General features: G+C 54.3%; 54 protein-coding genes (2 of these 54 cut by a window edge). 18 read left to right on the plus strand and 36 right to left on the minus strand.

Annotated elements, in window-relative coordinates:
- From ROA7450_RS13395 to glyA, 7 genes are all read right to left on the minus strand, one after another.
- A protein-coding gene (locus ROA7450_RS13395) for a TIGR02186 family protein (RefSeq protein ID WP_085806359.1) crosses the window boundary here: on the minus strand, positions 1-427 show its 5' portion. The gene continues 347 nt to the left of window position 1, outside the view; the window shows 427 of its 774 coding nt (coding positions 1-427); its start codon is at positions 425-427; its stop codon lies off the left edge, out of view.
- A 3-nt stretch (positions 428-430) separates the two neighbouring features.
- A complete protein-coding gene (locus ROA7450_RS13400) occupies positions 431-1,345 on the minus strand; it encodes a sulfite exporter TauE/SafE family protein (RefSeq protein ID WP_085806435.1) in 915 nt (304 codons plus the stop codon).
- Positions 1,346-1,468: 123 nt separating this feature from the next.
- Positions 1,469-2,104, minus strand: a complete 636-nt coding sequence (locus tag ROA7450_RS13405; RefSeq protein WP_085806360.1) for a LysE family translocator — start codon at positions 2,102-2,104, stop codon at positions 1,469-1,471.
- An 85-nt stretch (positions 2,105-2,189) separates the two neighbouring features.
- The gene (locus ROA7450_RS13410; protein WP_085806361.1) at positions 2,190-2,615 is read right to left on the minus strand and encodes a GNAT family N-acetyltransferase; all 426 of its coding nucleotides are present in this window, start codon (positions 2,613-2,615) and stop codon (positions 2,190-2,192) included.
- Complete coding sequence (gene tsaB, locus ROA7450_RS13415) at positions 2,605-3,255, minus strand: tRNA (adenosine(37)-N6)-threonylcarbamoyltransferase complex dimerization subunit type 1 TsaB (RefSeq protein ID WP_306372433.1); 651 nt, start codon at positions 3,253-3,255, stop codon at positions 2,605-2,607. Before tsaB ends, ROA7450_RS13410 begins: the two co-directional genes overlap by 11 nt.
- Positions 3,248-3,811 (minus strand): NifU family protein, encoded by a 564-nt coding sequence (locus tag ROA7450_RS13420; RefSeq protein WP_085806363.1) that lies wholly within the window; start codon positions 3,809-3,811, stop codon positions 3,248-3,250. The genes tsaB and ROA7450_RS13420 overlap by 8 nt, the downstream gene beginning before the upstream one ends.
- Before the next feature lie 155 nt (positions 3,812-3,966).
- Complete coding sequence (gene glyA / locus ROA7450_RS13425; protein ID WP_085806364.1) at positions 3,967-5,250, minus strand: serine hydroxymethyltransferase; 1,284 nt, start codon at positions 5,248-5,250, stop codon at positions 3,967-3,969.
- Between the two features lie 124 nt (positions 5,251-5,374).
- Here glyA and ROA7450_RS13430 point away from each other — a divergent pair, with 124 nt between their 5' ends.
- The gene (locus ROA7450_RS13430; RefSeq protein ID WP_370738212.1) at positions 5,375-6,187 is read left to right on the plus strand and encodes an NAD kinase; all 813 of its coding nucleotides are present in this window, start codon (positions 5,375-5,377) and stop codon (positions 6,185-6,187) included.
- An 8-nt stretch (positions 6,188-6,195) separates the two neighbouring features.
- Here the strand turns inward: ROA7450_RS13430 and prpE are convergent, their stop codons facing one another.
- From prpE to ROA7450_RS13445, 3 genes are all read right to left on the minus strand, one after another.
- Complete coding sequence (gene prpE, locus ROA7450_RS13435; RefSeq protein ID WP_085806366.1) at positions 6,196-8,082, minus strand: propionate-CoA ligase PrpE; 1,887 nt, start codon at positions 8,080-8,082, stop codon at positions 6,196-6,198.
- Between the two features lie 228 nt (positions 8,083-8,310).
- Positions 8,311-9,057: a hypothetical protein gene (locus ROA7450_RS13440; RefSeq protein ID WP_085806367.1), complete on the minus strand. Its 747-nt coding sequence runs from the start codon at positions 9,055-9,057 to the stop codon at positions 8,311-8,313.
- Positions 9,050-11,329, minus strand: coding sequence for an NADP-dependent malic enzyme (locus ROA7450_RS13445; RefSeq protein ID WP_085806368.1), 2,280 nt, complete (start codon positions 11,327-11,329; stop codon positions 9,050-9,052). The genes ROA7450_RS13440 and ROA7450_RS13445 overlap by 8 nt, the downstream gene beginning before the upstream one ends.
- A gap of 208 nt (positions 11,330-11,537) precedes the next feature.
- On the opposite strand from ROA7450_RS13445, the gene upp reads away from it, so the two are divergent.
- Together upp and ROA7450_RS13455 are read left to right on the plus strand one after the other, a co-directional pair.
- Entirely contained in the window at positions 11,538-12,170 is a 633-nt protein-coding gene (gene upp, locus ROA7450_RS13450) for a uracil phosphoribosyltransferase (protein WP_085806436.1), read from the plus strand.
- A 21-nt stretch (positions 12,171-12,191) separates the two neighbouring features.
- Positions 12,192-12,584 carry a hypothetical protein gene (locus tag ROA7450_RS13455; RefSeq protein ID WP_085806369.1) on the plus strand — a complete coding sequence of 131 codons (393 nt, stop codon included), beginning with the start codon at positions 12,192-12,194 and terminating at the stop codon, positions 12,582-12,584.
- Positions 12,585-12,586: 2 nt separating this feature from the next.
- Here ROA7450_RS13455 and ROA7450_RS13460 read toward each other — a convergent pair whose 3' ends face one another.
- From ROA7450_RS13460 to ROA7450_RS13510, 11 genes are all read right to left on the minus strand, one after another.
- Positions 12,587-13,612 (minus strand): hypothetical protein, encoded by a 1,026-nt coding sequence (locus ROA7450_RS13460; protein ID WP_085806370.1) that lies wholly within the window; start codon positions 13,610-13,612, stop codon positions 12,587-12,589.
- 131 nt (positions 13,613-13,743) lie between these two features.
- The gene (locus ROA7450_RS13465; protein ID WP_085806371.1) at positions 13,744-15,375 is read right to left on the minus strand and encodes a long-chain-fatty-acid--CoA ligase; all 1,632 of its coding nucleotides are present in this window, start codon (positions 15,373-15,375) and stop codon (positions 13,744-13,746) included.
- Positions 15,376-15,484: 109 nt separating this feature from the next.
- Positions 15,485-16,363, minus strand: a complete 879-nt coding sequence (locus ROA7450_RS13470) for a hypothetical protein (protein WP_143534452.1) — start codon at positions 16,361-16,363, stop codon at positions 15,485-15,487.
- A 39-nt stretch (positions 16,364-16,402) separates the two neighbouring features.
- Positions 16,403-18,604 carry a 3-hydroxyacyl-CoA dehydrogenase NAD-binding domain-containing protein gene (locus ROA7450_RS13475; protein ID WP_085806373.1) on the minus strand — a complete coding sequence of 734 codons (2,202 nt, stop codon included), beginning with the start codon at positions 18,602-18,604 and terminating at the stop codon, positions 16,403-16,405.
- Positions 18,605-18,624: 20 nt separating this feature from the next.
- Positions 18,625-19,836: an acetyl-CoA C-acetyltransferase gene (locus ROA7450_RS13480; RefSeq protein ID WP_085806374.1), complete on the minus strand. Its 1,212-nt coding sequence runs from the start codon at positions 19,834-19,836 to the stop codon at positions 18,625-18,627.
- A 16-nt stretch (positions 19,837-19,852) separates the two neighbouring features.
- On the minus strand, positions 19,853-20,488 hold the full coding sequence (locus ROA7450_RS13485) for a glutathione S-transferase family protein (RefSeq protein ID WP_085806375.1): 636 nt from the start codon (positions 20,486-20,488) through the stop codon (positions 19,853-19,855).
- Between the two features lie 28 nt (positions 20,489-20,516).
- Entirely contained in the window at positions 20,517-20,729 is a 213-nt protein-coding gene (locus ROA7450_RS13490) for a hypothetical protein (RefSeq protein ID WP_085806376.1), read from the minus strand.
- A 40-nt stretch (positions 20,730-20,769) separates the two neighbouring features.
- Positions 20,770-22,548: an acyl-CoA dehydrogenase C-terminal domain-containing protein gene (locus ROA7450_RS13495; RefSeq protein WP_085806377.1), complete on the minus strand. Its 1,779-nt coding sequence runs from the start codon at positions 22,546-22,548 to the stop codon at positions 20,770-20,772.
- Between the two features lie 36 nt (positions 22,549-22,584).
- On the minus strand, positions 22,585-22,980 hold the full coding sequence (locus ROA7450_RS13500) for a MerR family transcriptional regulator (RefSeq protein ID WP_085806437.1): 396 nt from the start codon (positions 22,978-22,980) through the stop codon (positions 22,585-22,587).
- A 314-nt stretch (positions 22,981-23,294) separates the two neighbouring features.
- On the minus strand, positions 23,295-25,481 hold the full coding sequence (locus ROA7450_RS13505) for a xanthine dehydrogenase family protein molybdopterin-binding subunit (RefSeq protein ID WP_085806378.1): 2,187 nt from the start codon (positions 25,479-25,481) through the stop codon (positions 23,295-23,297).
- A 1-nt stretch (position 25,482) separates the two neighbouring features.
- Positions 25,483-25,947, minus strand: coding sequence for a (2Fe-2S)-binding protein (locus ROA7450_RS13510; protein ID WP_085806379.1), 465 nt, complete (start codon positions 25,945-25,947; stop codon positions 25,483-25,485).
- 141 nt (positions 25,948-26,088) lie between these two features.
- On the opposite strand from ROA7450_RS13510, the gene ROA7450_RS13515 reads away from it, so the two are divergent.
- Complete coding sequence (locus ROA7450_RS13515; protein WP_085806380.1) at positions 26,089-26,694, plus strand: TetR/AcrR family transcriptional regulator; 606 nt, start codon at positions 26,089-26,091, stop codon at positions 26,692-26,694.
- 130 nt (positions 26,695-26,824) lie between these two features.
- Positions 26,825-28,750, plus strand: coding sequence for a multiheme c-type cytochrome (locus tag ROA7450_RS13520; protein ID WP_085806381.1), 1,926 nt, complete (start codon positions 26,825-26,827; stop codon positions 28,748-28,750).
- A 53-nt stretch (positions 28,751-28,803) separates the two neighbouring features.
- Here the strand turns inward: ROA7450_RS13520 and gyrB are convergent, their stop codons facing one another.
- Together gyrB and ROA7450_RS13530 are read right to left on the minus strand one after the other, a co-directional pair.
- Positions 28,804-31,221: a DNA topoisomerase (ATP-hydrolyzing) subunit B gene (gyrB, locus tag ROA7450_RS13525; protein WP_085806382.1), complete on the minus strand. Its 2,418-nt coding sequence runs from the start codon at positions 31,219-31,221 to the stop codon at positions 28,804-28,806.
- Positions 31,222-31,371: 150 nt separating this feature from the next.
- Complete coding sequence (locus ROA7450_RS13530) at positions 31,372-33,177, minus strand: hypothetical protein (protein WP_085806383.1); 1,806 nt, start codon at positions 33,175-33,177, stop codon at positions 31,372-31,374.
- A gap of 214 nt (positions 33,178-33,391) precedes the next feature.
- On the opposite strand from ROA7450_RS13530, the gene ROA7450_RS13535 reads away from it, so the two are divergent.
- Positions 33,392-34,414: a glycosyltransferase family 2 protein gene (locus ROA7450_RS13535; protein ID WP_234999521.1), complete on the plus strand. Its 1,023-nt coding sequence runs from the start codon at positions 33,392-33,394 to the stop codon at positions 34,412-34,414.
- The gene (locus ROA7450_RS13540) at positions 34,407-34,829 is read left to right on the plus strand and encodes a GtrA family protein (protein WP_085806385.1); all 423 of its coding nucleotides are present in this window, start codon (positions 34,407-34,409) and stop codon (positions 34,827-34,829) included. The genes ROA7450_RS13535 and ROA7450_RS13540 overlap by 8 nt, the downstream gene beginning before the upstream one ends.
- Here ROA7450_RS13540 and recF read toward each other — a convergent pair.
- The 4 genes from recF to rpsT all read right to left on the minus strand — a co-directional run bounded on the left by recF (position 34,821) and on the right by rpsT (position 39,344).
- Positions 34,821-35,906 carry a DNA replication/repair protein RecF gene (recF, locus tag ROA7450_RS13545; RefSeq protein ID WP_085806386.1) on the minus strand — a complete coding sequence of 362 codons (1,086 nt, stop codon included), beginning with the start codon at positions 35,904-35,906 and terminating at the stop codon, positions 34,821-34,823. The genes ROA7450_RS13540 and recF overlap by 9 nt on opposite strands.
- Positions 35,907-35,958: 52 nt before the next feature.
- Positions 35,959-37,077: a DNA polymerase III subunit beta gene (gene dnaN, locus ROA7450_RS13550; RefSeq protein WP_085806387.1), complete on the minus strand. Its 1,119-nt coding sequence runs from the start codon at positions 37,075-37,077 to the stop codon at positions 35,959-35,961.
- A gap of 130 nt (positions 37,078-37,207) precedes the next feature.
- Positions 37,208-38,566, minus strand: coding sequence for a chromosomal replication initiator protein DnaA (gene dnaA, locus ROA7450_RS13555; RefSeq protein WP_085806388.1), 1,359 nt, complete (start codon positions 38,564-38,566; stop codon positions 37,208-37,210).
- A 514-nt stretch (positions 38,567-39,080) separates the two neighbouring features.
- Positions 39,081-39,344 (minus strand): 30S ribosomal protein S20, encoded by a 264-nt coding sequence (gene rpsT, locus ROA7450_RS13560; protein WP_085806389.1) that lies wholly within the window; start codon positions 39,342-39,344, stop codon positions 39,081-39,083.
- 314 nt (positions 39,345-39,658) lie between these two features.
- On the opposite strand from rpsT, the gene ROA7450_RS13565 reads away from it, so the two are divergent.
- Complete coding sequence (locus tag ROA7450_RS13565; protein WP_085806390.1) at positions 39,659-40,027, plus strand: SPW repeat domain-containing protein; 369 nt, start codon at positions 39,659-39,661, stop codon at positions 40,025-40,027.
- Between the two features lie 185 nt (positions 40,028-40,212).
- Here the strand turns inward: ROA7450_RS13565 and ROA7450_RS13570 are convergent, their stop codons facing one another.
- The 3 genes from ROA7450_RS13570 to mutM all read right to left on the minus strand — a co-directional run bounded on the left by ROA7450_RS13570 (position 40,213) and on the right by mutM (position 42,639).
- Positions 40,213-40,707, minus strand: a complete 495-nt coding sequence (locus ROA7450_RS13570) for a GNAT family N-acetyltransferase (protein ID WP_159454048.1) — start codon at positions 40,705-40,707, stop codon at positions 40,213-40,215.
- 239 nt (positions 40,708-40,946) lie between these two features.
- Positions 40,947-41,723, minus strand: coding sequence for an enoyl-CoA hydratase (locus ROA7450_RS13575; RefSeq protein ID WP_085806392.1), 777 nt, complete (start codon positions 41,721-41,723; stop codon positions 40,947-40,949).
- Between the two features lie 64 nt (positions 41,724-41,787).
- Complete coding sequence (mutM, locus tag ROA7450_RS13580; protein WP_085806393.1) at positions 41,788-42,639, minus strand: bifunctional DNA-formamidopyrimidine glycosylase/DNA-(apurinic or apyrimidinic site) lyase; 852 nt, start codon at positions 42,637-42,639, stop codon at positions 41,788-41,790.
- A gap of 87 nt (positions 42,640-42,726) precedes the next feature.
- On the opposite strand from mutM, the gene ubiE reads away from it, so the two are divergent.
- The 6 genes from ubiE to ROA7450_RS13610 all read left to right on the plus strand — a co-directional run bounded on the left by ubiE (position 42,727) and on the right by ROA7450_RS13610 (position 46,986).
- Positions 42,727-43,470, plus strand: coding sequence for a bifunctional demethylmenaquinone methyltransferase/2-methoxy-6-polyprenyl-1,4-benzoquinol methylase UbiE (gene ubiE, locus ROA7450_RS13585; RefSeq protein WP_085806394.1), 744 nt, complete (start codon positions 42,727-42,729; stop codon positions 43,468-43,470).
- Between the two features lie 3 nt (positions 43,471-43,473).
- Complete coding sequence (gene ubiB / locus ROA7450_RS13590) at positions 43,474-45,006, plus strand: 2-polyprenylphenol 6-hydroxylase (protein WP_085806395.1); 1,533 nt, start codon at positions 43,474-43,476, stop codon at positions 45,004-45,006.
- A gap of 71 nt (positions 45,007-45,077) precedes the next feature.
- The gene (locus ROA7450_RS13595) at positions 45,078-45,557 is read left to right on the plus strand and encodes a UPF0262 family protein (protein WP_085806396.1); all 480 of its coding nucleotides are present in this window, start codon (positions 45,078-45,080) and stop codon (positions 45,555-45,557) included.
- A 9-nt stretch (positions 45,558-45,566) separates the two neighbouring features.
- A complete protein-coding gene (locus ROA7450_RS13600) occupies positions 45,567-46,016 on the plus strand; it encodes an arsenate-mycothiol transferase ArsC (RefSeq protein WP_085806438.1) in 450 nt (149 codons plus the stop codon).
- Complete coding sequence (locus ROA7450_RS13605; RefSeq protein WP_085806397.1) at positions 46,013-46,405, plus strand: ketosteroid isomerase-related protein; 393 nt, start codon at positions 46,013-46,015, stop codon at positions 46,403-46,405. The genes ROA7450_RS13600 and ROA7450_RS13605 overlap by 4 nt, the downstream gene beginning before the upstream one ends.
- On the plus strand, positions 46,402-46,986 hold the full coding sequence (locus tag ROA7450_RS13610; protein WP_085806398.1) for a GNAT family N-acetyltransferase: 585 nt from the start codon (positions 46,402-46,404) through the stop codon (positions 46,984-46,986). Before ROA7450_RS13605 ends, ROA7450_RS13610 begins: the two co-directional genes overlap by 4 nt.
- Here ROA7450_RS13610 and ROA7450_RS13615 read toward each other — a convergent pair.
- Positions 46,983-47,987 (minus strand): DUF2125 domain-containing protein, encoded by a 1,005-nt coding sequence (locus ROA7450_RS13615; protein WP_085806399.1) that lies wholly within the window; start codon positions 47,985-47,987, stop codon positions 46,983-46,985. The two genes, ROA7450_RS13610 and ROA7450_RS13615, sit on opposite strands and share 4 nt — an antisense overlap.
- Before the next feature lie 67 nt (positions 47,988-48,054).
- Between ROA7450_RS13615 and ROA7450_RS13620 the strand changes: the two genes are divergently transcribed.
- The 3 genes from ROA7450_RS13620 (at position 48,055) to ROA7450_RS13630 (ending at position 51,412) form a co-directional block, all read left to right on the plus strand.
- On the plus strand, positions 48,055-48,582 hold the full coding sequence (locus tag ROA7450_RS13620) for a gamma-glutamylcyclotransferase (protein WP_085806400.1): 528 nt from the start codon (positions 48,055-48,057) through the stop codon (positions 48,580-48,582).
- 67 nt (positions 48,583-48,649) lie between these two features.
- Entirely contained in the window at positions 48,650-49,837 is a 1,188-nt protein-coding gene (locus ROA7450_RS13625) for a biopolymer transporter ExbB (RefSeq protein WP_085806439.1), read from the plus strand.
- Between the two features lie 3 nt (positions 49,838-49,840).
- Complete coding sequence (locus ROA7450_RS13630) at positions 49,841-51,412, plus strand: peptidoglycan -binding protein (RefSeq protein WP_085806401.1); 1,572 nt, start codon at positions 49,841-49,843, stop codon at positions 51,410-51,412.
- 48 nt (positions 51,413-51,460) lie between these two features.
- Here ROA7450_RS13630 and clpA read toward each other — a convergent pair whose 3' ends face one another.
- A complete protein-coding gene (clpA, locus tag ROA7450_RS13635) occupies positions 51,461-53,791 on the minus strand; it encodes an ATP-dependent Clp protease ATP-binding subunit ClpA (protein WP_085806402.1) in 2,331 nt (776 codons plus the stop codon).
- Positions 53,792-53,958: 167 nt separating this feature from the next.
- Positions 53,959-54,726: a hydroxyacylglutathione hydrolase gene (gloB, locus tag ROA7450_RS13640; protein ID WP_085806403.1), complete on the minus strand. Its 768-nt coding sequence runs from the start codon at positions 54,724-54,726 to the stop codon at positions 53,959-53,961.
- Between the two features lie 63 nt (positions 54,727-54,789).
- Here gloB and ROA7450_RS13645 point away from each other — a divergent pair, with 63 nt between their 5' ends.
- Positions 54,790-55,536 (plus strand): methyltransferase domain-containing protein, encoded by a 747-nt coding sequence (locus ROA7450_RS13645; RefSeq protein WP_085806404.1) that lies wholly within the window; start codon positions 54,790-54,792, stop codon positions 55,534-55,536.
- 4 nt (positions 55,537-55,540) lie between these two features.
- Here ROA7450_RS13645 and ROA7450_RS13650 read toward each other — a convergent pair whose 3' ends face one another.
- The 3 genes in view from ROA7450_RS13650 to ROA7450_RS13660 are tightly spaced (at most 28 nt apart) and all read right to left on the minus strand, a layout consistent with a single transcriptional unit that may run on beyond the window.
- Complete coding sequence (locus tag ROA7450_RS13650) at positions 55,541-55,837, minus strand: 4a-hydroxytetrahydrobiopterin dehydratase (protein ID WP_085806405.1); 297 nt, start codon at positions 55,835-55,837, stop codon at positions 55,541-55,543.
- A complete protein-coding gene (locus ROA7450_RS13655; RefSeq protein WP_085806406.1) occupies positions 55,834-57,021 on the minus strand; it encodes a GNAT family N-acetyltransferase in 1,188 nt (395 codons plus the stop codon). Before ROA7450_RS13655 ends, ROA7450_RS13650 begins: the two co-directional genes overlap by 4 nt.
- Positions 57,022-57,049: 28 nt before the next feature.
- Positions 57,050-57,671 carry the 3' portion of a glycerophosphodiester phosphodiesterase family protein gene (locus ROA7450_RS13660; RefSeq protein ID WP_085806407.1) on the minus strand. It continues 146 nt past the right edge of the window, so the window shows 622 of its 768 coding nt (coding positions 147-768); its start codon lies off the right edge, out of view; it ends in the stop codon at positions 57,050-57,052.

Consider the following 57,671-nt stretch of genomic DNA (forward strand, 5'->3'; position numbering starts at 1 on the left):
TACCACTGTTTAGGATGGATGCTCCAATCGAGCGGATCGCGCGTTCAATCGACACGCGATGCTCCAGATCGGCAGAATCATTCATCACTTCGTTGAATGGACCACTCGTGCCAACGGCATAGAAGCTTGGCGCAGAGTCCACCGTGACGCTCGCTGTGTTCACCCAAATACCCAATTTGCGAGATTTTCGACGCACAACTACCGGTTCTGACGGGCCGGAAACGGCAACAACCACTTCCAATGGTGGGCCTTCTGGAATCGGCGTTTCGCGTTTGACAGCACCAAAAACCAGAATACTTGAGCCATCGAAAGTGGCGGTAATGGCAATCTCGTCTTTGCTGAGACCAAGCACTACCTCTTCCGAAGCGGCGGCAATTTGCGTAAAGGCAAGCAACGATGCCGCGATGAATGAGAGCATACGGATCATAGATTAATGCCCTCCACTTTCGCCAAGTGAATAAAGCTCGGACGGCATTATCAGCAGATCCAATCCCAGCTTTACGCAAACTGCAATAACCATCATTGCCAGCAAAATACGCAATTGCTCGGCTTTCATTTTGGTGCCGATCCGCGTGCCGATCTGCGCGCCGATCACGCCACCGACCAACAGTAGAACCGCCAGCGCCACATCAACCGTGTAGTTGGTCGTGGCATGCAGCATGGTGGTGAACCCTGTAACAAAGATGATCTGGAACAGCGAAGTGCCAACAACAACCTTGGTCGGCATACCCAGCAAATAGATCATCGCCGGAACCATGATAAAACCGCCACCAACACCCATGATCGCGGCCAGAATACCTACGCAAACACCAACAATCACAGGTGGGATAACGCTAATATAAAGTCCTGAGGTTCTGAACCTCATTTTGAACGGCAAGCCATGGATCCAGTTGTGCTTTTTACGCTTCGGCGCGATACCTGAACGCGTATTGCGGATTGCACGCAAGCTTTCAATGAACATCATGCTCCCGATGATGCCCAGAAAGACCACGTAGCACAGTTTGACCAAAAGATCGACCTGACCCAACGATTTGAGATAGTTGAAGACCACAACACCCAAGGCCGCACCAATCAGACCGCCGATCAACAGCACCGTCCCCATGCGCAGATCAACCGTTTTGCGCCGCAGGTGGGCCAATACGCCTGAGAACGACGAGGCAACAATCTGGTTCGCTTCAGTTGCCACGGCCACCGCAGGTGGAATGCCAATGAAAAACAAAAGCGGGGTCATCAAGAAGCCGCCGCCAACCCCGAACATACCCGACAAAACGCCAACAGCCCCCCCCAATCCCAGAAGGAGAAAGGCGTTCACAGAAACTTCGGCTATGGGTAGGTATATAAGCATGAAATCCCTTACCCGCATGTCTAGCCCCTTGGCAAGCATGCTTATGGCCAGACGGCTCTCAGGCACGATCAAAATTTGTGAACTGGCCTTATGTTTCGTGATCGATGTTGCAAAATCGAGAAGTCAAAGTTCGGTTGTGGCCAGTTTATACGCCGCAAAGCCGAAAAACGCACCAAGACCGGCCTCGATCCAACGTCGTGCGGATTGGTACGCAGTCCGGATAGGTCGGGAAGACAACAACAATGCCCATGCACCATGACAGGCAAAGGAAATCAGGAAAGCCCCGGTCACAAACAGTGCAACAATCACGCTACCGCCGCCCTCAGTCGCACCAATTGAAGCGATGGCCAACCAAAACACAATGGCCTTGGGGTTACTGACCTGCAGCATAAAACCCGCCATGAAGATTCGCGGCAAGCGCTTCACTTGTACATCAGATGCTTTGATGACCGGAGGTTGCGCCGCCTTCTTGAAGGCGTTGTAGGCCAACCACATCAGGTAGGCCGCGCCGACCAAGCGCATCACCCCCATGAACCACGCCATCTGCGAGACAATTAAACCAATGCCCAAAAGTGTGGCGACATTGATCACGATACTACCGCAGGCAATGCCCGCAGCACCCACCAATGCGGGACCTCTTCCTTGCGATGTTGCAATACCAAGCAACATGGCCACCGCAGGCCCCGGTGAAGACGCTCCCACAAGTAGAATCGCATAAGCGGCGATGAAGCCGGGTAGAAAGAGTGCAAAATCGGCCATGGAACACAAACCTTTATAAGTCGGAAAGCCGACATGTTCCCTTATTGTTCTCATACAATCTTCTGCAAATCAATTCTATTGAAGGTTACTTCCCAGAATCTAAGGGCTTTTGAAGAATGAGCGCATCAACTCGGTTACCCGAGGGCTTTTCATAGTAGGCGTTACGGCGTGCAATCTCTTGAAATCCGCCACTATAATAGAGCGCTAAAGCAGCAAAATTATCTGCGGCGACTTCTAGAAAGCAACTTTCAGCACCGCGCAAACGCGCCTCAGCTTCGAACAATTGCAAAGCCTTGCGCCCCAAACCCTGACGCAGTTGCAAAGGATCGGTAGCCAACGTCAGCAATTCCGCCTCGCCCGCAATCGCCCGCCCCAAGGCAAAGGCAAATGTGTCACCAACGCAAAACACGTACGGACTATCGAGCAGTGAGGCAAATTCCTGTGCACTCCATGGCCTTCCCTGCTCCTTAAAGGCGCGGGTATGCACGGCGGCCATCTGTTCAGGCGTCATCCAGCATCACCGGAGGGGCATCACGTGAAGGGGCCGCGTCTGCCGCTTTGATATAGAGCGGTGCGGGAGGTTCGATTTGATTGAAACGGCGAGCAAGAGCTTTGCGCGCGATGGCCTCGGCCAGTGGATAGCACGGTTGAATTTCGTTCAACTCCGCCTTCAAAGACAATGCATCTGCTGACGGATAGGCCAGCAATACTGGCTCTGCTTTCGACGGATAGTCAGGCATTTCTTCTGGCCCACAGAGCACAGGAGCAGCCTCGCCCACTTGCACATAGGTCTTGTCAGCCGGGCCTTTAACCGCAGTGATCATGGTTCCATCTTGCCCAAAGCGGAGCGCTTCGAAAGTGGAAACGCCGATAGCAGGAATATCCAGAGCCAAGGCCAAGCCCCGGGCGGCAGATACCGAAATGCGGATGCCTGTGAAATTTCCAGGGCCTACACCGACACCGATGGCCGTCAAGTCGCGCCACCCAATTCCTTGACCGGCCAGTATCTCTTCGAGCAATGGCATCAACCGTTCGGCCTGTCCGCGCGACATCTCTTCATAACGTTCCGCAACAAGCTCTTCACCACGCAGCAAAGCGGCCGCGCAATGCGCGGCCGATGTGTCAAATCCCAAGATCAGTGGCTCAGACACCAACGGGTCGTACCTCGGTCACTTCAGGGATGTAATGGCGCAGCAGGTTTTCAATGCCCATCTTCAGCGTGATGGTCGATGACGGGCATCCCGCACAAGCACCCTGCATATGCAAGTAAACAACGCCGCGGTCAAAACCGTGGAAGGTGATGTCTCCACCATCTTGCGCCACAGCGGGACGCACGCGCGTATCCAGCAGTTCTTTTATCTGATTAACCACTTCGCCATCCTCGCCATCATGTGAGGCATGACCCGAATTTTGCGCGCCATCACCCAAAATAACCGGCTGGCCAGATTGAAAGTGTTCCATGATCGCACCAAGGATCGCGGGCTTGATGTGATCCCATTCAACATCATCCGCCTTGGTTACGGTGACAAAATCATTGCCCAGAAACACGCCGGTGACGCCTTGCGCCTTGAAAATCCGCTCTGCCAGTGGGGATTTTTCAGAGCCTTCGGACGACGGAAAATCAGCGGTGCCCATTTCCAGCACCATTTGACCGGGCAGGAATTTCAATGTGGCCGGGTTCGGGGTTGATTCTGTCTGAATAAACATGTGCGCGCCTTTCGTCAGTGCTATGGATATGCGCCTCAGGGCAGGGTCTGTCAAGGTTTGGAATGATTCTAAACTATGTCAGTTCGATATTTCGACACCCCAAAAGAAAACCGCGCGGAATAACCGCGCGGTTAAGCCTCAAACCTGATTAAGGATCAGAGGTTTGGATACAGTGGGAAGCGAGTGCACAGCTCAGCAACTTTGGCGCGAACGTTGGCTTCGACTTCTGCGTTTCCATCTGGACCGTTGGCCGCCAGACCATCAACAACCTCAACGATCATATCAGCGATTTGGCGGAACTCTGCCTCACCAAAACCACGGGTTGTGCCCGCAGGTGTGCCGAGACGGATACCGGAGGTGACAGTTGGTTTCTCAGGGTCAAATGGAATGCCGTTTTTGTTGGTTGTGATGTGCGCACGACCCAAAGCGGCATCAGTGATGTTACCGGTGACTTTCTTCGGGCGCAGGTCAACCAGCATCACGTGCGTGTCGGTGCCACCGGTGACGATGTCCAGACCACCTTTGATCAGTTGATCAGCCAGTGCATCTGCGTTCGCACGAACTTGCTTCATGTACTCTTTGAACTCAGGGCGAAGGGCTTCACCGAAAGCAACCGCTTTACCCGCGATTACATGCATCAGCGGACCACCTTGGATACCAGGGAAGATCGCGCTGTTGACTTTTTTGGCGATGGCTTCGTCATTGGTGACGATCATGCCACCGCGTGGGCCACGCAGGGTTTTGTGTGTTGTGGTTGTTGCAACATGCGCATGCGGGAATGGGCTTGGGTGCTCACCCGCCGCAACCAGACCAGCAAAGTGCGCCATGTCGACATGCAGGTATGCGCCTACGCTGTCAGCGATTTCGCGCATTTTGGCAAAATCGATGACACGTGGGATGGCCGAACCACCAGCGATGATCATCTTTGGTTGGTGCTCGGTCGCCAGCGCTTGGATCTCATCATAGTCGATCAGGTTGTCTTCTTTGCGCACGCCGTACTGAACCGCGTTGAACCACTTACCAGACTGGTTAGGGGCCGCACCGTGTGTCAGGTGACCACCAGACGCGAGGTTCATACCCAGAATGGTGTCGCCGGGTTGCAGCAGGGCTTGGAACACACCTTGGTTGGCTTGTGAGCCAGAGTTTGGCTGAACATTGGCGAATTCACAGCCGAACAGTTGCTTCGCGCGGTCAATTGCCAAGTTTTCAGCAACGTCCGCAAACTGGCAACCACCATAGTAACGGCGCCCGGGATAGCCTTCGGCGTATTTGTTGGTCAGCACGCTGCCTTGCGCTTCCATCACGGCCGCAGACACGATGTTTTCCGAGGCGATCAGCTCGATCTCGTCACGTTGACGGCCCAGCTCGTTGGTGATGGCACCAAACAGCTCTGGATCGCGTGACGACAGGGATTCGGTGAAGAAACCGGAATCAGACATGGGGGGACACTCCGTCAGGGTTTAAAATTGCTAGATTTCCTATAGGAAACTTACCTAAGGAAAAACCCCATAAAACGACAAATATATTTGCAGGACCGTCACCACTGGTCTCTGGGCACAAGATATGCTTCGATTGGAACCGAATATAGTCCTTAGGAAACGGGTCAGAACCAAAATGCCGCGTAAGATTGCCTTTGTCGCCAGTGATGCGCCCGTTGCCCAGACCGCCCGTGCGGCGTTGATTTCGCGATTCGGAAATGTCGATGAAGAAGACTCTGACGTCATCGTCGCCTTGGGGGGTGACGGCTTCATGCTGGAAACACTACACGGCACACAAAAGCTGGACATCCCAGTCTACGGCATGAACCGGGGCACTGTCGGTTTCTTGATGAACGAATACAGCGAATCTGACCTGCTTGATCGGCTCGACGAGGCCGAAGAAGAGATCATAAATCCGTTATCTATGCGCGCAGAGTGTTCCGACGGTTCCTTTCATGAAGCGCTATTGATCAACGAGGTTTCGCTGCTACGTGCCGGACCTCAGGCCGCCAAATTGAAGATCACCATTGATGGGCGTTTACGACTCGAGGAACTGGTTTGCGATGGGGCGTTGGTGGCGACACCCGCCGGATCCACGGCCTATAACTATAGCGCGCATGGACCAATCCTGCCAATTGGATCTGATGTGCTCGCGCTCACGGCGGTTGCCCCGTTTCGTCCACGCCGCTGGCGCGGTGCCTTGCTTCCCAATTCGGCAACTGTCCGATTTGACGTGATTAACCCAAAAAAACGACCAGTCAGTGCGGATGCACCAACCGGTTGGATTGAAAACATCCTTTGGGCTGAGGTGTCATCCCGCCCAGACATCTGCCACCGCATCCTTTTTGATCCCGGACACGGCCTCGAAGAGCGCCTAATCCGAGAACAGTTTGAATAGTGCTTTGATCAGGCCGCGTAGCCGATGGTTTTCAAAGCATCGCGGATTTCATCCAGAATGGCCGGATCATCAATGGTTGCGGGCATTTTGAACTCTTCACTATCGGCAATCTTGACCATCGTCCCGCGCAAAATTTTGCCCGAACGGGTTTTGGGCAACCGTTCCACTACCACAGCCAGCTTGAATGCCGCCACCGGACCGATCCTTTCACGCACCAATTTCACACATTCCGCCGTAATATCCCCATGCGGACGGTTAACGCCTTTAGTTAGGCAGACGAATCCGACCGGCAATTGCCCTTTGAGCTGATCCGTCACACCGATCACCGCGCATTCGGCCACGTCAGGATGCCCGGCCAGAACTTCCTCCATTCCGCCCGTAGACAGACGGTGCCCGGCCACGTTGATCACGTCGTCCGTCCGGGCCATGATGTAGAGATATCCATCCTCATCAATCATGCCTGCATCACCCGTTTCATAATATCCGGGAAAGGTGTTGAGATAGCTTTTCCGGAACCGGTCTTCTGCATTCCAAAGCGTCGGCAATGTCCCAGGCGGCAAAGGAAGTTTCACTGCGATTGCACCCAACTCGTTGGGCGCCATCTGGTTGCCTTCGTCATCCAGAATCTGCACATCAAACCCGGGCATCGCCACAGTGGGCGAGCCGATTTTGACGGGTAGCGCCTCAATTCCCGCAGGATTACCCACCATGGTGTAACCTGTTTCGGTTTGCCACCAGTGATCGTAAACCGGCACGCCCATGATGTCCTGCGCCCATTCTATCGTATCGGGATCCGCACGTTCCCCGGCCAGAAACAGCGCACGCAGGCCTGAGATGTCATATTTCTTAATGAACTCGCCTTTCGGGTCCTCGCGTTTGATCGCACGGAACGCGGTAGGAGCAGTAAAGAAGCTGCGCACATTATGCTCAGCAATCACCCGCCAGAAGGTGCCTGCATCCGGGGTGCCCACCGGCTTGCCTTCGAACACGATGGTCGTGTTGCCATGGATCAAAGGTGCATAGCAAATATAGCTGTGCCCCACGACCCAGCCTACATCAGAAGCCGCCCAGAACACATCACCGGGATCAACGTTATAGATGTTCTTCATGGTCCAGTTCAGCGCCACCAAATGACCGCCGGTCGGACGCACAACGCCCTTTGGGGCCCCTGTGGTGCCTGAGGTATAAAGGATATAGGCCGGGTGGTTGCCCTCAACGGGCACACAATTTGCCGGCGCGACACCCTCTTGAAAAGCATGCCAGTCGACATCGCGCTCGGTCATTTCGGCAGCACATTGTTCGCGCTGAAGAACCACACAAACCTCTGGCTTATGCGTGGCCAAATCGATCGCGCCATCCAAGAGGGGTTTATATTCCACGACACGTCCTGGCTCCAACCCGCAAGAGGCGGCGATGATGGCCTTGGGCTGCGCGTCATCGATCCGTACGGCCAACTCATTCGCCGCAAATCCTCCAAACACAACAGAGTGAATTGCCCCGATCCGGGCACAGGCGAGCATTGCTTCAAGCGCCTCGGGGACCATTGGCATATAGATAATGACGCGGTCGCCCTTGGAGACCCCCTTTGCCGCCAATGCACCTGCAAGCGATGCTACGCGGGTTTGCAGCTCGGCATATGTGATCTTGCTGATGCTACCCGTGATGGGGCTGTCGTGGATGATTGCCACCTGATCACCACGGCCATTTTCAACATGGCGATCCACCGCGTTATAACATCCATTGACCTTACCGTCGCAGAACCATTCGTACAAAGGCGCGTTATCGTCGAACAAAGCCTTGCTGGGTTTTTGATCCCAATCAATTGCTTCGGCTGCCTCCATCCAGAAGGCTTCGGGATCACTTTGCCAACGTTCGTAAACTTCTTTGTATACCATGGTATTCCTCCCCGCTGTTGGTCAAAGTGTTACGGCACGTCTGCCCCATCCGACAAGAGTCTTGCACAAAAACGCGGCGGATTACCGCACAAATTTGCAGAATTGCGTACAAGAGTGTTGCAAATTTTTGCAAACCTCTCAGATCACGAGCACTTAACAAACCTCGTCATGCTCTGTTGCAAAGTTGCGAACTTAACTACGTAAATTGCTTGAAGTGATTCTGTCATTCTATAGCTGAACATGGATATGATCGTCGTGCCGTGCCGCGCGACATCCCTGAAACCGGATCTTATCATGGGAAACGCCAGCTCGTTCACTGAGATACGGCTCAACCAGTATTTTTCCTGTTCGCACATCCTCAGCAAGGTACCTCAACGCCACCGACAAGCGCTGATACTCAACCTCATAGGCTGGCCAGCGCGCATTTAGTACAGGAAAATCCCAACGCAGATCGCTCCAGCGAACAGGGCATTCTGTTGGACCCTTGGCATAGCCCCAGTATCCAATCAGACTACGGTTCACCCCGGGCAGGTACTCCCCATTTTCATCTGCCCAATAGAATGCGAAATCCAACTTTTCTCCGTCATCGTGACTGAGGTGAGGAAGCAAAGGAAAGCCGGTCACAAACGGGAAGCCACCATCCAGGGTCTGAGTGATCGTCCCTGGAAACTTCTGCTCCATATGGTCAGACAGATCAGTGGCCAAGTCATACATTTCCGGTGTGACGTAATGCCGATTGAGCGCACAGTAGAGATATGACTGGCTTTGCAACGCGCCATCAGCACTGCAAGGAAGTGGCACACGCCCAAAGACAGGCACGATGAAACCAACTGCAATCGTTAGAACCACATAGATCGGCAGGAACCACAAAAAAGGGCGGCGAAACCAAAGCCCAACGAGCCAAGCAATTCCACCGATCTGCGTTACAACCGTCAGCAGCACGACAATAAGGCCGTGCCAAATCACCTTAGCCATATTGCTGAACCGGTGTCCCCGCGATGGCCGCCATATTGAGCAAACCACGTGCGGTAACCCCCGGGGTCACGATATGCGCGCGGTTGCCCATACCCATGAGAATTGGGCCGACCTCCAAGCCGCCGGCCTTCATCTTGAGGATATTGCGCACTCCTGACGCCGCATCCGCATTGGAAAAGATCAGCACATTTGCCCCGCCTTCCATTCGGTTGTTTGGCAGAAGTCGCGAACGGAGTTCTGCATCAAGTGCAGCATCAACGTTCATCTCACCCTCGTAACAAAAATCGCGCGGCTCGCTGTCCAAGATCTCAATCGCACCCCGCAGGCGTTTACCTGAATCGCTCCCCTGATTGCCAAACTGCGATTGCGAGCAAAAGGCGATCTTGGGCTCAACCCCAAACCTGCGCACGTGGCGTGCCGCGCCCATCGCGGTTTCCGCCAATTGCTCGGGTGTTGGGAAAACACGCACATGCGTATCGGCGATAAAAAGCGGACCATCTTCCAAAATCATCAACGAGAGTGCACCTTGGGGGTGGTGATCCGCATCACCCAAGACCTGCTGTACGTAGTTCATATGCCAGCGGAACTCGCCAAACGTGCCGCAAATCAGGCTGTCGGCCTCGCCACGGTGCACCATCACTGCGCCAATCGCCGTGGTATTAGTCCGCATGATTGCCTTGGCCAGATCCGGCGTCACGCCTTTACGTTGCATGATCTGGTGATAACTGCCCCAGTAGTCACGATAGCGTGGATCATTCTCGGGGTTTACCAAGCTGAAATCCTTCTCAGGCCGGATATCCAAGCCCAGCCGTTCACAGCGGAGGTTGATCACATCAGGACGGCCGATCAGGATCGGCTGTTCCGTGGTTTCTTCCAATATCGCTTGTGCCGCACGCAGCACACGCTCATCTTCTCCTTCGGCAAAGACGATTCTACGCGAGGCCTGCTCAGCTGCCTCAAACACAGGCCGCATCAACAGGGCTGATTTATAAACGCTGGCATCGAGGTGATCTTTGTAAGCCTGCAGATCCTCAATTGGAGCTTTCGATACGCCTGTCTCCATTGCCGCGCGTGCCACTGCGGTGGACACAATCCCGGACAGGCGTGGATCAAACGGCTTTGGAATCAGATAATCTGGCCCAAAGGTCAGCTGCTCGCCCTTATACGCAGCAGCCGCCTCGGCACTGGTAGTGGTGCGTGCCAATTCTGCAATGCCCTCAACACATGCCACCTGCATTGCATCGTTAATTTCGGTCGCACCCACATCCAGCGCACCGCGAAAAATGAACGGGAAACACAGGACGTTGTTGACCTGATTAGAGAAATCACTGCGCCCCGTTGCAATGATGGCATCTGGCGCAGCTTCACGTGCCAACTCCGGCATGATCTCGGGCGTTGGATTTGCCAAGGCAAATATGATGGGTTGATCGGTCATTTGCTTGACATGTTCGGGTTTCAGCACCCGCGGCCCTGACAAGCCAAGGAACATATCTGCGCCTTCGACAACATCATCCAACGTGCGCTTTTCTGTCTTTTGGGCAAACGCCGCCTTATGCGGGTTCATGTCTTCAGTTCGGCCTTCGTAAACCAAGCCGTGAATGTCGCAGAGCCAAACGTTTTCGCGTTTCACACCGAGCTTCAACAACAGATTCAAGCACGCTATGCCCGCCGCACCGCCTCCGGTAGAGACAATCTTGATGTCTTCGAATTTCTTACCCGCAACATGCAGTGCATTGGTTGCCGCAGCCCCTACAACAATCGCGGTCCCGTGCTGATCATCGTGGAATACAGGGATATTCATCCGCTCGCGGCAAATCTTTTCGACAACAAAGCAGTCCGGTGCCTTGATGTCTTCGAGGTTGATCGCCCCAAATGTCGGACCCAAAGCGCAAACGATATCAGCCAGTTTCTCGGGGTCAGATTCATCCACTTCGATATCAAAACAATCGATGTTGGCGAACTTTTTGAATAGAACTGCCTTGCCTTCCATCACCGGTTTGGACGCCAAAGCACCGATATTACCCAATCCCAATACAGCAGTTCCGTTTGAGACCACCGCCACCAGATTACCGCGCGATGTGTATCTATTCGCCGCGGACGGATCTGCCTTTATCTCCAGACAAGCCTCCGCCACGCCCGGAGAATAGGCACGCGCCAAGTCACGACCATTCGCAAGCGGCTTGGTCGCACGGACCTCTAGCTTACCAGGCTGCGGAAATTCATGATATTTCAACGCTGCCTGACGCAGGTTTTCCCGTGTGTTGTCGCTCACTTTACTCTCCCATGCAGATTAGTTTAACGCTAAACTACTTTCTAAAAAGCGCAAGCGCCACCAAGTACTTTCTATACTGTGCAAGGCCTCGGCGTACAAAGCAATGTGAAAGATAAGGACTTTCAAAACAAGCCAATCAATGCGCGTTGCCTTAGGGCGAGCATTCATGGAATATACCACCCAGCTGCGGCAATCAGGAACCAACGATATGAAAGACCATCTGACCATCGTGAAACACCCGATGATTCAACACAAGCTTACCTTGATGCGCGAGAAGACAACCTCCACCGCTGTTTTTGGTCAGCTGCTGCGTGAAATCAGCCAACTGCTAACCTATGAGGCGACACGCGACCTCCCCCTGACGACTCGCTCTATTGAGACGCCTCTCCTACAAATGGATGCGCCATGCCTTGCGGGACGCAAACTTGCGCTGGTCTCGATCCTGCGCGCCGGAAACGGTATGCTTGAAGGCATGCGTGATATCATCCCCTCTGCCCGCGTGGGCTTTGTTGGGCTATATCGCGATGAGGAAACGCTAATGCCCGTGCAATACTATCAAAAGCTTCCTGACCATCTTGAGGACCGATGCGTCATTGCCGTAGATCCGATGCTGGCGACCGGAAACTCTTCCGCTGCCGCGATTGATCTTATCAAAAAAGCTGGCGCCAAAGACATTCGCTTCCTTTGCCTGCTGGCCGCGCCTGAAGGGGTTGAAACTATGAAAAAGGCGCATCCAGATGTGCCCATTATCACCGCCTCTTTGGATGACCGGTTAAACGATGTCGGTTACATCTTGCCCGGCCTTGGGGACGCCGGTGACCGCATGTTTGGAACTAAATAGCACCAACGGAATAGGTAACCCATGTCCTTAATTCGTACATTTGCAGTGGCACTCTTGGCCCTCGGCTCTGCGACGTCGCTTGCACAAGCACAGTCTGCGGACCCAGCAGAACTGCGCCTTCTTTCTGATAAATCCGGCATCACAGCCAAGCAAATTGCCGGCCCCAAAACGGTTGTGACCTCCCAAACCCGGGTCGTACCTAAACATGTCTATGCCAGCCAACAGAGCGCCGCTGAAATCACTTCCGTGCCAAGAGGGTACAAACGGGTGTGGGATGCTGACCGATTTAATCCAAAGCGTGCACATCAGACCTTGGCAGGCATGGAGCAATCAGACCGGATCTTGAGCCGTACGGTGCCACGAGGAAATCCCAACGATTACAAGCCCGACCCAACAGCGCGGCGAGATAGATAACATTATCCTCCACAAAGCCCTTGCAACCGTAGCCAATCTGCATCGCTTAGAATCGGAAGGGGCTGTGCGCCGATCAGAGGATCGGCTTCAATCAAACCCAAAGTGCTCTCACCAGAGACGTCGAGCGCATAGGCATAAGGGCTCGACGCAATACCGCGATCCTCGAATGCCGCCAACAAGGATTGCTCTTCGATCTGAGCAGGCGGTTCGGTTAGCAAATCCTCTGCATAAGCCTGCAAAACATCTTCACTAACGTTTCCAGTAGTGAGCAACCGTATGTTTTCAACGACGCCAGAATGCCTCAGCAGTACCTCCAATGGATCCTCTTGCCCAACTCGGGCTTGTTCGGTGATCAGGTACCCAGCAACGACGCTGGGTTCTTCGAAGTCTTCCAAGAGATTGCGGCCGACCAAAATGGTATTGCCCGGTAGACTTGCCGTGTCCCGCACACCATCGCGCATCACCAATAGATTGGGGGGTAGACTGCCATCCGGCGTAACGCGTTGCGCCAGTTGCTCAAGCGCCGAGATCCGACCAGAATTACAGGGCGCTCCAGAAACGGTTTGAATGCGTTCGAGTAGTGCCGAGCCAATCTCGGCACGGTTCACCTCGGGCAACACTGCAACGGCGTGCCGACGCAAAGCCCCCGGCAACCAGAAAACCGATGCCAGGACGACAGACAAAATCACCAGCAGAAAGACTACCAATCGCAACCGCCCCGGATGTGGTCGTTTTCGCTCAATAGCGGATCGAATCTGTTCAATTTTTTCGATGACGTGGTGTTCGCTCTCGGCCAGTTCCAACGTCTCTCCCGGATCGCCATCCGGATGGTAGACCGCAGGCAACTCCCCGGGGTTTGCTCGGCACACGGCGGGTAAAGACCAATGCGCCAGAGGGCGTTCGCGTAGGTCGGTAATCACCAGAGTGGCATCACCAATAGATGCAATCGCATCGGTGCGTTGCACATCTGGTGATGGACGCCAAAGGCCTGCGGCCTCTATCCGATCATACTCTTCAAGTGCGGTCATATCCTGTTGGCCTGCTCTGCCATTTTCGACAAGCCTAACACGGCGCAAGCGCAACCGGAACCCAGATCATGGCGCATGCGCCTGACTGGGCAGTTGCGCCTTGTCACGCACATCATCGCACCTCACTGGGCTTATTCGATAATCTTGAAGCCCTTGCGCAACTCAAACTTCTGGATCTTACCTGTCGACGTCTTGGGAAGCTCCTGCACCACAACCTTTTTCGGCGTTTTGAAACCCGCCAGATGCTCGCGCGTGAAGGCAATGATATCTGCCTCACTCGGGTTGGCTCCCTCTTTCAGCTCAACAAAGGCACAGGGCACTTCGCCCCATTTTTCATGTGGCATTGCGACAACCGCACAAAGCAGGACGTCAGGGTGTTTCATCAACACGCCTTCGATCTCGATTGAGCTAATGTTTTCTCCGCCAGAAATAATGATATCCTTCGCCCGGTCTGCAATCTTCAGGTATCCATCAGGATGCTGCAAGGCGATATCCCCGGAATGAAAATAGCCGCCTTCAAAGGCCTCTGCCGTGGCATCTGGGTTTTTCAGATACCCCTTCATCACACAGTTCCCGCGGATCATGATCTCACCCTGAGTGGTGCTATCCATCGGAATCTGCGTCATGTTATCCGCATCCATCGACGTGATGTCATCCATCATCGGCATCAGAACCCCAGTGCGCGCCTTGATCGCGTACCGCTCCTCCTCGGGCTCAGCATCCCAATGGTCATGCCACAAGCACTCGGTCACGTGCCCATAGGTCTCGGTCAGACCATAAACCTGTGTGACGTGGAAACCCATCGGCTCAATGGCGCGCAGGGTAGCCGCTGGCGGCGGGGCACCTGCAGTGAACACCTGAACGACATGGTCGAACTCACGACGCTCTTCTTCCTTGGCATTGACAATGGCGTTCAACACAATCGGAGCGGCGCCAAAGTGTGATACACCTTCGTCCGCGATCGCATCGTAAATGTTCTTGGCCGTGATATCCCGGCAACAAATTGCCGTGCCGCCGACCATCGGCAGGGTCCACACATGGTTCCAGTTGTTGCAGTGGAACAAGGGCACGATAGTCAGGTACCGGGTGCCGCGCGGCATCGGCCATGAAATCGCTGTACCCATGGTCATCAGATAGGCGCCCCGGTGATGATACACCACGCCCTTGGGCCGCCCTGTGGTGCCGGATGTGTAGTTCAGTGCAAGGCTTTCCCATTCGTCCTGCGGCATGATCCACTCGAACGCAGGATCAGCGGCAGCCAGCATATCTTCATACTCGGTATGCGCGCCACTTGGCGTGTGCCCGGCTTGTGTATCAGCAACTTCGATGATCGTAGGCTTTGCACCTTCCATCAATTGGAATGCTTCCTCGACCACGGGCAAGAGCTGCGTATCGACCAGCAACGCCTTGGCCTCGCCATGATCAAAGATGTAGGCGATGGTATTTGCCTCTAGCCGGGTGTTGATAGTATTCAGAACAGCACCGCACGCAGGCACCCCGAAGTGTGCTTCGGCATGGGCTGGCACGTTGGGAAGCAGAGTCGCCACGACATCCCCCGGGGCAACACCCAGTGCCGCCAAGCCCGATGCCAGACGCGTGCAGCGCTCATAATATTGCGCATAGGTGGTGCGAAAACCCTTATAGACGACAGCGTCCGTATCGGGAAAAACCTGCGCCGCGCGCCGCAAATGCGACAAAGGCGTCAAGGGCACAAAATTCGCAGCCGTTTTATCCAGCCCGGTCTCATCTCTCATCCAGCCCATCGGATCCTCCCTGATTCCTGTGTGGTGAAGTTTGACAGACAATATTGAGTTTCTTTTCGCAATCAAACTTTAAATGTCAGACAATTGAATTTTCTGCTTTCAATCAATCTCATTCTCGTTTCACAAGAAGCATACGCAGGAACTCACTTAAACATAGAACCAAAAATGCGACAATCAGGACGGCCTCAATCCGAAATCCCGCAGCTTCCGGTGTGGGGGCCCCAAGCAACAAAATGCCGACACAAAAAAACATCGCGGGAAGAGGCGAAACCAAGGTCACATACCGCAGACCAAGAAACGCCGCGGCAAAAGCAATGGCCAGACGGACATAAGCACCCGGCATGACGTAGATCTCCAACAACATCGCAATGCCTGCTCCGGCGATGGCACCTTGGGCAAACTTCCACGTTCTAATGTGCAACTGTTGGGTCGGAGCCAACGCCCGGAACAGAAACATCAGAATGATCCAATAAGCGAATGGTTGTTCAGAGTGCTCCACAATTGCAACGGACACCAGTAATCCCAACGCCAGAAGCAAAGCAAGCCCGATACTTTCCCGAAGACCGATGGCAGGCGCGGCGGCCTTAGCATCGAATTTGAGCCACTTCACAATACCCAAACTCCAACACACGCCAGCAGCAAACACGACAAGAGCAGTTTGAATATCAGTCCCCAAGTTTTGACCGTGCACGAGCATCACAGCTGCAATCAAGGATAGGCTGAAACTGCGCCCGCCAAAACGGCAGGCTTCAAATCCTGCAATGACCGTCAATGCCAAAGCCGCAATTCGCGGATCGATACCTATCAGAGAGCCAAACATAGGCACTGGCGCAAGTGCCGCGGCCAACATCGCCCGACGGATTGACCCCATAATCGCCCCGGCGGCCCCCATTAGCAGCGCAGCCGTGATTGTGGCGATGTATGCGGGCGCCATAAAAAACGCCACCAGCAAAACCGGTGGCATTAGTCCAAGCATCAACCGCAGCACCAAACTCCATGGAAGGGGCTGCGGCGAGATTGCCATTATTCAGGCGGCTCTTTCAGCCGGGGCTGCGAACCGCTTGTAAAAGCTTTGGTTCTTGTCGCCCATATCGCGCAACAACGCAGGCGTCGCAAAGCGTAGGCCAAAGGTCTCGGCCAGTTGATCACAGCGTTCTGCCGCATAAGGCGTGCCGATAATATCAAGCCATGAGAATGGGCCGCCAGACCAAGGCGCAAAGCCCCATGCCAAAATGGCGCCAACGTCACCCTCACGAATGTCTTCCAAAACGCCCTCTTCCAGTGCACGGACAGCTTCCAGAACCTGCGCGAACATCAAGCGGTGCTGCACGGTGATGAGGTCGGGTTGCTCATTTGCTTGCGGATACTGCTCGGCAAGACCCTCCCAGTATCCTTGGCGTTTGCCCTTTTCATCATAATCAAAGAAGCCCGCGTTGGATTTGCGACCCAGGCGGCCCTGCTCTTCCATCCAGAAGATCACTTCATCAACGGCACCATCTTGATAGTCTTCGCCCATCGCCGCGCGGGTCGCACGGGCGATTTTGGCGCCCAGATCAATCGAGGTTTCGTCGACCAGTTGCAGCGGCCCGACTGGAAAACCTAACTGACGCGCGGCATTGTCGATCAGCGCAGGCGCCACGCCTTCCGCGACCATGCGGATACCTTCGTTGATGTAGGGGATGATGCAACGATTGCAGTAGAAGAACCGCGCGTCATTCACCACGATCGGAGTCTTACGGATTTGGCGGACGTAATCCAGTGCCTTAGCCACCGCACGCGGGCCAGTTTCCTTGCCCTTGATAATCTCAACCAGCATCATTTTCTCAACAGGCGAGAAGAAGTGAATGCCAATGAACTGATTTTGCTTGTCGCTGGCCTTGGCCAGCTCTGTGATCGGCAGGGTCGAGGTATTGGTGGCGAATATGCAATCGTCACCGACATGCTCCAGCACCTTTTTGGTGACTTTGGCCTTTACACCCGGATCTTCGAACACCGCTTCGATGATTAGGTCACAGCCAGCCAACGCGGCATAGTCGGTAGTGGCAGTAATCTGACCCAGCGTGGCCTCCTTCTTGGCTTCGGTGGCTTTACCGCGCTTGATGCCCTTGTCCATATAGTCAGCAGTGTAGGATTTCCCCTTGTCGGCCGCTTCCTGTTTTTGGTCAATCAGGACAACTTCCATTCCGGCCATTGCTGACACCAGCGTGATACCCGCACCCATCATGCCCGCGCCTAGAACGCCAACTTTCTTGACGCGTTCATCGGCTACATCGGGGCGGTTAGCCCCTTTCTCGAGTGCTTCCTTATTGATGAAAAGCGAACGGATCATCGCGCTTGAACTTGGGTTCATCAAAACATTGGTGAACCAGCGGGCTTCGATCTTGATCGCGGTATCAAACGGTACAAGCGCGCCTTCGTAAGCCGCTGACAACAGTGCCTTGGCCGCAGGAAATGCGCCTTGCGTTTTGCCGTTCACCATCGCGGAGGCACCAACATAGGTCATGAAACCTGCAGGATGATAGGGTGCGCCGCCGGGCATTTTATAGCCCTTCTCATCCCAAGGCTTCACGAACTTGGGCTCGGACAGGATCCATTCCTTGGCTTTGGCGATCAGTTCTTCAGGCGCCACAACCTCATCAACAACGCCTGCCATTTTGGCTTTTTTCGGGTCGTTCAACTTACCTTCCAGCAACAAAGGTGAGGCGGCCATAGCACCCATCTTGCGCACAAGACGGGTGGTGCCGCCCATGCCCGGAAAGATACCGACCATAATCTCAGGCAGGCCAATTTTGGCCTTTGGGTTATCTGCGGCAAAAATACGGTGGCACGACAGCGGAATTTCCAGACCAATGCCCAGCGCAGTCCCGGGAAGTGCCGCCGCAATCGGTTTGCCACCCTTGTTGGTTTTGGGGTCCATGCCCGCGCGCTCGATCTTGCGCAAAATACCGTGCATTTGCATCAGCCCATCGAACAGGCCCTGCGCCGGTTCATCGCCCGCCATTTCTTTCATTCTAGCGATGATGTTCAGATCCATGCCGCCGGCGAATGTACCCTCTTTACCAGAGGTGATGATTATGCCTTTGACCGCATCATCGGCCAGCGCCTCATCAACCAGCTTTTCCAGATCGAAAAAGCCCTGTTCATTCATCACGTTCATGGACTTGCCAACGGTGTCCCAGGTGATGATTGCAACGCCATCGGCGTCTGTCTTCATGGTGAAATCAGTCATCTTATTTCTCCTCTCACCCGTTACACACGTTCAATGATGGTAGCCGCACCCATGCCGGATGCGATGCACAGCGTCGCCAGACCAACCTCTTTGTCGGTCCGCTCCAGCTCGTCCAGCAAGGTGCCGATGATGATCGCACCGGTTGCGCCCAAAGGGTGACCCATGGCGATAGAGCCGCCGTTGACGTTGACCAGTTCCGGATCAACATCGAAGGCCTGTTGGAAGCGCAGCACGACCGAGGCGAAAGCCTCGTTCACCTCGAACAGATCAATGTCCGAGATGTTCATACCGCTGTCGGCCAAAATCTTTTGCGTTGCTGGCACCGGGCCAGTCAGCATGATAGTAGGATCAGTACCGATTTTGCAGGTCTGGCGAATGCGTGCGCGCGGTTTGAGCCCGTACTTCTTACCAAACTCAGCATTGCCGATAAGGACCCCAGCGGAACCATCCACGATGCCCGAGCTGTTGCCGGCGTGGTGAATATGGTTGATCTTTTCCAAATGCGGGTACTTGAGTTTGGCCACGGCATCAAAGCCGGGCATGACCTCACCCATCTGCTGGAAGCTGGCGTTCAATGCACCCAGCGCCTGCATGTCGGTGCCGGGACGCATATATTCATCGTGGTCCAGAATGGTCAAACCGTTTTGATCTTTGACGGTGATGACAGATTTTTCAAAACGATTGTCTTTCCAAGCCGCTGCGGCGCGGTTTTGGCTTTCAACAGCCAATGCATCAGCCTGATCGCGGGTGAACCCGTACTCCGTTGCGATGATGTCAGCACTGATGCCCTGCGGGACAAAATACGTGTCCATCGCAATACTCGGATCGACGGCAATCGCCGCTCCATCGCTGCCCATGGCAACGCGGCCCATCATTTCGACACCGCCCGCAATGTATGCTTCGCCTGCACCACCTTTGACCTGATTGGCAGCGAGGTTCACAGCTTCCATACCCGAGGCGCAAAAGCGGTTGATCGCCAGACCGGGAATGGATTCATCCAGATCTGATGCCAAAACGGCAGTCCGTGCAAGACAGCCACCCTGCTCCATCACTTGGGTCACATTGCCCCAGATCACATCTTCAATCGCATGGCCTTCCAGACCATTGCGGTCTTTCAAGGCGTTCATCACCTGTGCAGACAAGCGTGCTGCAGTTACTTCATGTAGCGCGCCGTCTTTGCGGCCCTTGCCACGCGGCGTGCGCACGGCGTCATAGATATAGGCTTCGGTCATGGATTCCTCCTCAATATCAGGCGCGGTCAGCCGGGCTGCCGGGCATCAGGTCGTAGGGATGTTTCCACCCCGGTGTGTTCTCAATGTTGCTGAGCCAGCGGTCGATGTTGGGCCACTCAGCGCGGTCAAAGCCAAACGGCTCGGGGTAAAACAAGTAGCCACAGCAAGACATGTCAGCATTGGTGATTCCGTTGCCAACAATCCAGTCGCGGCCTTCCAGATGCTCATTCAACGCGGTGTAGGCAGCTTTCAGGCGCCCTTGGGTAAATCCGATCACGTCCGCCGGGCGTTTATCCGCAGGCAAAAAGTTCATCAAAAACCGTGTCATTCCAGCCTGAGAGCTGAGCTTGTGATTGTCCCAAAACACCCAGCGCATGACCTCACGCTGCTCTTCGGGTGTCGCACCGCCAAATTTTCCGGTCTTTTCGGTGATGTACATCTGCATGACACCCGATTGCGTCAGTGTCGTATACCCATCCACTAAGACTGGAACCTCGCCCATCACGTTGATCTCGCGAAAGGCATCGGTCCGGGTTTCCCCGCCGAAGAAATCAACGTAGACCGGTTCCCAATCCAATCCGGACAGTTCCAGTGCCAAAGCAGCCTTATAGGCGTTGCCGCTTTCGCCCATGCAGTAAAGCTTGATCGTCATGCTTTCGTTCCCTGTTTTTGATGGGGCGTCACTTTTTGCGCGCCTCCAGTTCCGAATTGAACATCCGCAAGCGATGCCCAAAGGTTTTATCGTCGATCACGCTATCGAAGTTCTCAAAGAGAAAAGAGAGTGCCTCGCCTTCGTCCAACCCAGCCTCTTGTGCAAATCGACGCAGACGGCGGTATCCGTCTTCTGTCATCGCGGTGTTAAAGCGGCGGGTCAGGCGAAAGCGTTTGGGCATTAGATATCCTAGTTTTGGCGGCTCTCAATTCACGGGTAAGTTAGAACTGATCTGCGTCCAGCACCATCACCGGATCTGCGCCGCTTTCAATACGCGCCAAATGCAGTGCTGTCGCAGGTAAACGACGTTTCATGTAATAGCGTCCAGTGGCCAGCTTTGTCTCATAGAACTGTGCATCCGATGTGCCATCATCAAGCGCAGCATGCGCTGCTTTGGCCATCCGTGCCCACATCAGGCCAAGACAAACATGACCAAAAAGGTGCATGAAGTCATAAGACCCAGCCAACGCGTGGTTCGGATTTTTCATGCCGTTTTGCATGAAATACATGCCCGCCGCCTGCAGGTGCTTCGATGCTTCTTTCAATGGATCAAGGAAATCTGCCTTGAGCGCTTCATTACCTTCGTTTTCTTTCAGGAAGGTTTTGATCATATCAAAGAAGGCCATGACATGCTTGCCACCGTCCTGTGCCAGCTTGCGGCCAACCAGATCAAGCGCCTGAACACCGTTGGCTCCTTCGTAGATCATCGCAATGCGTGCATCGCGGGTGAATTGGGACATGCCCCATTCTTCGATATAGCCGTGACCACCATAGACCTGTTGCGCCAGCACGGTCATGTCGTAACCTTCATCCGTCAGGAAGCCTTTGATTACCGGGGTCAGCAGACTGACCAGACCTTCAGCTGCTTCATCACCTCCGCGATGCGATTGGTCGATCATCTGTGATCCCCACAAAAGAAACGCGCGGCCACCTTCGACAAATGATTTTTGATCCATCAACGAGCGGCGAATATCGGGGTGCACGATCAGGGGGTCAGCCGGACCATCTGGGTTTTTATCGCCCGTGACATCGCGACCTTGCAGGCGATCCTTGGCGTATTCCACAGCGTTCTGATAGGCGGCTTCAGCCTGAGCCAGACCCTGCATGCCAACACCAATGCGCGCTTCGTTCATCATGGTGAACATGGCGCGCATACCTTTGTGCTCTTCGCCCAGCAGGTACCCTGTTGCCTCGTCATAGTTCATCACACAGGTCGAGTTACCGTGGATGCCCATTTTCTCTTCGATCTTGCCACATGAGACGCCGTTGCGTTCACCCAGCGATCCATCATCGTTAACCATGAACTTCGGCACGATAAACAGGCTGACCCCTTTGATGCCTTCTGGACCGCCGGGTATCTTGGCCAACACCAAGTGAATGATGTTGTCAGCCATGTCGTGTTCACCAGCCGAGATAAAGATCTTCTGACCAGAGATTCTGTAGCTGCCGTCGCGCTGAGGTTCGGCCTTGGTCCGCATCAGACCCAGATCCGTCCCGCAATGCGGTTCGGTCAGGTTCATCGTGCCAGTCCATTCGCAGGCGGCCATGTTGGGCAAATACTTGGCCTTTTGCTCATCGGTGCCATGTACCAGAATGGCCGAAGCCGCACCGTGAGTGAGACCCTGATACATGGTAAAGGCTTGGTTAGAGCCTGAAAACATTTCCCCCACGGCTGTGCCCAGCAGGTACGGCATGTTCTGACCGCCAAATTCCTCTGGCAGGTCCAGTGCTGTCCAGCCGCCTTCACGAACTTGATCGAAAGCCGCTTTGAAACCAGTTGGTGTTCGCACAACACCATTTTCCATTACGCATCCCTCGGTGTCGCCCACAGTGTTTAGGGGAGCCAGAACTTCAGACGAAATTTTACCGGCTTCTTCAAGAACCGCTGAGGTGAAATCCGCATCCATTTCGGCATAGCCGGGAATGTCAGATTGCGACGCGTTCAAAACGTCATGCAGGATGAATTGCAAGTCGCGGGTTGGGGCGGTGTAGCTGGGCATGTTGGTCTCCCTGGGTACGTTGTTTGGCGTTAGTTATTATTCGGCAGCTTTGGTGCGAAGAGTGGACAAAACACTGTCACCCCACTTGAGTTGCGCCCGCAGATCGGAAATAGCTTCGTTGAGCGTATCACGCTGTTCTTCCAAATCTTTCAGACGCTTGACGGCAATGTCATAAGTCTGGGTTATTTGGGTCAGCTGCTGATCTTCCTTGCTGTAGAGATCCAAAAGTTGGCGGATCTCTTCCAACGTGAATCCAAAGCGCTTGCCTTGCAAAATCAGCTTAAGGCGCGCGCGGTCGCGTTTGGTGAACAGCCGTTTTTGTCCTTCGCGGATCGGCGAAAGCAGCTCTTTGGATTCGTAAAAACGTAAGGTGCGCGGAGTCACATCAAACGCATCACACATCTGTCGAATTGTCATCACATCGTCGGTCATCAGAACATCCATCAATATGTAAAATCACTGGTTACGATCACAGGTAGGCGCAGTCTTACTGCAGACAAGTTAGTTGACGCAGCTTATACGTTACGTAACTTTCACATGAAGATGAAGTTGACGCGATTCGAACGTTACGTCACTTTTAGTGTTGATAAATTTCAAGCTTGAACGGTTCAATGATTTACAACGAATGCCATCAAAATGGCGCAACTGAATAAGAGCAATGTGGCGAGACATAATACAAGCTCACCAACGAAAACCCCTGCGCGCGCTAACGTACAGGGGTACTTTGATTTTGATGTCAGAATCGATCAGACGAAATCGACACAGTTTTCCACCATCGGCATAGCGCTCACACGTAGCTCAGCACTGGCCGCAGCAATGGCATTGGCCAAAGCTGGGGCTGCGGGTGGCACACCTGGTTCGCCGACCCCGGTTGGGGCCTCGGCAGATGGCACGATATGGACATCAATAGCGGCAATGTCACTGATCCGCAGAGGTTCGTAATCGGGGAAGTTATACTGATCAACTGCACCACCTGTAAGGGTGATCTGATCACGCATGACGTGGCCGATACCGTAACCGATTCCCCCCTCCATCTGGGCCTTGATCACATCAGGATTAACCGGCAGGCCACAATCAACGACGCAGGTAACATTCTCGATCTTAACACCGCTATCTGCGTTACCTGAGATCTCGACAACCTCAGCGACATAGGATCCAAAGGATTTATGTACTGCAATGCCCTGCGCACGCCCCTCAGCAACGTTACCCCAACCCGCCTTTTCTGCAGCAAGTTTCAACACAGCCGCTAAACGTTGTTGATCTTTGGTGCCACCAGTTAGATAGCCAAGACGGTATTCAATGGGATCTTGCCCCGCCGCCTTGGCAGCCATGTCCATCATGACCTCCATGACAAAGGCGGTATGGGTATGCCCTACCGACCGCCACCACAGTGTGGTCGTTGCCTTCGGCGTGTCCGTCAAACCAAAAAAGCCATTGGGGATATCATAGGCAGTGTCGGCGGTTCCTTCGACAGAACTATGGTCAATGCCCTCATGGACGATCATTGCTTCAAATGGTGTCCCCTTGATCACCGATTGCCCGGCAATGCGATGTTCCCAGCCCACGATTGCACCATCTGCATCCAGCCCAACACGCACCTTGTGGCCAAAGGCAGGGCGATAGTAACCACTGCGAAGATCGTCTTCACGCGACCAGACCAGTTTCACAGGCCGCGACCGATCCGTCATTGAGAATGCCAAAGCCGCCTCTGTTTGATAGTCTGCATCGGGCGTTGCGCGACGGCCAAAGGAACCGCCCGCCAGCATGGTGTTGATCTGGATTTTCTCCATCGGCAGGCCAAGAATCTGCGACAGGGCAAAGTGCGGCCCTGTCGGCATTTGCGCGCCATCATGCAAGATCACTCCGCCATCTGCTGTTGCTTCAATGGTGCAATTGAGCGGCTCCATCGGCGCATGCGCCAACAGTGGGAAATAGAAGGCCTGCTCTACCACCTGTGCGGCGTCACCAATGGCGGATTGGGTCGCCGCCAGATCGGTCTTGCTCACATTATACTGCGGCTCCGCTTCAAGCGCGGCCATAATCTCTGAATGGATCTCATCTGAACTGCGTGCTTCAGCCGCGTCCAGATCCCATTCAACCTCGAGCGCATCTCGTGCCTGCATCGCGGCCCAGGTAGTTTCGGCATATACCGCAACGCCCGCATTGTTGGGCAGTGTCGCCGCATTAATGTAGCCCATAACCTCCTTCGAGCCATTGTCATCAAAAGAGCGCACCAACCCGCCACGCTGCTCTGGACGTGCAATCATCGCGACCATCTGATTTGGCAGATGCACATCCATGGCAAACTGTGCTGTGCCATTGCCTTTGATCACGCTGTCCACACGGCGCACTTCCGCATTGCCAATCAGGCGAAACTCCGAAGGGTCTTTCAGACGAGGGGCCGCCGGCGCCTCTAGCGAAGACGCTGCTGCGACGAACTCACCCAGTGGTGCCGATTGCTCAGCACCAGTCACCATGCCTTCCTCGATGGACAATGTGGATGCCTCTACACCCCATGACTGTGCTGCGGCAATGATCAACATCTCTCGCGCAGCCGCTCCAGCGGTGCGGTATTGCTGATACGAATTGGCCATCGCGGTCGATCCTCCCGTGCCCTGAAACGGGCCAAAGGCAAGGTTGTTGTAAATCTTGGGGTTGGACGGCGCGAATTCATATTCGATCTGGTCCATTCGCAGGCCGATTTCTTCGGCTATCAAGGTTGAAAGACCGGTGGCAGGCCCCTGCCCTTTTTCAAAATGTTTGATGATGGCCGTCACGGTCCCTTCTGCGTCGATCTTGACGAAGGGATTGAACATTGCCTTGTCACCAGATGCGGCAGCCACGGCACCATCTGGCCGGGAGCCGATGATCAGCACTGCAGCGGTTGCGGCACCACCTCTAAGGAAGTTACGGCGGGTTGTTTGTACGGTCATCTTACGCCTCCAGAATTTCGGATGCGCGCTGAACACCGGCGCGGATGCGTTGATACGTGGCGCAACGACAGGCGTTGCCGTACATGTAATTGTCGATGTCTTCGACCGACGGCTTAGGGTTTTCCGTCAGCAACCCAACCGCGGACATGATCTGACCTGATTGGCAATAACCACATTGCACAACATCCAACTCAACCCAGGCCTGCTGCACAGCCGCTCCAATCTCAGTGTCAGACATCGCCTCAATTGTGGTTATCTCGGACTCGCCCACATCTTCTATGTAGGTCTGACAAGAGCGTACCGGCTCACCATCAACGTGAACGGTGCAGGCTCCGCACGAGGCGACGCCACAACCGAATTTGGTACCGGTCATTTTCAATTCATCTCGGATCACCCACAGAAGCGGAGTACCCGGTTCGGCATCAACGTCATGCGTCTTACCATTTAGGTTTAGAGAGATAGTCATAGGCTGGCCCCCATCTGAAGCGTAAAATTCGTGAGCGGTAAACTGATGCGTTTACACTTAGGGGAATTTATTAACGCTGTAAACTCACAAGTTTACCATTGGATTTGACCGCTCGCTTTTTTTACCGCATATCATAACGTCATGACCGACTGCACCGTGCCAAATTCAGAGAAATACCAGCAGATCATCAATGCTGCCGTGGAGGAATTCCAAGAAAAAGGATTCACTGCCGCCAGCATGGATCGTGTTTCCGCGCGTGCAGAAGTTTCCAAACGGACTGTTTATAAGTACTTTGAAAGTAAAGAAAAACTCTTTCAATCCATCGTAGGTGTATTGTCGGATCGTTTTGCTGACATGATGGATATTCGATACGAACAGGGTCGTCCAATCCGTGACCAACTGGTCGAACTGGCGTGGGTTGAGGGACGGCTTTTGATGTCACCTGATGTCATGGCCATGGCACGGATGGTCATCAGCGAAGTTTTGCGCAACCCGGTGTTGGCAGAAAAGACGCAGGGCAAAATGGACAAAACCCGAGTCTTTGCAGACATGCTTCGTGTCGCGACCGCAGATGGACAGATGAACGTCCCAAACCCCGATGACGCTGGCGTTGAGTTTGTCGGACTAATCAAGGCCAAAGCGTTTTGGCCAGTAATCTTTGGCGCCCCGATCATAACCGAAAAACAGATGGCACAGATTGTCGAAAGCAGTGTCGACATGATGATGAGTCGCTATGGAATACGCTGACCAAGTTAGAAAAGAAACGTTGTTCTTTCAAAGGAATAGGGTAGTGTTCAGTCGTTATCGAAATCACTTATATGCTAGGGCGGTATAGGCCACTTACAGCCTCTGCCATCCCACGCCACAAAGGTCTGATATGCTCAGGTTGCTTGCAGTACTAACACTCTTCTTTGCAGCCCCACTTTATGCGCAAGCTCCCAATTACGTTGGCTCCGAAAACTGTGTGGATTGCCATTCAGACGAAACCGCCGCGTGGGCGACGTCGCATCACGCCAAGGCATGGATGGAGCCAAACCCAGACACTGTTTTAGGTGATTTTAACGACGCTCGATTTGAACATGACGATATGCAGGTTTCTTTCACGAAAGAGGGCGATGAATACAGTATTGCAGTGACTGAAAAGGACGGCACAACAACGTCATATCTCGTCCATTCAGTCGCTGGGGTCGCCCCATTACAACAATACCTGTTGGAAACCGAAGATGGCCGCCAACAAAGTTTCGATGTCACATGGGATGATGTCGAAAAGCGCTGGTATCACTTGTATCCGGATCAGGACCTACCGCCTGATGACGGGTTGCATTGGACTGGCCCTTACAAGACATGGAACGCAAGGTGTGCTGAATGCCATGCCACTGATTATCAGCGGAATTATCAATCAGACACGCGCAGCTACAAATCAACTCAGGCTGAAATTGGAGTTGGTTGCGAGGCCTGCCATGGCCCAGCGTCGGAACACTTGAGATGGACCGCTGACGCAACCGAACGCGCTGAACTCGAGGCCCAAGGATTAGACGTCTACGGTTTTGCCTTTTCTTTTGACAGTGCCAATCCAGAAGCTGGTATTCAACAATGCGCGGGCTGCCATTCGCGGCGCGAGGCGTTGACAAACGGCAACCCCATTCCCGGCACGCCGTTTCACGATACCTACAGATTAGCGCGACTTCGTCCCGGGCTTTACCACGCGGATGGGCAAATTTTGGAAGAGGTTTATGTGTACGGCTCTTTCCTTCAATCAAAAATGTATGCCCGCGGGGTGGGCTGTATGAACTGCCACGACCCACATAAGGCAGAGATCAAGGCTGAAGATAACGCCCTATGCACCCAATGCCATTCAGAAGCTGGAAACACCGATTTTCCAACCCTTTCTCTGAAAGATTATGACACGCCTGATCATCACAAACACCCAAAAAACAGCGAAGGCGCCCAGTGTAAAAACTGCCACATGATCGAACGCACCTATATGGGGATTGATGGGCGGCGCGATCATTCGTTTCGTATTCCGCGCCCGGATTTATTCGAGCAAACTGGTGCACCGGATGCTTGCACGGATTGCCACGCAGATCAAACTCCGGATTGGGCCGCAAAAGCCATTGCTGACTGGCATCCCGGTTCACATAATCGCGGGCCACATTATGGAACAGTCTTTGCACAGGCGCAGGTCGATCCTGACTTGGTGGGGAAAGATCTGCAATCGATTGCACTTGATCCTGAACAAGCCGGCATTGTCCGAGCGACTGCTCTCTATCTTTTGCAGCCCGCCGCAGACGAGGGTTCAGCAACCATCCTGGCCTCGCTGCTCAAAGACCCTGATCCTCTCGTGCGCGAAAGTGCCGCTGAGTTTCAAAGCCACGCCGCACCGGTGGCACGGCTCGCTCGTCTGCTGCCGCTGTTAGAGGATCCACTCCGTGCAGTGCGCACTGCTGCGGCAAAGCAACTTCTGAACGTCTCTCCTGCGCTCATGCAGCCGGCAGAACGGCAGCTTCTTGTTCAAAGTATGGATGAATGGCAGGAATCGATGTCCACTCGCTTGGATTTCCCAGAAACTCACCTCGTGCTCGGCGGCATGGCCTTGACCATGCGCAACGCCGCCGCCGCAGCGCAAGCCTTCGGAGAAGTCGTACGATTGGACCCCCAGCGTGCCGAAGCCTGGTCAATGCTGGTGCGGTTGGCGCATATCAGTGGTGGTGCACATGACGCTTTAGCGGTTGTCGATCAAGCGCTGACATATTTGCCAAATGATCCAGTATTGCGCGGGTTGAAGGATGAGCTCGGACAATAAAAATACCTCAGCTCTATCCAGAGCCGAGGTATCTATAGAGTATTGGATGTCGCTTAGAAATCCAGGTTTTCAACGCTCAGCGCGTTCTTCTGAATGAACTCTCGACGTGGCTCAACCACATCGCCCATCAATTTGGTAAAGAGATCATCCGCTTCGGCCACATCATCAATCTTGACCTGCAACAAAGTTCGCGCGTCGGGATCTAGTGTGGTCTCCCACAGCTGATCCGGATTCATTTCACCCAAGCCTTTGTAGCGCTGCAACGACAGTCCCTTTTCACCTTCCGTAAGGATCGCGTTTAGCAGGTTCAGCGGACCATGAATATTTTGGCTACGTTCTTTACGCACCAAGGAAGACGGTAAATTATACACGTCGTACAGCGTTTCCGTCATCTGGCCCAGCTTCCGCGCTTCGGCGGAACGTAATGCTGTTCCATCCAATGTACGCACCTCTTCAACACCGCGCAGCATGCGGGTGAGGCGAATGCCGTGATCCTGTGTCGGGCGGCCAGCCCAACCGCGCTCGTACTCCAAGGCAATCAGGTCAAGGCGCGCAGCAACAGCATCGGCCACACTTTGCAAGTCTCCATCAACTTTGCCCGGCGAAAACGCCCCGGCAATGGCAGCCTGTTCCAGTATGTGGCGCGGATAATGGGTTGGGAATGCATCGAGCACCCGACTGACCTGACGTGCCTCATCGACAACACGCAGCAGGTCCTGCCCTACAATTTCCTCTCCCGAACCCAAACGCAACACAGCATCATCGCTGCCTTGTGCAATCAGATAATCATCAAGCGCTGGCTGATCCTTCAGATACACCTCGGACTTGCCCCGGCTCACTTTGAACAACGGTGGCTGTGCAATATAGAGGTAACCCCCTTCAATCAACTCGGGCATTTGGCGATAGAAGAACGTCAACAGCAGCGTCCGAATGTGTGCACCGTCCACGTCGGCATCAGTCATGATGACGATCTTATGATAGCGCAGTTTTTCGATGTTAAATTCATCCCGGCCAATGCCGGTGCCCAAGGCCATCACCAGATTACCAATTTCCTGACTGCCAAGCATCCGGTCAAACCGCGCACGTTCCACATTCAAGATTTTACCACGCAGGGGCAGAACCGCCTGCGTTGAACGGTCACGCCCAGTCTGAGCAGATCCGCCAGCAGAATCGCCCTCCACCAGGAAGACTTCGGTTTTGGACGGGTCTTTTTCAGAGCAATCCTTAAGCTTGCCCGCCAGATAGTTCACGTCCATGGCCGTTTTGCGGCGGGTCAGCTCGCGCGCCTTGCGTGCAGCCTCACGCGCCAGCGCCGCCTCGATGATCTTGCCGACAATGACCTTGGCTTCATTGGGGTTCTCTTCAAACCATTCTGACAGCTTTTCGTTCACCAACCCTTCGACAGCTGGGCGCACTTCTGAGCTGACAAGCTTGTCTTTGGTCTGGCTGGAAAACTTCGGGTCAGGTACTTTGACGGACAACACACAAGTCAGGCCCTCGCGCGCGTCATCACCCGTGAAATTTACCTTCTCCTTTTTGGCGATACCGCTTTTTTGAGCGTAGTTATTAATGGTCCGTGTCAACGCACCGCGAAAACCGGCCATGTGCGTACCGCCATCCCGCTGCGGGATGTTGTTGGTAAAGGGTAGCACCGTTTCGTGGTAGCTATCGTTCCACCACATCGCAACTTCGACGCCGATGTCATCTTTTTCGCCCGTGATGAAAATCGGATCCGTCATGACGGACGACTTGTGGCGATCCAGATATTTGACGAATTCGCGCACACCGCCATCGTAATGCAACTCTGTATTAAGGTGCTCTGCATGGCGCTCATCCGTCAGGATGATCCGCACGCCCGAGTTCAGGAATGCCAGTTCACGCAAGCGCTTTTCAAGCGTATCGAAACTGTACTCCAGATTGGAAAATGTGTCGGTCGAGGCCATGAATCGTACCTCGGTGCCTTTTCGGCCATTGGCATCACCCACAATGCGCAGGGATTCGACAGTATCGCCGCCCTCGAACTTGGCATAGTGTTCTTTGCCGTTCCGCCAGATCCGCAATTCCAGCCAGTCAGATAGGGCATTCACAACTGAAACCCCCACACCGTGCAGACCTCCAGAGACCTTGTAAGAGTTGCTGTCGAACTTACCGCCTGCATGCAGTTGGGTCATAATGACCTCTGCCGCTGAAACACCCTCTTCCTCATGCATGTCGACGGGAATACCACGCCCATTGTCGCTCACGGAAACGGATGAATCGGCGTGTATCGTCACCGTCACGGCATCCGCGTGCCCGGCCAAAGCCTCGTCAATACCATTATCGACAACCTCGTAAACCATGTGGTGCAGACCCGACCCGTCATCGGTGTCACCGATGTACATGCCGGGTCGCTTTCGAACCGCCTCTAAGCCCTTGAGAACTTTAATGGAATCTGCGCCATATTCTTCCGGCGTCGGGGCTGCTTCGGACATGAATGTCATTCCTCGTATTTTTGTAATTTTATACGATTTTCTAGGGGGAATGTCACGTGTCAGCCACAAGATTTTGCGCCGTTCGGCGCCAATCAAAATATCGAATCTAATCGCATTTCTAAGTTAATAATGGGAGGTTCGAATTCCCCATCAGTTCTTGAGAATTTCATACACCAACAGCTTATCGTTGAGGCCTTCAATCTCCGCCAGCCAGGCGGCTTTCCCACCAGCGGCAAGTCGCGTGCCAAAGGAATCTTTAGAGCCGTATACTCCATTTCGACATAGCAGCAGATAATCTGCATTTGTCCGTCGCGTCGCCTCTAGAAGTGCGGTTTCGTCTTTCTCGAACGGCAAGGCACCATCGCGAAAAGCATCCGGGCTACGGTGATATGGCCCGGTCATCACTGAATGAGAGGTTAGTAACAGGATCGGGGCACTAAAGTTAGCCGACGCAAACACATTACCGGCCGGAATCTTGTTTAACTCTCGCAACAATTCAGGCTCTCGACAGGTTTCAATCGCAACAGTTCGGACAAGATTCGAGGAAGCTTCCTCAGTTCCGCCTTTCTTTGCTGAATTTAAGAGCAGAGCAACACTGGGGGACACAACAACGACCAGAAGAGGGATGAGAAGAACCATTGCTCGCTTGCTGTCCCCGTCACGGCAAGCATTCATGAAAGCGGCAAGCGAAAATCCAATCAACATCGGGATCACCGATGCCGCCAACAAGATCAGGCGAATTTGCGACAAGCTCGCAATCACGCCAAGCCACGCAAACAACAACAAAATACCCAAACGCCCAGTGGTAGCACGGTCTTCGTGCTGCATGTGCAATCGGCAGCCCCAGATAATTGTAGTTAAGACAGTTATGACCACGGTTGGTATCGCGATTGTAAACGCAGATGATCGCCCTTCAACAATGGTTAGAACCGCAGAGTGTCCTTCTGTGACACGGTAGCGAATGATATCAATAACATCCTGCGGCAGGCTGCCATATGGCCCTGCAAAGCAAGGTTCAATTAAAGGATAGAGAAGCAAAATACCCAAACCACACAACCCGACAAAGACAACCGCCCGCGCAAAATGATGGGCAAGATTCGCTGCAGCAAGCGCATAAACAACACAAATCCCCGCTCCAACTCCGGCAATTGATACATAAGGTACGGACAATTCATCGCAGTGCTTCAATCCCCACTCTGAACTCGGGGACTGCCCTAAGAACAGCAACGCACTGCCTAATGCAACAGCAACACTGAATGCCAATAGCTGCGATACAGCATGCTCGTATTGCAACAAAGCGCGCACGACAAGCAGCCCAGCAAACAAAGCGATAACCAACAAAGCCTCGAGGCCAACAGCCAAAGATAGGGCGGCTGCAAGTCCACCCAACAAACCTCGCCCAATTGCGAGGCCCGGCAAAACAGCTGTGAACGTCATAACGGTCATCAGCAGAATCTGAACATTGTGATGATCCAGACGCACGCCAGAGAAATACTCGCTCCCGGTTACTGACCAAAGCAGAAGCGCCATCAACGAGGTTGCACCGACTAAGGGCCCAAACATTTTGCGCGCGCTGTATCCCGTTAACAGTGCAAGCAGAATGAACAAAAACGCTGGCCAAAGAACAATCCCGACCGACATGGCCTGATCCAACGTTAAAACCCAAGTTAACGGCCAGATTAACGCTGCGATTCCAAGATCAACATAGCGGGACCAATGCAAGTCCAACCCCTCGGGAGGGAGCATTCTGTATTGACGAATGTCATACCAATCTTGGCCGTTCATCCAGTCCTGCACAGATAGAAAGCGCATGATGTCGTCGTTGCCAGACATCGATAGAGTATCAACGGCCGACAGGCCCGCAAAAATGGCAACGGTAACTCGGACCCCGATCACAAGAGCAAGTACAATCTTGAAAATCTTTTCATCAGATGGGTTTAGCGCAAATGCATTCATTATCGTGCGGGTCTCAATAATCAGTATGAGTTGGTGTTAAAGTTCAGAAAACTTCGGCGTATTTATGACGCAAATAAGCATGAGATCAACATTCGGCATCTGTGCACCAAACCACGGGATTACCCCGGGCTCGCCTCAATTTCGCCCGTCTCAGCACTATCATCTTAATGAAACGCTGACTTGAATCATTTGTACAAATCACAGTGCGTGGGGCATGAACACGATGAGCAACGTCGTATCTGATTTTTTTACCAAAGCCAAAACGGACGCACCCTTCATGGGCCTGTCTCTCGCAGTATTAGTCCCATGCTATAACGAAGGGGCCGCGATTGCGACGGTCGTTAAGGACTTCAAGTACCATTTGCCGACAGCGGACATCTATGTCTACGACAATAATTCAATGGACGATACAATTGCCCAAGCGCGCGCAGCGGGCGCAATCGTGCGTAGTGAACCTCGGCAGGGCAAAGGCCACGTGGTACGCCGGATGTTCTCCGATGTGGATGCAGATGTCTACATCATGGTTGATGGCGATGACACATACGATGCATCCAAAGCTCCAGACATGATCAGCGAGATGATTGAAGAAGGTTTGGATCTGGTCAATGGAGTGCGTATCGCCGAAAGCACATCTGCATATCGACCTGGACACAAGTTCGGCAACAAAATGCTGTCAGGGATTGTACAGGCAATTTTTGGTCGCGGGACGACCGACATGCTCTCGGGTTATCGTGTGTTTTCCAACCGATTTGTCAAAACCTTTCCCATGATGTCGCGTGGGTTTGAGGTTGAGACAGAACTGACGGTTCATGCGCTGGAACTTCAAATGCCAATCGGCGAGATCCACGGTAGTTTCAAGGATCGCGCAGAAGGGTCGGAAAGCAAACTCAACAGCATTCGTGATGGGGTCCGTATTCTGAAAACCATTGCCCGTCTTTGGTCACAAGAGCGTCCTTTCGCGGTTTTGGGCAGCGCAGCCGCAATCTTCGCTTTGGTATCGTTGATACTTGCTGCCCCAGTGTTCGTTGAATACTTCCAAACGGGATTGGTTCCGCGCCTGCCCACAGCCGTCTTGTCCGCAACGATGATGAGCATCGCCTTTTTGCTTGCTCTTGTCGGTCGCATTCTAGATCTGATCACCAAAGGCCGACAAGAAAGCAAACGCATGCAATATTTGGCTGTGCCAGGTGTTTTGTCTGAAGCTCAAACGCGCAGGCGTGCCCAGAGCAATGACTGATCTGCCCCACCAACGGCGCCTCTTTGACTGGCCTGTGGCCCGGTTTCTGGTGATTGGCAGCCTCGGCTTTATCGTGGATGCAAGCGTTTTACTTGTCTTGATACTTTGTGGCGGCGATGCCTATGTTTCTCGCCTGATCAGCTTTGCCGCTGCGGTTATCGTAACGTGGTGGGGTAACCGAACATGGACGTTCAGAGAGCGTGTTGATCAACCTAAATACAAAGAGCTTTCTGCCTACTTTCTCGTTCAAACCTGTGGCGCCGGTATTAATTACGGTATTTATGCATTGGTGTTGTTTTGGATCGGCACTAGTCCCTTGCAGGTACTAGTTGCCTTGGCCTGCGGCTCTGTTACTGCTCTATTTTTCAATTTTTTTGGCGCAAAGAATGCTGTTTTCCATTCAGGGTCACATTGAGTCTTCGCCCGTAACTTCGATCGGTTGCGCTCGCTCCGACAATTCCGAAAACAGCTCTTCTCCTGTTCCGGTCATCCAAGCCTGCGCTCCCAAAGCGCAAAGCTCGTCGTACAGCGCGGCGCGACGGTTGGCGTCCAGATGTGCCGCGACTTCGTCTAATAAGAGAATCGGCGGTGCGCCAAAATCGCGAGCTAATGCGCGGGCATTGGCTAAGATCAGCGACACTAACAATGCTTTTTGTTCCCCAGTGGAACAATCTCGGGCGGGTACGCCCTTGGCCGCATACACCCCGTAAAGGTCGGCACGATGCGGGCCAACAAGAGTGCGCCCCGCCGCCAGATCGCGAAACCGACTTTCGGATAATGCTTCCCGAAAATCGGATTCGGTTTCTGGCATCTCGCCTTCGCTCATCGTCAGTTCAAGGTCCGCCGCAGGAAATGAGGTTTCTGCCTGGGCCTGCGCAGTCTGCAATTGCTCCAAGGCAAACATGCGATTTCGGTGGATCGCAAGGCCCGCCTCCGCCATCTGCCGTTCCAGTGCCACATACCAATGTCCGTCACGCACTTGATCCTTCAACAAGCGGTTGCGTTCGCGCATAGCCTTTTCATAGGCCAGTGACGCTTCTGCATGCGAAGGATCAAAGCTGAGAGTCATTCGGTCCAGAAACCGCCGCCGCCCTTCGGCACCTTCGATCCAAAGCCGGTCCATGGACGGGATCAGCCACAATACCCGCGCGATCCGCCCCAGTGCCATTTGTGATGCAGCCTTCCCATCAATGCGCACCTGCCGGGCAGAGCCATTCTCTGACCAGATTTCGATCTCGTGTACTTGATGTAGGGAATGAAGGATTCCGGTCAGCTTCCAGCCCAAATCATCGGGATGCCGCGCCATATCCTGCGCTGACGCCCGGCGTATTCCCCGGCCCGGAGAAAATAGCGAGACCGCCTCCAGAATATTGGTTTTTCCAGCTCCGTTGGGTCCGTGTATGGCAATCGGGCGTTGATCCAGCGTCAGCGTCGCGGATTTATGCGAGCGAAAGTACGACAGCGTCAGGGCAGAGAGGTAAAGTCCCGGCATGCCGCCCCTTCATCTTTCTTAAGATACTCCCGCCGAAGATATCCAACCGCGGTCAAACGCGCATCGGCATAACCACATAAACCGCCGTGGTATCATTGCCTTCACGCATCAACGTCGGATCACCGGAAGAATTGAACATAAAGACCGCGTTTTCACGATCAACCTGGCTGGCGATTTCAAGCAGGTACTTGGCATTGAAACCTATTTCCAGACGCTCATCACCGTATGCCACCGCAAGCTCTTCCTCCGCCGCACCGCTATCTGGCGCGTTAACGGAAAGGATCAGACGGTCCTCATCCAGCGCCAGCTTAACTGCACGAGAACGTTCCGAGCTCACGGTTGCCACACGGTCCACCGCTTTTGCAAACTCAGCGGCGTCAACTTCCAACCGTCGGGTGTTGCCCTGCGGAATGACGCGTGTGTAATCAGGGAATGTGCCGTCGATCACCTTTGATGTCAGAGTGATGTCCGGTGTCGCAAAGCGGATCTTGGTCTCGGAAACGGAAACGGCGATTTTCATCTCGTCGTCATCCAGCAGCTTGCGCAATTCGCCAACGGTTTTGCGTGGCACAATCACGCCCGGCATGTCACTCGCTCCATCGGGCAGATCGCTATCAATGCGGGCCAGGCGATGTCCATCGGTCGCCACGCAACGCAGCACCTTGCCGCCATCGGCGTCAGAGACATGCATGTAAACGCCGTTCAGGTAGTAACGTGTTTCTTCAGTCGAGATCGCGAACTTCGACTTATCGAACAGACGGCGCAGCTCTGGTGCTTTGGCACTAAAGTTACTGGCATATTCTGAGGATGCCATGACCGGAAAGTCTTCTTTCGGCAAAGTTGCTAAGCTGAAGTTCGAGCGCCCTGCGTCCACTGTCAGACGGCCAGTGGCGGCATCGGCGGTCAGATTAACCAGTGCACCGTCAGGAAGTTTACGCACAATCTCGTGTAGCAAAACGGCAGAAACGGTTGTCGCCCCGGCTTGTTCAACTTTGGCCGGGGCCTTGTCGACCACCTCGATATCCAGATCCGTAGCGCGGAAGTGGACAGCATCACCTTCGGCTTCGATCAGGACGTTCGCCAAAATTGGAATGGTGTTGCGTCGCTCGACAACAGATTGCGCCTGACTAACTGCCTTGAGCAGCGTTGCGCGCTCGATGCTGAGTTTCATGCCCTCACTCCCTTACAGGTCACGGTTTGATACCGGGAGGGGCAAGTTATCACCTTCCCCGACCGGCTCAAGTCTTTTCTTTTGTAGAGTTTTCAGCCCATTTGCCTTGATGGTCAAGGGGGTCGCGGCCTCAGCCTTCAAGAGTGCGGCGCAGAAGCTCCAGATCTTCGGCAATCTGGGCGTCTTGCGTGCGCAGTTCTTCGATGCGCTTCACCCCATGCATGACGGTGGTGTGGTCACGGCCACCGAAACGACGGCCGATTTCCGGCAGCGAGCGGCTGGTCATCTGCTTGCACAGATACATTGCCACCTGACGCGGGCGCGCAAAGTTGCGCAGGCGCTTGGGACCGATCATATCCGACAACCGGATGTTGTAATGATCCGAGACTTGGCGTTGGATTTCTTCCACCGAAATTTTGCGTTCAGAGGCGCGCAGTACGTCGGCCAAACAATCTTGTGTCAGTTCGAGCGTGATTTCATGACCAACCAGAGAGGCAAAGGCGAACAGACGGGTCAGCGCGCCCTCAAGCACGCGCACGTTGGTGCTGATGCGATGCGCAAGAAATTCAAGCACGCCATCAGCCATTTTCAAATCAGGATACTGCCGGAAGAATTGATCAGTTTTAGTTTGAAGAATACCAAGGCGCAATTCGTAGTCGGTCGGGTGCAGGTCAACAACAAGGCCGCATTGCAGGCGTGACTTGATGCGCTCTTCCAGATTCTGGATTTCACCCGGCGCACGATCTGCCGAAATGATGATCTGCTTGTTCTGATCCACAAGTGCGTTAAAGGTGTGAAAGAATTCTTCCTGCGTGCTGTCCTTGCCCGCGATGAACTGCACATCATCCACCATAAGCACGTCAACCGAACGAAACATTTCCTTGAAGTCCATCATCTTGCGATCACGCAGGGCCTGAACAAAGCGATACATGAATTGTTCGGCCGACAAATAAACCACGTTCAGATCAGGACGGCGGGTCTTCAACTCCCATGCGATGGCATGCATCAGGTGGGTTTTCCCAAGGCCAACCCCACCATACAAAAACAGCGGATTGAAGGTGACTGGGCCACCTTCCGCGACACGTTTAGCAGCAGCATGAGCCAGTTCGTTGGGTTTGCCTACAACGAAACTGTCAAAAGTAAAACGTGCATCAAGCGGTGCAGTCGGAACCTGGTTTTCATCAGCAGTTGCCGCAACCGGTTCAGGTTCCGCGGCCTTGGGTTCAGGCTTTGGCGTGGCAGTGGTGTTGGCCGCAGTCTGGAATTGGATCCGACGCACATCAGGGGCCAGGCTATTAACATGATAGAGGATCAGATCGCCAAAGTTTTGCGACACATAATTGCCCAAAAAAACTGTTGGCACGGCAAAGGTCACAACGCCGTCAGCGATATACGACAGTTCAAGCGGCTCAATCCAATTCTTAAAATTATTTTTCCCGACAGATGCGAGAAGATTTTGTTTCAATTGGCCCCATTGTTCTTTTGTCATATCCACCGTTCCGCAAGCTTCGTTTCACGACCACAAATTTATGATGGGCCATACGCACGGCCCAAAGGTTATTGGCAAATCATGACATTGAAGCGGAAAACCACATCTTTATCGGCCGCCATAGCAGCCGAATGGTAAAGATTTCATTTCCCGATCGGGTCAGACACGGTGGAATTCTAAAACACTGCGAATAGTCCCCAAGACGCCGCGCGAATTTATAACTGCCGTGCATTCCCGTTGGACATAGCCTAGCCGAAGCTAAACTTGACACAGTACACACCCCATATGAGCTTGGCTCGTGCGGTTGAATGCGCTGCTTGTCCCCCCAAGCGTGAATCGCTGAACCGAAACTAGCAATTTGAATCGGCTCCGGGCAACTGATCTTCGCGCTTGACAGGTCGATTGATCAAAAAGAATCTCTTGGCCGCAGATTCCGTTGCCTACATGCAAAAGGCACCGCAAAATGCGATGCCTCTTTCATATCGACCTTGACAGGCTGATGATGCGATTCTGTTTAGCCCAGCGCTTTGACGCGCGCGGACAGGCGTGACACTTTGCGCGACGCAGTGTTTTTGTGGAAGACGCCTTTGGAAACACCGCGCATCAGCTCAGGCTGAGCAGCGCGCAGAGCGGCAGTTGCCGCGTCTTTGTCGCCAGAAGCAATCGCTTCTTCGACTTTACGCAGATGTGTACGGATACGGGAGCGGCGCGCTTTGTTAACGGCCAGACGACGCTCGTTCTGACGAGCGCGTTTCTTTGACTGAGGCGTGTTTGCCATGGATGAGGTCCTTCTCGGGTTCTCTATATTCTCAATAGCGCTAAAACGTCCCGAACCGGCAGACCAACCGGTGATTCTGGCCAGAGCGGGCCGCACGCGCATGTATTGATGCGCCGTATAGACAAATCTGCCCGAATTGCAAACAGGAATCTTGCGTCCGTAATCCACAAAGCAATTTCTCGCTCCGCGAGACACATCGCCTCATCCGTACATCATGGTGAACGATCTGCAATTTAATTCGCATTATTACGCATTAATTGCGCAACTCACTTCTCATATTCAATACGCATCTGAACTTTCATAAGGAATATGTCATGTCTATCAAATTCGTCACGCGTCGCATTCATGCGTATCTTGATTACCCGGTTGCTTTTACCCTAATCGCTTTGCCCTTTATTCTGGGTCTAGGTGAAAGCAATCCAATGGCACTCTATTTATCTGTGGTGACAGGCGTTGCTGCATTGGTTTTGACCATCCTGACTGATCACCCTCTGGGCTTGATCCGTGTATTGCCCTATAGCTTGCATATGGCCATGGATCTGCTTGTCGGATTAACCTTTCTTGCCGCGCCGTTCATCTTTGGCTTTAGCGGCCTGGACGCGGTTTATTATTGGATAAACGGGGCTGCAGTTGTGTTGGTGATTTCACTGCACAAGCCTGAAGACGCCCCGGCCACAGCATAAGTACCGGCGAGGATTTGTGTGCAACCTGCACAACTTGTACGCGGGTTTTGCACACAAATCCCCTGAGTTTAAAATCGTATGATTTTTTATTCGTGTTGAGCAGAGATGTCCGACGTATAACAGACTATTGCCGCTCAATTCTCTCTAGATTTACAAACATCTCAGCAATTGGCCGATCAAGTAAATCAGAAATGCCGATAAACAAGGTGTGCGCCTTGTCCCGCCAAATCGATTATTTTCTCATTTATTGCGCCGAGCTTTGATGCAAGCCTTTGAGAGGGTACATTCGCCGGATCAATATAGCTTACGAGTGATGGCGCATTAAGCGTTTCACGCGCATATTGGATACATGCAATAGCAGCTTCCTCAGCGAACCCTTTGTGCTGCTGCCGATCATCGATCCAATAGCCAAGCTCCAATTCTGGCCACTCAAGAGATTTCCAAAGCCCGACACATCCGATAAAAACACCAGTTCCGATCTCTTCCACGGCCCAATACCCGAAGCCATTCAAATGCCAGTGGCCAATGTTTTGGGCCATGTGTCTCCAAGCCTCGTCGGGATTTCTGGCTCCACCAAAATACCGAGCAGCTTCTGGATCAGAGAAATAACGAACATAAGCATCTATGTCGTTTGCTTGCCATTGTCTTAGAAGAAGCCGCTGAGTCCTCAATTCCTGCATTCTCACTCTCCTTGCCATCATGACAATCACTGCATCCTGCAACTCGGCAGTCTTTTTCGTAGTATCGAAAAATCGTCAAAACCCAGCCAACCACGTTTCAAGCATTGTGGAAGTTATGTTTGTGACATGCTTTTACCTGTGAGCGTCACTGAGTAATTTTCCCAAAGCGTAAACCTGCATCCAAAGTAAAAGCGCCCGAAGGCGCTTTTACTTTGGAAATGACCGATGTTGTATCGATCTTATTTATCGCGGAACTGAGCTTCGCGTTTTTCCATAAAGGCAGCCATACCCTCTTTTTGATCTTCTGTCGCAAAGAGAGATTGGAACACCCGGCGTTCGAACAAAAGACCTTCGCGCAAAGTGGTCTCATACGAGCGATTCACTGATTCCTTGACCGCCATGGTCGCGATTGCTGACTTTTCGGCGATCTTGGCCGCAGCAGACATCGCCTCTTCCATCAGCTTTTTGACCGGCACGACGCGCGAGACCAGACCAGAGCGCTCGGCCTCGTCTGCTTCCATGAAGCGGCCAGTCAGGTTCATGTCCATGGCTTTGGATTTGCCGATGAAACGGGTCAGGCGTTGCGATCCGCCTAGGCCGGCCATTACACCCAGATTGATCTCGGGTTGGCCGAATTTTGCGGTGTCAGACGCAATGATGAAATCACACATCATCGCCAGCTCGCACCCGCCACCCAGCGCATATCCGGACACAGCCGCAATTATCGGCTTGCGGATGCGCATGATGCCCTCGGCCTCGGGGCCGAACAGATCTTCGCCGAAAACATCGACAAAGCTCTTCTCGCTCATCATCTTGATATCGGCCCCGGCGGCAAAGGCCTTGTCCGATCCGGCGATGACGATGCAGCGGACTTTGTCGTTTGATTGTGCGTCTTCCAGTGCACTCACCAACTCGCCCAGCAGCTGATCGTTCAGCGCATTCATAGCATCGGGGCGGTTCAGGGTGATGAGGGCAACGTGGTCTTCTACTTCGACGATGATCGTCTCATAGGCCATGTGGTATGCTTTCGCTTGTTCCAGTCAAAGACGATTCATTACCATTCTGGCCGCGCGGTTCAACCTATCTTTGACATTTTGGACAATAGAAGGAGGAACGTCCCGACTGGACCATGCGATTGATGACACCTTCGCAGCCCTCGTTCCTGCAGGGTTCACGCTCACGGTCGTAAACATCAAAACTATGTTGAAAATAACCCAATTCCCCGTCTGCTTGCCGAAAATCGCGCAAGGATGAACCACCTGCTTTAATCGCTTCGAACAGTACATCGCGGATGATCGGAACCAGTGCAGAAACGCGACGTCCAGAAATCGCGCCAGCTTTGCGTTTTGGCGAGATTTTGGCGCGAAACAGCGCTTCGCAGACATAAATGTTACCCAATCCTGCGATGATTCGCTGATCCAGAAGTGCCGATTTGATTGGGGTGTTTTTACCCTTGAGTGCGTCAACGAGATATTCTTCGGAAAAGGCATTGCCCAAGGGTTCTGGCCCGAGCTTGGCCAAAAGCGGGTGTGTTTCAGTATTATCAGAGGGCAATAGATCCATCGCGCCAAAGCGGCGGGGGTCGTTGAATGTGATTCGTGCGCCATTCGCCATATCGAACACCACGTGATCGTGTTTTTGCGGCGCGGGGTGATCGTGCAGGAACTGCCCCAACGGATCGCCAGAGATCAGCATGCGGCCCGACATGCCCAGATGGATCAGTAGTGTTTCCCCTGAAGACAGATCCACCAGAATATATTTTGACCGCCGCCGCAGGGCCTGCACGCGCTGCCCTTGCAGCCGTTCGGCCATATTTTCCGGGAATGGCCAACGCAGATCGGGGCGATTCACCTGAGCCTTGGTGATGATCTGCCCCTCCATCGCTGGGGTCAGACCACGGCGGACGGTTTCGACCTCGGGCAATTCGGGCATGATCTTCTCCAAATGTGCGAAAGGGGCGCATTGTATCCCTGCCCCTGCACCTTATAAGAAGAACTGAAACACAAAACGGCAAGACCCATGAGTGAGAAAACAACCCATTTTGGGTATCAGGATATTCCCGAGGCGGAAAAGGCCGGGCGGGTGCAGGGCGTCTTTGGATCAGTTGCGTCAAAGTATGACGTGATGAATGACGCCATGTCCTTTGGCATTCACCGCATCTGGAAAGATGCGATGATGGACTGGCTGGCGCCACGTCCCGGGCAGCGCCTGCTGGATGTGGCCGGTGGGACCGGCGACATCAGTTTCCGGTTTCTGAAGCGCGCAGGAAGTGGGCATGCGACTGTGCTGGACCTGACCGAGCCGATGCTGGTGGAAGGTCGCAAACGCGCTGAGGCCGACCAGATGGCCGACAGTCTGGATTGGGTGACAGGGGACGCAATGGCGCTGCCATTCAAGGACAACACCTTTGACGTTTATACGATCAGCTTTGGCATCCGGAATGTGACGCGCCCTCAGGAAGCGCTGAACGAGGCGTTTCGGGTATTGAAACCCGGTGGACGGCTGATGGTTTTGGAGTTCAATCAAATCCCCAATGACATGATGCAGAAGGTTTATGACCTCTATTCCTTCAACATCATCCCGCGCATGGGGCAGATGATTGCCAATGATAAGGACAGTTATCAATATCTGGTGGAATCGATCCGTAAGTTCCCGGATCAGGAGACGTTTTTGCAGATGGTGAAAACCGCAGGATTCGAGAATGCCAAGTACCGCAATCTGAGCCTTGGCATTGCCTGCCTGCATTCGGGTTGGAAAATTTAACGCATGCGCGGCCCTCATAATATTCTGCGTCTGATCCGGACGGGCGCCACGTTGGAACGCACGGGTGCGATGGGCCTGATCATGCAGGCAATGGATGCACCGCCCTTGGTGCGGGTGACGATGCGCTGTCTGGCCTGGCCATTTCAATGGTTGGGCTACAAGGGTGATACATCGATGCCGCCGGCCACGCGGGCGCTAACGGCGCTTGGCCCGGCCTACATCAAGTTTGGTCAGATCCTGTCGACCCGGCCTGATCTGGTGGGGGATGATCTGGCGACGCAATTGCGGGTGTTGCAGGACAAGCTGCCCGCCTTTCCAAAAGAAGAAGCAGAAAGGGAAATCGCCGTAGAACTTGGATCACCCGTGGACGAGCTGTTCGACGATTTCAGCGCTCCAGTTGCGGCGGCCTCAATCGCACAGGTGCATAAGGCGCGGTTGCGCAGTACAGGGGAAGACGTGGCCGTTAAGGTGCTGCGTCCCGGAATTGAGAAGGCGTTTCGCAAGGATATTGATGCCTTTTATTTTGCCGCCAACACTATTGAGTTTCTCTCCCCCGCCTCGCGTCGGTTACGACCGACGGATGTGATTGCGCATTTCGAAGGTGTGGTTATGGGCGAGTTGGATCTGCGGCTGGAGGCATCATCCGCATCTGAGTTTGCGGCCAATACCGCGAATGACGAAGGTTTTGAGTTGCCGGACGTGAAATGGGAGCATTCCTCACGTCGCGTCATGACCTTGGGTTGGGCCGATGGACAGCCGTTGGGGGATAATGATGCGCTGGATGCAGTGGGGCATGACCGGGTCGTATTGGGTGAACGGGTTTTGCAGCTGTTCCTAAGTCATGCACTGCGTGATGGCTATTTCCACGCCGACATGCATCAGGGGAACCTGAAGGTCGCCGCCAACGGCAATATCATCGCCTACGACTTTGGGATCATGGGGCATATCGATGAATATACCCGCCGGGTTTATGCCGAGATCCTCTATGGATTTATCAAGCGCGACTACAAACGCGTGGCCGAGGTGCATTTTGAGGCGGGATATGTGCCTGCTGATCAGGATGTGGACGAATTTGCCCGGGCCTTGCGGGCGGTCGGTGAGCCGATCTTTGGCATGGATGCGCAACAGATTTCCATGGGTGGATTGCTGAGTTATCTCTTTGAAGTGACAGAGATTTTTGGCATGGAAACCCGCACCGAGCTAATCTTGCTGCAACGCACCATGGTGGTGGTCGAAGGAGTGGCGCGGTCACTTAGCCCGCAGATCAACATCTGGCAGGTCGCCAAGCCGGTGGTCGAGGATTACATACGCCAAAGTATCGGCCCGCGTGCCATTGCACGCGATTTGGGGAAAACCATGGCGGTGCTGATGCGGTATGGCCCGCGTCTGCCGGTGTTGGTTGAAAACGCCTTGATCCGCCAGTCTCAGCCGATGAATGCTAACCATCAATCTGGCAAAGGTCGCAACGCAATCTATGGGTTGTTAGGGGCGGCCTTGGGTGTTGCTACAACGCTGATTGTGACGTTTTTGTTGTGATCTAACGCTGGCAAGATTGCCCAAAAACCTTTGCTGCGCTAATCAGGAGCGACTCACACAGGAAGACCGCCATGAGCCGCATCAGCCATATTGCGCTGGACGACGCAAATTTGCCACCGCCCACGCCTGAAATCGAACAAGAACGCAAGGTTGCGATGTTCGATCTGATCGAGGACAACACCTTCGCCCTGCCAAAAAGGGATGATCGGGTTGTACCTGAAGGCCCTTACCATGTTGGCCTGTCTATCCGCGAAAAACGTCTTGTCTTTGACATTAAAACCGAAGGCGCTGAACCCGCCGCAGAGTTTCATCTATCGCTGTCGCCGTTTCGTCAGGTGGTCAAGGATTACTGGGCCATCTGCGAAAGCTATTTCGACGCGGTCAAGAACATGCCGCCCAGCCAGATCGAAACCATCGATATGGCGCGACGCGGCATTCACAATGAAGGCGCCCGCGTATTGGAAGAACGTCTGGACGGCAAGGCAGAGATCGACAATGACACCGCACGCCGGTTGTTCACGCTGATCTGCGTCCTGCACTTCGGAGGCTAATCCGCAATGGTGGCTGAGCTCCCGCAGTCGGTCCTGTTTTGCTGCGACCACAATTCAGTCCGATCCCCCATGGCGGAAGGGATCATGAAGAAATTCTATGGTACGGGCACCTATGTGCAATCGGCTGGGGTCAAAAGCGATTTGGATATCGACGGGTTTTCCATCGCGGTGAGCGAAGAGATCGGCGTAGAGCTATCTCGCCACAGAACACGCAGCTTTGACGAAATGGAAGAATGGGGCGACGATCTGTCGTCCTTTGACCTTGTGGTTGCTTTGAGCCCAGCCAGCCAGCGCCGAGCGCTGGAACTGACCCGCCTGTTCCATCTGGATGTCGTTTACTGGCCGATCATGGATCCAACCGGATTGGGTGAAAACCGCGAGGCCAAGCTGAATGCCTATCGTCAGGCCCGCGACCAGATCATTGCAAAACTAACCGAGACCTGGGGAGACCCGAGATGAACACAACCGTGCAACGCTATTTCAAGGCCTTCAATGCAGGGGATGTTGATGGCATGCTGGACTGCCTGAGTGATGATGTGGCGCATCACGTCAACGAAGGGCAGGTACGGGAAGGCAAGGAAAAGTTCCGCGCCTTTTGCGAGCATATGAACCGCTGCTATCGCGAAAACCTGACCGATATGGTGGTTTTTGATGCCGAAGGGGGCACACGTGCGTCAGCCGAGTTCATCGTCAACGGCACCTATCTGGCAACTGATGCGGGATTGCCCGAGGCGAAAAGTCAAACCTATCGCTTGCCTGCCGGATCTTTCTTTAGCCTCGCAGATGGCAAGATCACCCGCGTAGTCACTTATTACAATCTGGCAGACTGGACTCGGCAGGTCTCATGATCCGGGTTGAGCGACTGACAGGTTCCGCGCTGGCCGACGCCCTGCCCGATGTCGCGCAATTGCGGATTACGGTGTTTCGCAGTTGGCCCTATCTTTATGATGGGGATGCCGATTACGAGGAAAAGTATCTGCAGACTTATCGGCAGAGTGAGAACGCCATTCTGGTCGGGGCGTTTGATGGGGATCGCTTGATCGGAGCCTCGACAGGTACGCCGATGGAAGATCATGCAGATGACTTTGCAGCCGCCTTTGCACAGACTGGTTTGGCACTGAGCGATATCTTTTATTGTGCTGAAAGCGTACTGCTCCCCGAATACCGAGGCCAAGGTTTGGGGCATGCGTTCTTTGATGCACGAGAGGCGCATGCACGTAACCTGGGCCGGGCTTACTCGACCTTCTGCGGGGTGCAACGCCCACAGGATCATCCGTTAAGGCCGGCAAACTATCACCCGCTGGATGCCTTCTGGAACAAGCGAGGATACAGCCCTGTTGAGGGGGCGGTTGCGTCTTTCCGCTGGAAGGACATCAACCAGTCGGAGGAAACCGACCACAACCTACAATTCTGGATGCGTGCGCTTTAGCGCAGCTTTAGAACCGGCGCAGGGCCTAGGGGAACCGGGCCAAATTTCACCTTGCCGTATTCAAATGTCAGTGGGATATCCAAGGTTTCGGGATTCCCTGACAGTGTCGACAAGAGCGACAGGCCGTCTTTGAGACTGCCGCCGATTCCTTCGGGCACGGCGCCAGAGGCAATGGCCAATTCAAGGATTTCTTTCCAGTTGCGGGCTTTAACGGTGACTTCGCCGGTGGGATATCCAATGGAATCAACACTGACCTCACCCGCCAGTTGCAGCAAAAGCTTGCCCCAACGCGCCTCAACCAACCGAATATGGATGTTGCGAGGCTGCGGACGGGCGGTGTTGATGGCCTCCATGCTCCACAGTTCATCAAACGCAACGGTCAAGTCTGCGTTGATGGCATCGAGACTATCGGGCAACGCGCCGCTGGGATCGATCAGTTTTTTCCAAGGCAAGGAGGGTTTGAAATCATCAATCTGAAGGCCCAAGCGATAAACAGCCTCCTCGCTTTCTGGCAGTCTTTCAGCGGCCAAGACCAATGAGCTCAGGGCTGCCGTGTGTCCCTTGCTGTCTGTGACATCCAGTTCGGTGGCGGTAATGGTGGCGCGGTTCAGGGTCAGGTTGGCGACGTTCTCCGCCACGATGCTGGCGCGCATGTCTTCGCTAGTGATGTCATATTTATCAATCGGTGTGGCCAGTTTCTGTTGATCTGGCCAGACAGCGATCAGGTGGCCGGGGTTATAGCTGAGCGCGTTGATCTGAAACTCTGGCGCAGTCCACGCCCAGCCGGTACCTGGGTCAGCCAGATAGATATTGTTGAAATGGCTGTCGAACCGATTGGGGAAGCCTTGGACCTCATGAGTGTTGTATTCGGCCAGCCAGCCCTCGCCCCGGCGATCATCGAACCATTGCGCCACCCCGGTCTGCAGGCCCGAGGAGCCGACAAACCAGTATCCCGACCATGCAATAGCCCCCAAAATAATCAAACTCAGTAACGTGCGCATATCAGAGGCCCTTTTCTGCCGGGATGCGATGGTGTTTATAGGCCACAAATGCGCGAGGAACAGCAAAATGACAATGTGGGTTTTTGGTTACGGCTCTTTGGTGTGGAACCCCGGGTTTGAGCCCGCCAACCGGGTGATTGCCACCCTGCCCGGCTATCACCGCAGTTTCTGTATGCGCAGCATTCACCACCGGGGCACCGAGGAAGAACCTGGGTTGGTTTTGGCGCTGGACGCTGAAGATGGTGCCGAATGCAAGGGTGTGGCGTTTTCTGTGAAGTCTGGAGAGGAAGAGCGGGTTTTGGCCGACTTGCGCGAGCGGGAGCTGATTTCCTCGGCCTATCTGGAGAAGGACCTGGAGATTGATCTGTCTGATGGGCGCCGGGTGACGGCCGTGACCTATGTGATTGATCCGGATCACGTGCAGTACTGCCATCTGGAACTGGAAGAGCAGGCGCAGATCATTTCACATGCAGTTGGCGGGCGCGGGCCGAATACCGAATACTTGTACAATACGGCATCGCATCTGGTGGATCTGGGCATCAAAGATCCGGATCTGGACTGGCTCTCTGCACGGGTGCGTGACCTCTGCGCATAAATCCTTGGCTTTGAAACGCATGCGGCGTAACCTGCGCGCAAAAGAACAAGTGCCGGGAGGTGTCCAGATGGACCAGCCGGACCGCGAGGTCGAGCCGCAGTTTTCGCACCCAGTGAGACAGATCATGCTGATGCTGATCGTTCTGGGCCTGACAGGATTTGGTGCCTTTCTGGCGCTGCCAAGGGTGATGCCGGTATTCGAGGCGAACCCTTATCTGAACAGTTTCATAATTTTTGTCTTTGCCATCGGGGTGATCGCCTGTTTTTGGCAGGTGTTTCAACTGATCGGGTCGGTGCGCTGGATCGAAGGTTTTGCCGCGCAGCATCCCGGTCATGAGTTTGTCAAAGCCCCGCAATTGTTGGCAGCGCTGGCGACCTTGCTGCGGCAACGTGGGGCGCGGATGCAGATTGCCTCCACCTCGGCGCGGTCGATTTTGGATTCAGTCGCCCAACGGATCGATGAGGCGCGCGAGATCACGCGCTACATCGTTAGCATGTTGATTTTCCTTGGTCTTTTAGGGACATTTTATGGTCTTGCAACCACGGTTCCGGCCGTGGTGGACACCATCCGCAGTCTGGCCCCGCAAGAAGGCGAAGGCGGGGTTGAGGTGTTCAACAGGCTGATGACCGGACTTGAGGCGCAGTTGGGTGGCATGGGCGTGGCGTTTGCATCGTCACTCTTGGGACTGGCCGGGTCGTTGGTGGTTGGCCTGCTTGAGCTCTTTGCCGGGCATGGGCAGAACCGGTTTTACCGCGAGCTTGAAGACTGGATGTCGACCATCACCCGGGTTGGCTTTGCCGGGGGGGACAGTGATGGATCGGGCGAACCGGACGTTGCGGTGGTCGCTCTGGAACAAATGATGGGGCAGATGGATACGCTGCTGATGACACTGGCTGAGACCGACCTGAGCCGCGCCACGGTGGATGAAAAGCTGGGAGCATTATCGGAGTCTGTTGAGCGGCTGACTCACAGGCTGGGGGAAAGCAATCCGACCAACACGGCACTCATGCGCGTGGCCGAGGGGCAAGAAAGACTATTGGAACATATGGCAGGTCGGCCCGAGACCGCCACTGGCGAGATGGGACTGGATGCCGAAAGCCGCATGCGCCTGCGGTCGATCGATGTGCAGATGCTACGCATTCTGGAAGAGATCAGCGCCGGCCGGCAGGAAACCATGACCGAGATCCGCACCGATCTGGCGGCGCTATCGCGGGTGCTGCACCATAGCGGCCCGGCGCGCGGACGGGGGGAGTAAGCCATGGCGCTGTCGCGGCGAACCGGACAGCGGTTTCAAGCCTCGATCTGGCCGGGGTTTGTCGACGCGATGACAGGACTGTTGCTGGTTCTAATGTTCGTACTGACGATTTTCATGGTGGTGCAATTTGTGCTACGCGAAACCATCAGCGGGCAAGAAGACCAGTTGGATGAGCTGTCTGGCGAGGTTTCGGCGCTGGCACAGGCGCTTGGACTGGAACGGGATCGCAGCAAATCGCTGGAAGAGCGTGTTGGGGCATTGACGGCGACTCTGAGTGATGCACGCGACAAGCAACAACAACAGGAAAATCTGATTGGGGCACAACAACGCGCGTTGGAATCAGCAGAAACGCAAATTTCCAGCTTTGAAGAGCAGGTTGCAGGGCTACTGTCACAACGCGACTCTGCGCGTGACCGCGTAGCCGCGCTTGAAGGGGAACGGGCAGATCTGATCTCGAAGCAAGAGGCGCTCAATTTGGCGCTCGCTGATCTGCGCAACGAGGTCGACGCCAATGCCGAAGCCGCACGATTGTCCGCCGCCAAGCGTGAGGCACTTGAGGGTTTGCTCGCCGACCTGGAACGTGAGAAGTCGGAATTTGCTGAAAGGCTGAGCGATCAGGAAGCCAGCCGTCTAGCCGAGGCCGCTGCCGCTGAAGCCTTGCGCGAAAAGTTGAAAGGAGCAGATGCCGAGTTGACGGCGATGACGCTGGCGCTGGAAGAGCAACGTAAGCAAGCTGAGGAAACGCTTTTGCTATTGGCTGCAGCAGAGGCGGCGAAAGAAGAAGCAGAAAGCCTGCGCGATGCGGATTTGAATCAGCAAGAGGCCTTACTGGAGATTACGAAACAGCGCCTGAGTGAACAGGAAGAAATGGCACTGGAAGCGCAGAAGCAGCAAATCCTGCTGAACCAACAGGTTGCGGCTTTGCGCCAGCAACTCTCGAGCCTTCAGGCCTTGTTGGATGATGCCAATGCAAAGGTGGCGACCAGCGACATTCAACTGCAATCGCTGGGGAAAGATCTGAACACCGCATTGGCACGGGTCGCCTCGGAAGAGCGTCGCCGCAGGGAGTTGGAAGAAGCGGAGCGGTTAAGGCTGGAGGCCGAAAAGCAGGATCTGGAACAGTATCGGTCAGAGTTTTTTGGTCGTCTGCGTGCGGTTCTGGGTGCTCAAGAAGGTGTGCGCATTGTTGGCGACCGCTTTGTGTTTTCCTCTGAGGTGCTGTTTGCCCCCGGCCAGGCGGAGCTTTCCCCTGCTGGGAGGGCGGAGTTGGCCAAGGTGGCGCGCATTCTGGCACGGGTGATCAATGATATTCCGCCCGAGATCAATTGGGTTCTGCAGGTTGATGGGCATACCGACAACATTCCACTTTCGAGCCGGGGCAAGATTGCCGATAACTGGGAGTTGAGCCAAGCGCGGGCGCTGTCAGTGGTGCGCTACATGATCGGGGCATTTGGCTTTCCGCCAGAGCGCCTATCGGCCAACGGTTTTGGAGAGTTTCAGCCGGTTGATACGGCAGACACAGCTGAAGCCCGCGCGCAAAACCGGCGAATTGAGTTGAAATTCACTGGAAAATAGGCATGAAAAAGGCGCGTCAGTTTTATCTGCGCGCCTTTTATGCTTTTATTATTCCGCTGTCAGAAGCGGTGGCTTCTTGCCGGAAATCCGGGGCTGAACCGGCCCTTCTAGGCGAAGATCGATTTTGCCGTCCTTGACGCCAACCTTGACGATACCGCCTTTGGTCAACTTGCCGAACAGCAATTCCTCGGCCAGCGGTTTTTTGATGTACTCTTGAATGACGCGGCCTAAAGGACGCGCACCCATCCGGTCGTCATAGCCCTTATCCGCCAGCCACTCTGCCGCTGGATTGGTCAACTCAATCGTGACATTGCGATCCATCAGCTGTGCCTCAAGCTGCAGCACGAACTTTTCGACCACCTGCAGAATGACATCCTTGGGCAGAGGTGCGAAGGAGATCACAGCATCCAAACGATTGCGGAACTCCGGCGTAAAGGTGCGTTCAATCGCGGCGGTGTCTTCACCCTCGCGACGGTCGCGACCAAAACCTATGGCCGATTTGGCCTGTTCCGCGGCACCGGCGTTTGAAGTCATGATCAGGATCACATTGCGGAAATTGACCGTGCGACCGTTGTGGTCGGTCAGATTACCGTGATCCATCACCTGCAACAGGATGTTGAACACATCCGGGTGCGCCTTTTCAATCTCGTCCAGCAGCAGCACACAATGCGGATGCTGGTCGACGCCGTCAGTGAGTAGGCCACCCTGATCAAAGCCGACATAACCCGGAGGCGCGCCAATCAGACGCGAGACGGCGTGTTTTTCCATGTACTCCGACATGTCGAAGCGCAGCAGTTCCACGCCGAGCGTATCGGCCAGTTGCTTGGCCACCTCGGTTTTACCGACACCGGTTGGACCGGCGAAGAGATAGTTGCCGATGGGCTTTTCCGGCTCGCGCAGGCCCGCCCGCGATAGCTTGATCGCAGACGACAGGGCAACGATGGCATTGTCTTGCCCAAAGACCACGCGTTTGAGCGATTTCTCTAGATCCTTGAGCACCTCGGCATCGTCTTTCGACACGTTCTTGGGCGGGATACGAGCGATTTTAGCGACGACATCTTCGATCTCTTTCGTACCGATGGATTTGCGCCGCTTGGAGGCCACAAGCAGATGCTGGGCCGCGCCCGCCTCGTCAATCACGTCAATCGCCTTGTCCGGTAATTTGCGATCATTGATGTAGCGCGCCGAAAGATCCACCGCTGATTTGAGCGCATCATTGGTATATTTGACGCTGTGATGCTCCTCGAAATAGGGTTTGAGGCCCTTGAGGATCTTGATCGCGTCTTCAACCGTGGGTTCTGCCACATCGATTTTCTGGAACCGGCGCGACAAGGCGCGGTCTTTTTCAAAATGTTGGCGGAATTCCTTGAAGGTGGTTGACCCCATGCAGCGCAGTTTACCACCCTGCAGGGCAGGTTTGAGCAGGTTGGACGCATCCATCGCGCCACCGGATGTGGCACCGGCGCCGATCACCGTGTGAATTTCATCGATGAACAGCACCGCATCAGGATGACTTTCCAGCTCGGTCACGACGGCCTTGAGTCGTTCCTCGAAATCACCGCGGTAACGGGTGCCGGCCAGCAACGCACCCATATCGAGCGAGAAAATGGTGGTTTTTGACAGAACCTCGGGCGTTTCGCCTAGCACGATCTTATGGGCCAGGCCCTCGGCAATGGCGGTTTTACCAACGCCGGGATCACCGACCAACAAAGGGTTGTTCTTGCGACGACGGCACAGCACCTGAATGCAGCGCTCAACCTCGGAATCGCGACCGATGAGCGGGTCGATATCGCCGCTACGCGATTTTTCATTCAGATCGACGCAATATTTAGACAAAGCAGATTCACCGGCCTCCACAGCCTCACTTTCTTGCGTGGAGGAGGAGGTGCTATCCTCTTCATTCGCCCCCTGTACAGGGCGTGCCTCGCCAAAAGCGGGATCCTTGGCGACACCGTGAGCAATGAAGTTCACCGCGTCATAGCGGGTCATATCTTGTTCTTGCAGGAAGTACGCCGCGTTGGATTCGCGTTCCGCAAAAATCGCAACCAGCACATTCGCACCGGTCACTTCGCTGCGGCCCGAGGATTGAACGTGAATCGCCGCGCGCTGAATCACACGCTGGAATGCGGCGGTGGGTACTGCCTCGGATCCGTCGATGTCGGTCACCAAGTTCACCAGATCCTCGTCGATGAACTCAACCAATGTTTTACGTAATTCTTCGGTATCCACGCTGCACGCTTTGAGCACATGTGCGGCATCGGGTTCGTCGATCAGCGCGAGCAATAGATGCTCAAGCGTCGCGAACTCGTGTTGGCGCGCATTGGCCAAAGCCAGTGCGGTGTGGATTGCCTGTTCCAGTGTGTTCGAAAATGAAGGCACGTCTGGGGCTCCTTCTGATCTGGGCCGGGGCGTTATGGTAACTCTACAGTGCCCGACCTTAGGCCTCATGTCTTAAAGTTTGGTCGATATCGCCGCAGCTTCAAGGGCTTTCTGTTCAAATTCGCTCAAATTTCCTGACAGTGTGAGGAAATTAGTGATTTTGTTTATCAAAAGCGGTCTTTTCGCTGACGAATTTCCGCAAAGGTTGAGGAAGCATCCGCGCCCGCCATCCCAAGTTGGGCTTGCAAGGCCGGGTCAGCCGCACGCAAAAACGGATTTGTGGCCAGCTCTTCGGCCAGTGTTGATGGCACTGTGGGCCGGTTTTCAGCGCGAGCCGCATCAATGTCAGCCGCGCGTTTTTGCAGGGCTTTATTGTCGGGATCGACGCTGAGAGCGAAGCGCGCGTTGGATTGAGTGTATTCGTGGCCTGAATAGATCACTGTATCCTGTGGCAAGGTGGCAAGCTTTTGTAAACTCTGCCACATTTGCGGCATTGTACCTTCAAACACGCGTCCACAACCCAGCGCCATCAGGCTGTCAGCAGTAAAGGCGGCCGCGCTATCCGGAAAATGAAAGGCGATATGGCCGACGGTATGGCCGGAGACATCTAGCACTTTTCCCGCCTCGTTGCCGATCATCACCGTATCGCCTTCATTCACGGCCACATCCAGCGGCGGTAGGCGGTGGGCATCTGCCGCGGCCCCTACCACAGTTGCTGGGGCTTCTGCGAGAAGCTCAGGCAGGCCATCAACGTGATCGTAATGGTGATGTGTCAGCAAAACATGGCTCAATGTCCAACCTGTCCGTTTTAATGCGGCAAGGATTGGTCCGGCCTCGGGGACATCGATGACAGCGGTCCGCCCTGTATCTGGCTCATGTGCCAAAAAGGCATAATTGTCAGACAGGCAGGGAATCGTTTCGATTTGTAAGGCCATGATGTTTCCCCATTTTATGGTTACTGTTAAGGTAAAGACTGACCGATCACAGGCCGGACCGCAATGCATCTTGATGTGCAGGATTTGAGAAACTTCTATTATCGCAGTCCGCTTGGTCGGGCGGTGCAGAAAACTGTACGCGCGGAATTGGCGGAACTGTGGCCCGAATCGAAAGGCCAGACCGTTGCGGGTTACGGGTTTGCTGTCCCGTTTTTGCGACCCTATCTGGCAGACGCACGGCGGGTGATTGCGCTAATGCCTGCCCCGCAGGGGGTGATTGGCTGGCCTTCGGATGGGCCGAATATCTCAGTTCTGTGTGAGGAAACCCTGTGGCCGGTTGAAACCGGGCGGTTGGATAAACTGCTGGTCATGCATGGATTGGAAACGTCCGAGCAACCTTCGGCATTATTAGAGGAATGCTGGCGGGTTCTTGGCCCTGGGGGATCAGCGCTGTTTGTGGTGCCCAACCGGGCAGGCCTGTGGTCACGTTCAGACCAGACGCCTTTTGGATTTGGCCGCCCCTATTCGCAGTCACAGCTAGAAGCGCAGCTGAAGGACCACAGCTTCTTGCCGGAACGGCACAAGACGACCTTGTATCAACCGCCATCGAACAAGAGATTTTGGCTGAAAACCGCAGGCATGTGGGAATCTTTGGGGGGCAAGCTGTCGTTTGTGGCTGCTGGTGGCGTGCTGATCGTACAGGCCAGCAAACGGGTGCAGGCCCCCTCGGGCCCCGGGTTGCGGGAAACAGTGCGAAAGCCGCTGGAAGTGTTGAAGCCCAAAGTCAAACCTGAGGCAAAACCGGTTTAATCGGTCATTCTGTCAAGCTATCCATTTTGCGGGCAAGTTTGACATCAAGCGCGCTGAGGCCGTCAACTTCGTGGGTGGTCAGCACAACCTCGACCCGGTTGTAGACATTAGACCATTCAGGATGGTGGTTCCATTTCTCCGCCCAGATCGCAGCGCGAGTCATGAAGCCAAACGCCTCGATAAAGCTTTTAAACTTGAATTCCTTGTGAATCGCATCGCGCCCATCGACCATGGCCCAGCCTGTTTCCTGCAGTGGCGTCAGCATGGTTTTCCGGGCGGTATCGCTGAGTTTTTCGGTCATTCCTGTTCCTCCACATTTGCTTTGCGAAACGGCCCATAACGGGTCAAAATCTCGATATCTTCTTCCACTGCATCGCGTTCGGCCAATAGGTAGCTTTGCACGGCTTCGGCGAAACCCGCATCTGCCATCCAGTGCAGCGAATATGTATTCACTGGCAGATAGCCCCGGGCAAGTTTGTGTTCGCCTTGTGCGCCCGCTTCGACCCTTTGCAATCCACGCGCAATGGCAAAATCCATCGCCCTATAATAGCACAGTTCAAAATGGAGGCAGGGATGATGTTCCGAGCACCCCCAATAGCGGCCATAGAGCGCCGACCTGCCAATGAAATTCATCGCGCCCGCAATAGGCTGGTCATCGCGCAATGCAATAATCAATAGAATGTCATCGCGCAGGTTGTCGTGGGCGATGTCAAAGAATGCGCGGGTCAGGTAGGGTTGCCCCCATTTGCGGGCACCGGTGTCTTGGTAGAACTCCCAGATCGCATCCCAGTGATGAGGCTGGATGTCATCGCCGGTAAGCGCGACGATCTGGCCACCGAAATCACTGGCGGTGGCGCGTTCTTTACGGATGTTCTTGCGTTTGCGGGAACTGAGGGAGGTGAGGAAGGCGTCGAAATTGGAATAGCCATCGTTGACCCAGTGAAATTGCTGCGAGCTGCGTTGCATCAAGCCCAGATCGGGGCCCCTCTCCCATTCTTTGCGGCTGCAAAAGGTCGCGTGGAGGGAGGATAGCCCATTTTGGCGGGTCAGTTGAATCGCACCTTGCGCCAGAGCTTGTAGGCCAACGTCCTCAAACCCAGAACGGGTGAGGAAGCGCCGCCCCGTGACCGGAGTGAAAGGCACGGCAATCTGAAGTTTCGGGTAGTAACGGCCACCGGCACGCTCCCAGGCGTGAGCCCAGTTGTGATCGAAAATATATTCGCCCTGACTGTGGCCTTTGGCATAAAGCGGGGCGCAGGCAATCATCTGGCCGTTCTGTTCGGCGGTTAAATAGTGGGCTTCCCAGCCAGTGCCCGGACCGATTGATCCGCTATCTTCCAAGGCAACGAGAAAGCGATAAGTGGTGAATGGATCTTCAGGGAACCCACCATTCAGCGCCTCGGGACATGCGCAACTGTCCCAATCTTCTTGCCCGATTGAGGCGAGAGTACTGTGGCGGGTTATGGTTATCTCGTCTTCGCTCATGCGGTTCCCCTGCCCCAATTTGCGCTTTCTATGCCGGGTATTGGGCGAGATATTTCTCGAAGGTGACGTTGTCTGCAACCTCGCGGGCCTTGGCCTCCTCTATGGGCGAGCGAATTGTCCAGCACAAGACCGAGGCACCAGCTGCTTTGAGTTCGGCCACCCGTGGACGTGCCAGATCGGACCAACGATGAGAGATGAAGGAAGCTTTGCAGCGGTCGTAATCAACGATGTCCCGCAGTCTACGCCGAGTCTTTGGCGACAGGAGCGGTTCATCCTTGAGACTGTAGGCTTGGGTGACCAAACCGCGCGCGGTGTCTGGCGACAGGTCTGACAGTTGCGCCACCGAGTGGGGATTGAAGGACATCACGGCCACCGGCCCCTCATATCCGGCCAGATCGCGGGCGACGGCTTGTTCCAACGCGCCATCGGTTTCGCCCATTGCACCGTGTTGATCTTTGAGTTCGATCAGCAGCGGGACCTGCCCTGCGACCAGTTCCAGCACCTCCGCAAGGGTCGGAATGCCTTCATTTCCGCCAGAGAGAGTGATTTGCCCAAGGTCCTCAGCGCTGCGGTCTCGCACTTTTCCCTTGAGCCCCGTCAGGCGGGACAGGTCATAATCGTGAAAAACCATGGCCTGCCCGTCATTGGAC

The organism is Roseovarius albus (assembly GCF_900172335.1).
GTDB lineage: Bacteria > Pseudomonadota > Alphaproteobacteria > Rhodobacterales > Rhodobacteraceae > Roseovarius > Roseovarius albus.

Bases quoted from the DNA above. Each gene is read 5' to 3' on its own strand.
- ROA7450_RS13400 (WP_085806435.1), bottom strand. From the start codon at position 1,345: ATGCTTATATACCTACCCATAGCCGAAGTTTCTGTGAACGCCTTTCTC.
- ROA7450_RS13405 (WP_085806360.1), bottom strand. From the start codon at position 2,104: ATGGCCGATTTTGCACTCTTTCTACCCGGCTTCATCGCCGCTTATGCG.
- ROA7450_RS13410 (WP_085806361.1), bottom strand. From the start codon at position 2,615: ATGACGCCTGAACAGATGGCCGCCGTGCATACCCGCGCCTTTAAGGAG.
- ROA7450_RS13420 (WP_085806363.1), bottom strand. From the start codon at position 3,811: ATGTTTATTCAGACAGAATCAACCCCGAACCCGGCCACATTGAAATTC.
- glyA (WP_085806364.1), bottom strand. From the start codon at position 5,250: ATGTCTGATTCCGGTTTCTTCACCGAATCCCTGTCGTCACGCGATCCA.
- ROA7450_RS13430 (WP_370738212.1), top strand. From the start codon at position 5,375: ATGCTTCGATTGGAACCGAATATAGTCCTTAGGAAACGGGTCAGAACC.
- prpE (WP_085806366.1), bottom strand. From the start codon at position 8,082: ATGGTATACAAAGAAGTTTACGAACGTTGGCAAAGTGATCCCGAAGCC.
- ROA7450_RS13440 (WP_085806367.1), bottom strand. From the start codon at position 9,057: ATGGCTAAGGTGATTTGGCACGGCCTTATTGTCGTGCTGCTGACGGTT.
- upp (WP_085806436.1), top strand. From the start codon at position 11,538: ATGAAAGACCATCTGACCATCGTGAAACACCCGATGATTCAACACAAG.
- ROA7450_RS13455 (WP_085806369.1), top strand. From the start codon at position 12,192: ATGTCCTTAATTCGTACATTTGCAGTGGCACTCTTGGCCCTCGGCTCT.
- ROA7450_RS13460 (WP_085806370.1), bottom strand. From the start codon at position 13,612: ATGACCGCACTTGAAGAGTATGATCGGATAGAGGCCGCAGGCCTTTGG.
- ROA7450_RS13465 (WP_085806371.1), bottom strand. From the start codon at position 15,375: ATGGGCTGGATGAGAGATGAGACCGGGCTGGATAAAACGGCTGCGAAT.
- ROA7450_RS13475 (WP_085806373.1), bottom strand. From the start codon at position 18,604: ATGACTGATTTCACCATGAAGACAGACGCCGATGGCGTTGCAATCATC.
- ROA7450_RS13480 (WP_085806374.1), bottom strand. From the start codon at position 19,836: ATGACCGAAGCCTATATCTATGACGCCGTGCGCACGCCGCGTGGCAAG.
- ROA7450_RS13485 (WP_085806375.1), bottom strand. From the start codon at position 20,488: ATGACGATCAAGCTTTACTGCATGGGCGAAAGCGGCAACGCCTATAAG.
- ROA7450_RS13490 (WP_085806376.1), bottom strand. From the start codon at position 20,729: ATGCCCAAACGCTTTCGCCTGACCCGCCGCTTTAACACCGCGATGACA.
- ROA7450_RS13495 (WP_085806377.1), bottom strand. From the start codon at position 22,548: ATGCCCAGCTACACCGCCCCAACCCGCGACTTGCAATTCATCCTGCAT.
- ROA7450_RS13500 (WP_085806437.1), bottom strand. From the start codon at position 22,980: ATGACCGACGATGTGATGACAATTCGACAGATGTGTGATGCGTTTGAT.
- ROA7450_RS13505 (WP_085806378.1), bottom strand. From the start codon at position 25,481: ATGACCGTACAAACAACCCGCCGTAACTTCCTTAGAGGTGGTGCCGCA.
- ROA7450_RS13510 (WP_085806379.1), bottom strand. From the start codon at position 25,947: ATGACTATCTCTCTAAACCTAAATGGTAAGACGCATGACGTTGATGCC.
- ROA7450_RS13515 (WP_085806380.1), top strand. From the start codon at position 26,089: ATGACCGACTGCACCGTGCCAAATTCAGAGAAATACCAGCAGATCATC.
- ROA7450_RS13520 (WP_085806381.1), top strand. From the start codon at position 26,825: ATGCTCAGGTTGCTTGCAGTACTAACACTCTTCTTTGCAGCCCCACTT.
- gyrB (WP_085806382.1), bottom strand. From the start codon at position 31,221: ATGTCCGAAGCAGCCCCGACGCCGGAAGAATATGGCGCAGATTCCATT.
- ROA7450_RS13530 (WP_085806383.1), bottom strand. From the start codon at position 33,177: ATGAATGCATTTGCGCTAAACCCATCTGATGAAAAGATTTTCAAGATT.
- ROA7450_RS13535 (WP_234999521.1), top strand. From the start codon at position 33,392: ATGAACACGATGAGCAACGTCGTATCTGATTTTTTTACCAAAGCCAAA.
- ROA7450_RS13540 (WP_085806385.1), top strand. From the start codon at position 34,407: ATGACTGATCTGCCCCACCAACGGCGCCTCTTTGACTGGCCTGTGGCC.
- recF (WP_085806386.1), bottom strand. From the start codon at position 35,906: ATGCCGGGACTTTACCTCTCTGCCCTGACGCTGTCGTACTTTCGCTCG.
- dnaN (WP_085806387.1), bottom strand. From the start codon at position 37,077: ATGAAACTCAGCATCGAGCGCGCAACGCTGCTCAAGGCAGTTAGTCAG.
- dnaA (WP_085806388.1), bottom strand. From the start codon at position 38,566: ATGACAAAAGAACAATGGGGCCAATTGAAACAAAATCTTCTCGCATCT.
- rpsT (WP_085806389.1), bottom strand. From the start codon at position 39,344: ATGGCAAACACGCCTCAGTCAAAGAAACGCGCTCGTCAGAACGAGCGT.
- ROA7450_RS13565 (WP_085806390.1), top strand. From the start codon at position 39,659: ATGTCTATCAAATTCGTCACGCGTCGCATTCATGCGTATCTTGATTAC.
- ROA7450_RS13570 (WP_159454048.1), bottom strand. From the start codon at position 40,707: ATGCAGGAATTGAGGACTCAGCGGCTTCTTCTAAGACAATGGCAAGCA.
- ROA7450_RS13575 (WP_085806392.1), bottom strand. From the start codon at position 41,723: ATGGCCTATGAGACGATCATCGTCGAAGTAGAAGACCACGTTGCCCTC.
- mutM (WP_085806393.1), bottom strand. From the start codon at position 42,639: ATGCCCGAATTGCCCGAGGTCGAAACCGTCCGCCGTGGTCTGACCCCA.
- ubiE (WP_085806394.1), top strand. From the start codon at position 42,727: ATGAGTGAGAAAACAACCCATTTTGGGTATCAGGATATTCCCGAGGCG.
- ubiB (WP_085806395.1), top strand. From the start codon at position 43,474: ATGCGCGGCCCTCATAATATTCTGCGTCTGATCCGGACGGGCGCCACG.
- ROA7450_RS13595 (WP_085806396.1), top strand. From the start codon at position 45,078: ATGAGCCGCATCAGCCATATTGCGCTGGACGACGCAAATTTGCCACCG.
- ROA7450_RS13605 (WP_085806397.1), top strand. From the start codon at position 46,013: ATGAACACAACCGTGCAACGCTATTTCAAGGCCTTCAATGCAGGGGAT.
- ROA7450_RS13610 (WP_085806398.1), top strand. From the start codon at position 46,402: ATGATCCGGGTTGAGCGACTGACAGGTTCCGCGCTGGCCGACGCCCTG.
- ROA7450_RS13615 (WP_085806399.1), bottom strand. From the start codon at position 47,987: ATGCGCACGTTACTGAGTTTGATTATTTTGGGGGCTATTGCATGGTCG.
- ROA7450_RS13620 (WP_085806400.1), top strand. From the start codon at position 48,055: ATGACAATGTGGGTTTTTGGTTACGGCTCTTTGGTGTGGAACCCCGGG.
- ROA7450_RS13625 (WP_085806439.1), top strand. From the start codon at position 48,650: ATGGACCAGCCGGACCGCGAGGTCGAGCCGCAGTTTTCGCACCCAGTG.
- ROA7450_RS13630 (WP_085806401.1), top strand. From the start codon at position 49,841: ATGGCGCTGTCGCGGCGAACCGGACAGCGGTTTCAAGCCTCGATCTGG.
- gloB (WP_085806403.1), bottom strand. From the start codon at position 54,726: ATGGCCTTACAAATCGAAACGATTCCCTGCCTGTCTGACAATTATGCC.
- ROA7450_RS13645 (WP_085806404.1), top strand. From the start codon at position 54,790: ATGCATCTTGATGTGCAGGATTTGAGAAACTTCTATTATCGCAGTCCG.
- ROA7450_RS13650 (WP_085806405.1), bottom strand. From the start codon at position 55,837: ATGACCGAAAAACTCAGCGATACCGCCCGGAAAACCATGCTGACGCCA.
- ROA7450_RS13655 (WP_085806406.1), bottom strand. From the start codon at position 57,021: ATGAGCGAAGACGAGATAACCATAACCCGCCACAGTACTCTCGCCTCA.